51 protein-coding genes and 1 pseudogene (1 of these 52 only partly in view) are annotated in these 56,340 nt (G+C 71.7%); 28 read left to right on the top strand and 24 right to left on the bottom strand.

Going from position 1 to position 56,340, the window contains the following annotated elements:
* A protein-coding gene (locus ACH4D5_RS35950) for an ATP-binding cassette domain-containing protein (RefSeq protein ID WP_398311434.1) crosses the window boundary here: on the top strand, positions 1–369 show its 3' end. 636 nt of this gene lie to the left of the window's left edge; the window shows 369 of its 1,005 coding nt (coding positions 637–1,005); its start codon lies off the left edge, out of view; its stop codon occupies positions 367–369.
* Positions 366–1,157: an ABC transporter permease gene (locus ACH4D5_RS35945; protein WP_398311431.1), complete on the top strand. Its 792-nt coding sequence runs from the start codon at positions 366–368 to the stop codon at positions 1,155–1,157. Before ACH4D5_RS35950 ends, ACH4D5_RS35945 begins: the two co-directional genes overlap by 4 nt.
* On the opposite strand, the gene ACH4D5_RS35940 is transcribed toward ACH4D5_RS35945, so the two are convergent.
* On the bottom strand, positions 1,138–4,275 hold the full coding sequence (locus ACH4D5_RS35940) for an ATP-binding protein (RefSeq protein WP_398311689.1): 3,138 nt from the start codon (positions 4,273–4,275) through the stop codon (positions 1,138–1,140). The genes ACH4D5_RS35945 and ACH4D5_RS35940 overlap by 20 nt on opposite strands.
* A gap of 184 nt (positions 4,276–4,459) precedes the next feature.
* On the opposite strand from ACH4D5_RS35940, the gene ACH4D5_RS35935 reads away from it, so the two are divergent.
* Complete coding sequence (locus ACH4D5_RS35935) at positions 4,460–5,209, top strand: dienelactone hydrolase family protein (protein WP_398311429.1); 750 nt, start codon at positions 4,460–4,462, stop codon at positions 5,207–5,209.
* Positions 5,210–5,223: 14 nt separating this feature from the next.
* On the opposite strand, the gene ACH4D5_RS35930 is transcribed toward ACH4D5_RS35935, so the two are convergent.
* The 5 genes from ACH4D5_RS35930 to sigJ form a co-directional block, all read right to left on the bottom strand.
* Positions 5,224–5,751 (bottom strand): SRPBCC family protein, encoded by a 528-nt coding sequence (locus tag ACH4D5_RS35930; protein WP_398311426.1) that lies wholly within the window; start codon positions 5,749–5,751, stop codon positions 5,224–5,226.
* Between the two features lie 33 nt (positions 5,752–5,784).
* Positions 5,785–7,014 (bottom strand): DegT/DnrJ/EryC1/StrS family aminotransferase, encoded by a 1,230-nt coding sequence (locus ACH4D5_RS35925; protein WP_398311423.1) that lies wholly within the window; start codon positions 7,012–7,014, stop codon positions 5,785–5,787.
* 2 nt (positions 7,015–7,016) lie between these two features.
* Positions 7,017–8,123, bottom strand: coding sequence for a GNAT family N-acetyltransferase (locus ACH4D5_RS35920; protein ID WP_398311420.1), 1,107 nt, complete (start codon positions 8,121–8,123; stop codon positions 7,017–7,019).
* Between the two features lie 161 nt (positions 8,124–8,284).
* Positions 8,285–9,469, bottom strand: coding sequence for a serine hydrolase domain-containing protein (locus tag ACH4D5_RS35915; protein WP_398311417.1), 1,185 nt, complete (start codon positions 9,467–9,469; stop codon positions 8,285–8,287).
* Positions 9,470–9,556: 87 nt separating this feature from the next.
* On the bottom strand, positions 9,557–10,498 hold the full coding sequence (sigJ, locus tag ACH4D5_RS35910; RefSeq protein WP_398311414.1) for an RNA polymerase sigma factor SigJ: 942 nt from the start codon (positions 10,496–10,498) through the stop codon (positions 9,557–9,559).
* Between the two features lie 171 nt (positions 10,499–10,669).
* Here sigJ and ACH4D5_RS35905 point away from each other — a divergent pair, with 171 nt between their 5' ends.
* Positions 10,670–11,302, top strand: a complete 633-nt coding sequence (locus ACH4D5_RS35905) for an FMN-dependent NADH-azoreductase (protein WP_398311411.1) — start codon at positions 10,670–10,672, stop codon at positions 11,300–11,302.
* Positions 11,303–11,324: 22 nt separating this feature from the next.
* Positions 11,325–11,753, top strand: coding sequence for an ester cyclase (locus ACH4D5_RS35900; protein WP_398311409.1), 429 nt, complete (start codon positions 11,325–11,327; stop codon positions 11,751–11,753).
* Positions 11,754–11,775: 22 nt separating this feature from the next.
* On the opposite strand, the gene ACH4D5_RS35895 is transcribed toward ACH4D5_RS35900, so the two are convergent.
* Positions 11,776–12,621 carry a class I SAM-dependent methyltransferase gene (locus ACH4D5_RS35895; RefSeq protein ID WP_398311406.1) on the bottom strand — a complete coding sequence of 282 codons (846 nt, stop codon included), beginning with the start codon at positions 12,619–12,621 and terminating at the stop codon, positions 11,776–11,778.
* Between the two features lie 107 nt (positions 12,622–12,728).
* Here ACH4D5_RS35895 and ACH4D5_RS35890 point away from each other — a divergent pair, with 107 nt between their 5' ends.
* Positions 12,729–15,542, top strand: a complete 2,814-nt coding sequence (locus tag ACH4D5_RS35890; protein ID WP_398311403.1) for a BTAD domain-containing putative transcriptional regulator — start codon at positions 12,729–12,731, stop codon at positions 15,540–15,542.
* A gap of 87 nt (positions 15,543–15,629) precedes the next feature.
* On the opposite strand, the gene ACH4D5_RS35885 is transcribed toward ACH4D5_RS35890, so the two are convergent.
* The 3 genes from ACH4D5_RS35885 to ACH4D5_RS35875 all read right to left on the bottom strand — a co-directional run bounded on the left by ACH4D5_RS35885 (position 15,630) and on the right by ACH4D5_RS35875 (position 17,871).
* Positions 15,630–15,929 (bottom strand): hypothetical protein, encoded by a 300-nt coding sequence (locus ACH4D5_RS35885; protein ID WP_398311401.1) that lies wholly within the window; start codon positions 15,927–15,929, stop codon positions 15,630–15,632.
* Between the two features lie 74 nt (positions 15,930–16,003).
* Positions 16,004–16,177, bottom strand: a complete 174-nt coding sequence (locus ACH4D5_RS35880; protein ID WP_398311398.1) for a hypothetical protein — start codon at positions 16,175–16,177, stop codon at positions 16,004–16,006.
* A 149-nt stretch (positions 16,178–16,326) separates the two neighbouring features.
* A complete protein-coding gene (locus ACH4D5_RS35875) occupies positions 16,327–17,871 on the bottom strand; it encodes an alpha/beta hydrolase (protein WP_398311395.1) in 1,545 nt (514 codons plus the stop codon).
* 144 nt (positions 17,872–18,015) lie between these two features.
* Between ACH4D5_RS35875 and ACH4D5_RS35870 the strand changes: the two genes are divergently transcribed.
* Together ACH4D5_RS35870 and thrS are read left to right on the top strand one after the other, a co-directional pair.
* Complete coding sequence (locus ACH4D5_RS35870) at positions 18,016–18,207, top strand: DUF4236 domain-containing protein (RefSeq protein WP_160502320.1); 192 nt, start codon at positions 18,016–18,018, stop codon at positions 18,205–18,207.
* Positions 18,208–18,464: 257 nt separating this feature from the next.
* Complete coding sequence (thrS, locus tag ACH4D5_RS35865) at positions 18,465–19,736, top strand: threonine--tRNA ligase (protein ID WP_398311392.1); 1,272 nt, start codon at positions 18,465–18,467, stop codon at positions 19,734–19,736.
* Positions 19,737–19,755: 19 nt separating this feature from the next.
* Here the strand turns inward: thrS and ACH4D5_RS35860 are convergent, their stop codons facing one another.
* Positions 19,756–20,370 (bottom strand): LysE/ArgO family amino acid transporter, encoded by a 615-nt coding sequence (locus ACH4D5_RS35860; protein ID WP_398311389.1) that lies wholly within the window; start codon positions 20,368–20,370, stop codon positions 19,756–19,758.
* A 70-nt stretch (positions 20,371–20,440) separates the two neighbouring features.
* On the opposite strand from ACH4D5_RS35860, the gene ACH4D5_RS35855 reads away from it, so the two are divergent.
* The 7 genes from ACH4D5_RS35855 to ACH4D5_RS35825 all read left to right on the top strand — a co-directional run bounded on the left by ACH4D5_RS35855 (position 20,441) and on the right by ACH4D5_RS35825 (position 27,297).
* A complete protein-coding gene (locus ACH4D5_RS35855) occupies positions 20,441–21,403 on the top strand; it encodes a LysR family transcriptional regulator ArgP (protein ID WP_398311386.1) in 963 nt (320 codons plus the stop codon).
* Positions 21,404–21,479: 76 nt separating this feature from the next.
* Complete coding sequence (locus tag ACH4D5_RS35850; protein ID WP_398311383.1) at positions 21,480–21,749, top strand: hypothetical protein; 270 nt, start codon at positions 21,480–21,482, stop codon at positions 21,747–21,749.
* Between the two features lie 261 nt (positions 21,750–22,010).
* The gene (locus tag ACH4D5_RS35845; RefSeq protein ID WP_398311380.1) at positions 22,011–22,802 is read left to right on the top strand and encodes an ArpA protein; all 792 of its coding nucleotides are present in this window, start codon (positions 22,011–22,013) and stop codon (positions 22,800–22,802) included.
* Positions 22,803–22,828: 26 nt separating this feature from the next.
* Complete coding sequence (locus ACH4D5_RS35840; RefSeq protein ID WP_398311377.1) at positions 22,829–24,100, top strand: APC family permease; 1,272 nt, start codon at positions 22,829–22,831, stop codon at positions 24,098–24,100.
* A gap of 23 nt (positions 24,101–24,123) precedes the next feature.
* Positions 24,124–25,110: an ornithine carbamoyltransferase gene (locus tag ACH4D5_RS35835; RefSeq protein ID WP_398311374.1), complete on the top strand. Its 987-nt coding sequence runs from the start codon at positions 24,124–24,126 to the stop codon at positions 25,108–25,110.
* Positions 25,107–25,871 (top strand): SDR family NAD(P)-dependent oxidoreductase, encoded by a 765-nt coding sequence (locus ACH4D5_RS35830; RefSeq protein ID WP_398311371.1) that lies wholly within the window; start codon positions 25,107–25,109, stop codon positions 25,869–25,871. Before ACH4D5_RS35835 ends, ACH4D5_RS35830 begins: the two co-directional genes overlap by 4 nt.
* A gap of 94 nt (positions 25,872–25,965) precedes the next feature.
* Positions 25,966–27,297, top strand: a complete 1,332-nt coding sequence (locus tag ACH4D5_RS35825; protein ID WP_398311369.1) for an APC family permease — start codon at positions 25,966–25,968, stop codon at positions 27,295–27,297.
* 5 nt (positions 27,298–27,302) lie between these two features.
* On the opposite strand, the gene ACH4D5_RS35820 is transcribed toward ACH4D5_RS35825, so the two are convergent.
* Positions 27,303–27,764, bottom strand: a complete 462-nt coding sequence (locus ACH4D5_RS35820; protein WP_398311686.1) for an Lrp/AsnC family transcriptional regulator — start codon at positions 27,762–27,764, stop codon at positions 27,303–27,305.
* Between the two features lie 85 nt (positions 27,765–27,849).
* On the opposite strand from ACH4D5_RS35820, the gene ACH4D5_RS35815 reads away from it, so the two are divergent.
* Positions 27,850–28,776 (top strand): SMP-30/gluconolactonase/LRE family protein, encoded by a 927-nt coding sequence (locus ACH4D5_RS35815; protein WP_398311366.1) that lies wholly within the window; start codon positions 27,850–27,852, stop codon positions 28,774–28,776.
* A 41-nt stretch (positions 28,777–28,817) separates the two neighbouring features.
* Here the strand turns inward: ACH4D5_RS35815 and ACH4D5_RS35810 are convergent, their stop codons facing one another.
* Both ACH4D5_RS35810 and ACH4D5_RS35805 read right to left on the bottom strand, forming a co-directional pair.
* Positions 28,818–30,269: an MFS transporter gene (locus ACH4D5_RS35810; RefSeq protein ID WP_398311363.1), complete on the bottom strand. Its 1,452-nt coding sequence runs from the start codon at positions 30,267–30,269 to the stop codon at positions 28,818–28,820.
* Positions 30,266–31,213, bottom strand: a complete 948-nt coding sequence (locus ACH4D5_RS35805) for a nucleoside hydrolase (RefSeq protein ID WP_398311360.1) — start codon at positions 31,211–31,213, stop codon at positions 30,266–30,268. Before ACH4D5_RS35805 ends, ACH4D5_RS35810 begins: the two co-directional genes overlap by 4 nt.
* A gap of 265 nt (positions 31,214–31,478) precedes the next feature.
* Between ACH4D5_RS35805 and ACH4D5_RS35800 the strand changes: the two genes are divergently transcribed.
* Complete coding sequence (locus ACH4D5_RS35800; protein ID WP_398311357.1) at positions 31,479–32,555, top strand: LacI family DNA-binding transcriptional regulator; 1,077 nt, start codon at positions 31,479–31,481, stop codon at positions 32,553–32,555.
* 15 nt (positions 32,556–32,570) lie between these two features.
* On the opposite strand, the gene ACH4D5_RS35795 is transcribed toward ACH4D5_RS35800, so the two are convergent.
* The gene (locus ACH4D5_RS35795) at positions 32,571–33,098 is read right to left on the bottom strand and encodes a hypothetical protein (RefSeq protein WP_398311354.1); all 528 of its coding nucleotides are present in this window, start codon (positions 33,096–33,098) and stop codon (positions 32,571–32,573) included.
* Between the two features lie 191 nt (positions 33,099–33,289).
* The gene (locus ACH4D5_RS35790) at positions 33,290–34,669 is read right to left on the bottom strand and encodes a M64 family metallopeptidase (protein WP_398311352.1); all 1,380 of its coding nucleotides are present in this window, start codon (positions 34,667–34,669) and stop codon (positions 33,290–33,292) included.
* Between the two features lie 220 nt (positions 34,670–34,889).
* On the opposite strand from ACH4D5_RS35790, the gene ACH4D5_RS35785 reads away from it, so the two are divergent.
* The 3 genes from ACH4D5_RS35785 to ACH4D5_RS35775 all read left to right on the top strand — a co-directional run bounded on the left by ACH4D5_RS35785 (position 34,890) and on the right by ACH4D5_RS35775 (position 37,829).
* Complete coding sequence (locus ACH4D5_RS35785) at positions 34,890–36,299, top strand: helix-turn-helix domain-containing protein (RefSeq protein ID WP_398311349.1); 1,410 nt, start codon at positions 34,890–34,892, stop codon at positions 36,297–36,299.
* 385 nt (positions 36,300–36,684) lie between these two features.
* Positions 36,685–37,131 carry a hypothetical protein gene (locus ACH4D5_RS35780; protein ID WP_398311346.1) on the top strand — a complete coding sequence of 149 codons (447 nt, stop codon included), beginning with the start codon at positions 36,685–36,687 and terminating at the stop codon, positions 37,129–37,131.
* Positions 37,132–37,262: 131 nt separating this feature from the next.
* A complete protein-coding gene (locus ACH4D5_RS35775) occupies positions 37,263–37,829 on the top strand; it encodes a hypothetical protein (protein ID WP_398311344.1) in 567 nt (188 codons plus the stop codon).
* A 53-nt stretch (positions 37,830–37,882) separates the two neighbouring features.
* On the opposite strand, the gene ACH4D5_RS35770 is transcribed toward ACH4D5_RS35775, so the two are convergent.
* Positions 37,883–39,844, bottom strand: coding sequence for a serine/threonine-protein kinase (locus tag ACH4D5_RS35770; RefSeq protein ID WP_398311341.1), 1,962 nt, complete (start codon positions 39,842–39,844; stop codon positions 37,883–37,885).
* Between the two features lie 406 nt (positions 39,845–40,250).
* Between ACH4D5_RS35770 and ACH4D5_RS35765 the strand changes: the two genes are divergently transcribed.
* Entirely contained in the window at positions 40,251–41,216 is a 966-nt protein-coding gene (locus tag ACH4D5_RS35765; RefSeq protein ID WP_398311338.1) for a hypothetical protein, read from the top strand.
* Here ACH4D5_RS35765 and ACH4D5_RS35760 read toward each other — a convergent pair.
* The gene (locus tag ACH4D5_RS35760; protein WP_398311335.1) at positions 41,188–42,231 is read right to left on the bottom strand and encodes a helix-turn-helix domain-containing protein; all 1,044 of its coding nucleotides are present in this window, start codon (positions 42,229–42,231) and stop codon (positions 41,188–41,190) included. The genes ACH4D5_RS35765 and ACH4D5_RS35760 overlap by 29 nt on opposite strands.
* A 116-nt stretch (positions 42,232–42,347) precedes the next feature.
* On the opposite strand from ACH4D5_RS35760, the gene ACH4D5_RS35755 reads away from it, so the two are divergent.
* The 5 genes from ACH4D5_RS35755 (at position 42,348) to ACH4D5_RS35735 (ending at position 48,211) form a co-directional block, all read left to right on the top strand.
* Entirely contained in the window at positions 42,348–43,247 is a 900-nt protein-coding gene (locus ACH4D5_RS35755) for an alpha/beta hydrolase (RefSeq protein ID WP_398311683.1), read from the top strand.
* Positions 43,248–43,479: 232 nt separating this feature from the next.
* Positions 43,480–44,679, top strand: a complete 1,200-nt coding sequence (locus ACH4D5_RS35750; RefSeq protein ID WP_398311332.1) for an NAD(P)/FAD-dependent oxidoreductase — start codon at positions 43,480–43,482, stop codon at positions 44,677–44,679.
* 68 nt (positions 44,680–44,747) lie between these two features.
* Positions 44,748–46,136, top strand: coding sequence for a 2-oxoadipate dioxygenase/decarboxylase family protein (locus ACH4D5_RS35745; RefSeq protein ID WP_398311329.1), 1,389 nt, complete (start codon positions 44,748–44,750; stop codon positions 46,134–46,136).
* A complete protein-coding gene (locus ACH4D5_RS35740; RefSeq protein ID WP_398311326.1) occupies positions 46,133–47,665 on the top strand; it encodes an aldehyde dehydrogenase family protein in 1,533 nt (510 codons plus the stop codon). The genes ACH4D5_RS35745 and ACH4D5_RS35740 overlap by 4 nt, the downstream gene beginning before the upstream one ends.
* A gap of 93 nt (positions 47,666–47,758) precedes the next feature.
* Positions 47,759–48,211 carry a nuclear transport factor 2 family protein gene (locus tag ACH4D5_RS35735; protein ID WP_398311323.1) on the top strand — a complete coding sequence of 151 codons (453 nt, stop codon included), beginning with the start codon at positions 47,759–47,761 and terminating at the stop codon, positions 48,209–48,211.
* A gap of 127 nt (positions 48,212–48,338) precedes the next feature.
* Here ACH4D5_RS35735 and ACH4D5_RS35730 read toward each other — a convergent pair whose 3' ends face one another.
* The 4 genes from ACH4D5_RS35730 to ACH4D5_RS35715 all read right to left on the bottom strand — a co-directional run bounded on the left by ACH4D5_RS35730 (position 48,339) and on the right by ACH4D5_RS35715 (position 51,886).
* Entirely contained in the window at positions 48,339–50,063 is a 1,725-nt protein-coding gene (locus tag ACH4D5_RS35730; RefSeq protein ID WP_398311320.1) for an acyl-CoA dehydrogenase family protein, read from the bottom strand.
* Positions 50,064–50,110: 47 nt separating this feature from the next.
* A complete protein-coding gene (locus ACH4D5_RS35725) occupies positions 50,111–50,683 on the bottom strand; it encodes a PadR family transcriptional regulator (RefSeq protein ID WP_398311317.1) in 573 nt (190 codons plus the stop codon).
* Positions 50,684–50,785: 102 nt separating this feature from the next.
* Entirely contained in the window at positions 50,786–51,295 is a 510-nt protein-coding gene (locus ACH4D5_RS35720; RefSeq protein WP_398311314.1) for an EF-hand domain-containing protein, read from the bottom strand.
* 120 nt (positions 51,296–51,415) lie between these two features.
* Entirely contained in the window at positions 51,416–51,886 is a 471-nt protein-coding gene (locus ACH4D5_RS35715; RefSeq protein ID WP_398311311.1) for a peroxiredoxin, read from the bottom strand.
* 239 nt (positions 51,887–52,125) lie between these two features.
* Between ACH4D5_RS35715 and ACH4D5_RS35710 the strand changes: the two genes are divergently transcribed.
* Entirely contained in the window at positions 52,126–54,411 is a 2,286-nt protein-coding gene (locus tag ACH4D5_RS35710) for an FUSC family protein (RefSeq protein ID WP_398311308.1), read from the top strand.
* 14 nt (positions 54,412–54,425) lie between these two features.
* Here the strand turns inward: ACH4D5_RS35710 and ACH4D5_RS35705 are convergent, their stop codons facing one another.
* Complete coding sequence (locus ACH4D5_RS35705) at positions 54,426–55,439, bottom strand: CU044_5270 family protein (protein ID WP_398311305.1); 1,014 nt, start codon at positions 55,437–55,439, stop codon at positions 54,426–54,428.
* Entirely contained in the window at positions 55,429–56,001 is a 573-nt protein-coding gene (locus tag ACH4D5_RS35700; protein WP_398311302.1) for an RNA polymerase sigma factor, read from the bottom strand. The genes ACH4D5_RS35705 and ACH4D5_RS35700 overlap by 11 nt, the downstream gene beginning before the upstream one ends.
* A 106-nt stretch (positions 56,002–56,107) precedes the next feature.
* On the opposite strand from ACH4D5_RS35700, the pseudogene ACH4D5_RS35695 reads away from it, so the two are divergent.
* A pseudogene (locus ACH4D5_RS35695) lies at positions 56,108–56,340 on the top strand (cytochrome ubiquinol oxidase subunit I); the annotation flags it as partial.

Genomic DNA, 56,340 nt, shown 5'->3' with positions numbered 1-56,340 from the left:
CTCGAAGAAGCCGACCAGCTCGCCGACCGCATCGCCGTCCTGCACAACGGCACCATCGCCGCCCAAGGCAGCGCCGAGGAACTGAAGCGGCTCGTCCCGGGCGGGCATGTGCGGCTGCGGTTCAGTGACCCGGACGCCTACCGCACCGCCGCCCGCACCCTGGACCAAGTCACCCGCGACGACGAAGCACTCGCTCTGCACATCCCCAGCGACGGCAGCCAGCGCGCCCTGCGCGCCATCCTCGACCGCCTCGACTCCGCAGGCATCGAGGCCGACGAACTGACCGTCCACACCCCCGACCTCGACGACGTCTTCTTCGCCCTCACCGGCAACCCCGCATCCGACCAGAACATGGAAGCCGCCCGATGACCTCCCTCTCCCTCGCCGTGCGCGACTCGTCCACGATGCTCCGCCGCAACCTCCTGCACGCCCGCCGCTACCCGTCCCTCACCCTGAACATCCTGCTGACGCCCATCGTCCTGCTCCTGCTCTTCGTCTATGTCTTCGGGGACGTGATGAGCGCCGGCATCGGTGGCGGCGGCGCCGATCGCTCGGACTACATCGCCTACCTCGTCCCGGGCATCCTGCTGATGACCATCGGTGCCACTCCGGCCGGTACCGCGGTGTCCGTCTCGATGGACATGACCGAGGGCATCATCGCCCGCTTCCGTACGATGGCGATCCACCGCGGCTCCGTGCTCATCGGGCACGTCGTCGGCAGCGTGCTCCAGACGATCCTCAGCGTGGCCCTCGTCGGCGCGGTCGCCGTGGCCATCGGCTTCCGGTCGACGGACGCCACCGTCGTGGAGTGGCTGGCGGCGTTCGGGCTGATGACGCTGGTCGCCCTGGCGTTCACCTGGATCGCGGTCGGGATGGGTATGGCCAGCCCTCACCCCGAGGCGGCCAGCAACAACGCGATGCCGCTGATGATCCTCCCGCTCATCTCCAGCGCCTTCGTGCCCGTCGCCGCGATGCCAGGCTGGTTCCAGCCGATCGCCGAGTACCAGCCGTTCACCCCCGCCATCGAGACCCTGCGCGGCCTGCTGCTCGGCAGCGCGATCGGGGACAGCGGGTGGTTCGCCGTCGGCTGGTGCCTCGGCCTGGCCGGACTCGGCTACCTCTGGTCGACGTCGTTGTTCAACCGCGAACTGAAGTAGCCGGCACGAGCGCGCGGGCCGCCGCCCGCAGCTCGTCCCGCCCCAGGGCGGCATACTCCGACACCGCGTCGGTGTACGCCGCCCTGTCGGCGTTCTCGGCCGCCTGCCGGGCACGGGTCTCCGACATCGTCGGCTGGAACTCGCGCAGCACCCGCAGCCTTTCGGCCAGCGCGATCATCCGTACGGCGGAGGCGTCGCCGGACGCGATACCCGCCATGCCGAGGGCATGCAGGACCGTTCCGATCACGGGGAGGTCCATGGGCGAGCCGGACGGGCCGCCGAGCAGGGTCCGCAGCAGCCGTCGCAGTCGGCCGACCGGTTCCGTGACCGGTTCGAGGCGGCCGGCGTGGGCGTGTGCCGTCACCGCCGCCGACTGGATCACCAGCGCCCACGGGTCGGTCCACGGGTCGCCGTCTCCCGCTGGGCGGGCCTCCGGCAGCCGCTCCATGGCGCGCCGCCACAGGCCGAGCCCGGCCTCCGTGTGTCCACGGGCGAGTGCGATCTCGGCGCGTCCGCCGAGGTCGGGGCTGTAGAAGGCGTCCTGCCGCGGCGTGCGGTCGCCCTCGGCCTGCCGCAGCCAGTGCTCGGCCTCGTCGGGGTCGTCGCGCTGCAGACAGGCGAGGACGAGGGCGGAGCGAATGCCGATGTAGTCGTTCTCGTCACCGAGCCGCGGCAGCAGCGCGAGCGCGGCCTTGAGATATCCGTACGCGGCGTCGCCCCGCCCTGTCTTCAGGCACAGCTCGCTCAGCCGCGAGTGGCACAGGAGCCGCAGGGACGGATTGTCGATCCGCTCCAGTGCGGTGTTCATCCGTCGAGCCGATGACAGCGCGCGGTCGATGTCGTGCTCGTACTCCCAGACGTACGTGGCGACGCACTCGGCGACGGCGGCGACGAGCGGCTGTTCGCTGTCGCAGAGCCGGCGCAGCACTTCGTGGTGCGGAGGGAGCATGTCGGGGATGGCGCTCAGCACGACGGCGGTGGCGCGCAGCAGGGTGTCCGGCGGGGCCGGGGGCAGGCGCCGCAGGATGACGAGCTGCCGTGCGACATGCGGGCCGTGGCCCGTGAACAGGCTGGGCGTGCACAACACGGCGGCGGCGCGGGTGACTTCGACGTATTCCGGTTCGGGGTGGTAGTGCGACAGCGGTGGGCCGGTCTCGGCGGCCAGGGCGGTGAGGCGGGGGAAGTTGGAGTCGGTCGACCACAGGGCGGCGAGGACGGCGGTGACGGCGGCGGTGGTGGGGCCGTCGGTACGGGGCAGGGCGTGCCGCAGCGCGGCGACGAGGTTGTCCTGCTCGGCCTTGACGAGTTCCCTGGCCGCCAGGGGCGCGGGGCCGGCGAGCACGTCGTGGTACGCGACTCCGAAGTCCCGCGCCCAGGCGAGGAGCCGTCCGACGGCCGCTTCTTCCTCGCCCGCCGCCGCGCGCCGGGCCGCGCTGAACTCCCGTACGGTCTCCAGCATGCGGAACCGTACGCCGGTCGGGTTGTCGGCGACGGTGAGCAGCGACTGACCGGCCAGCTGTTCCAGTTGGGACAGCGCGTCGTCGCCGAGTACGTGTTCCGCCGCTTCGCCGGAGAAGCCGCCGGGGAAGACGGACAGGGTGCGCAGCGCCGCTCTGGCCGGTTCCGCGAGGAGGTGCCAGCTCCACTCCACGACCGCGTGCAGCGTGCGGTGGCGCTCGGGCACGTCCCGGGCGGCGCCGCGGAGGAGTGCGAACCGGTCGCCGAGGCGGCGGGCGATCTGAGGCACGGAGAGGACGCGTACCCGCGCGGCGGCCAGTTCCACGGCGAGCGGCAGTCCGTCGAGGTGGCGGCAGAGCTCGGTGACCTCGTCCATCGGCAGGTCCACGCCGGGCCGGGCGGCCCTGGCGCGTTGGGTGAACAGCTCGACGCAGGTGTCGAGTCCGAGTTCCGGCAGGGTGTAGAGCGCTTCCGACGTGAGGTCGAGCGGGGACCGGCTGGTGGCGAGCACCCGCAGGTTCCCGGCGGACGAGAGCAGGGTTTGTACGAGGTGTGCGGCGCCCCGCACGACGTGTTCGCAGTTGTCGAGGACCAGCAGCGCGGGCTCCGTGCCGAGCACGGCGCGGATGGCGGACACCGGGTCGGTCGAGGCGTGGCCGCCGATGGCGCCGTACCGGCCCTCTCCCGCGCCGAGCGCGGCGGCGACCTCCGCGGCCACGTCCTCGTCCGCGGTGACCCCGGCCAGCGGCACGACCTGCACCACTCGCTGCTCGGCCCGGCGGCCGACGGCGTGTGCGAGCCGGGTCTTGCCGAGGCCGCCGGGGCCGATGACGGTGACGGCGCGGGAGTCGCGCAGCAGCCGCCGGACGGCCGCGATGTCCTCGTCGCGGCCGAGGAGCTGGTTCGGCTCGTGCGGCACGCTGTGCCTGTTCGCGGGCGTCTCGCCGTGGAGGAGTTCCCGCTGTACGGCCGTGAGCCGGGCGCCCGGGTCCGTGCCGAGTGCGTCGCGCAGCTCGCGGCGGTACGTCTCGTACCGCGTCAGCGCGGCGGCCGGGCCCGCCGTCGTGGCCTCGGCGCGCAGCAGTTCGGCGAGCACCTCCTCGTCGCGCGGATGCGCGGCGGCGACGAAGGCCAGCGGTTCGGCCGCCTCCGCGTGCCGTCCGAGGCGGGCGAGCGCGAGTGCCCGTGCGCGTACGAGCGTGCCGTGCGTGGGCGCGCGTTCGGCGCGCAGCGCGGCGACGGGATCGTCCGTGCCGTCGGCCCCGTCCGGGGTGCCCTCCCACAGCGCGAGCCCGGCCTCGGCCGCCGCGAGCGACCCCGCGTGGTCCCCGGCCCTGGCCCGCTCCGTGCTCGCGGCGGCGTGCAGCAGCAGGGCGGAGCTGTCGATCCGGTCCTCGGCGAGGCCGAGCCGGTATCCGGTCGGCGTGCTCACGACGACATCGGCGCCCAGCTGCGCCCGTGCCCTGGACACGAGGACCTGCAGCGCCTTGCCCGGCCGCTCGGGGAGCGCGTCCGGCCAGAGCCCCGCCACGAGCCGCTCGACGCCGCAGCCCGTACGCGGCTCGGCGGCGAGCAGCGCGAGGAGGGCGCGGAGCCGGGGCGCGGTGACCTCCCGCCCGCGGTGGGCGACACGCGGCAGCAGCGTCAGGTCGATGGGCACCCGGGCAGGGTCGATGGTCACCCCGGCAGATTAGCCAACGGCGGATTGGCCGACCCACAGCGCGCACCCCGGTGACGACCTCGTGACGGTGCAGCGCATACCGTGCCGTACAACCGGGTTGATCTTTGGTTGACCAGCCCCGCTACGGGCTGTGCCCCGCGCAACGGCCCAAGGAAGGAACAACTTGCCCGACAAGACAGTGCAGATCGCCACCGCGGACGGCCTGGCCGACGCGTTCGTCGCCGTTCCTGACCAGGGTGAGCGGCATCCGGGAGTGCTGCTGTACCCGGATGCCTTCGGTCTGCGGCCCGAGTTGGAGAACAAGGCCCGCGAGCTGGCCGGGCACGGTTACTACGTGCTCGTCCCCAACCTCTACTACCGGCACCGCCCCGCGCCGGTGCTCGACCTGCCCGAGCACATCGGGGAAGAAGCACGGCCCGCGGTCTTCGCCCAGGCGATGCCGCTGGTCGAGGCGCACACCACCGAACGCGTGCTGCGGGACGCCGACGCCTACCTGACGTTTCTGAACGACCAGCCCGAGGTCGGCGCCGGGCCGGTGGGTGTGATCGGCTACTGCCTGGGCGCCGCCCTGGCGATGCGCACCGCGACGGCCCACCCGGACCTGGTGGCCGCCGTCGCCGGATTCCACCCCGGCTTCCTGGTGACCGACGCGGCCGACAGCCCCCACCGCCTCATCCACAAGCTGACGGCCGAGGTCCACATCGGCCTCGCCGAGGGCGACTTGACGCCCGAGGCGATCGGCGAGCTCAACCGGGCCATGGATGCCGCGGGGGTCGGGTACAGCACCGAGATCTACCCCGACACCGTCCACGGCTTCACCATGTCCGACACCGACGCCTTCAGCGCCGCCGCGCTGCAGCGCCACTGGGACCGGCTGCTGCCCCTGCTCGACCGCACCCTGGCCCGCCGCTGAGGGTCAGCTGCACCTCAGCGGTCCCGCACGCCCTCCAGTTCCTTCTTGAGGTTGTGCAGGGTCCTGTCGATGTTCCGCACCTGGAACGCGGCGAAGGTGTGGCCCCCCGTGGCGATCCGGTCGAAGACGTTCGCCACGGGGTCCGGCCACGAGCGCCGGTCGTCCGTCCAGGTCTCGGTCACCCGGGTCGCCGCCGCTCCCGCCACCTCGGCGTCCGCTTCCTCGAAGCGGTACTCCCAGGTGGCGATGGGTGCACGCAAGCGAGGGCGCTTCAGGCCGATCGCGTGGACCCGGAAGGCGAAGCGGTTGCCCGGGTCCGCCGCGGTCACCGTGCAGCGGGTGGTCCAGCGGACCGCTCCGCGCCTGTTGTGCCCGTCGAAGACCAGGCCCACCCGGGCCGGTTCGTCCGGGCCCGGCACGGTCGCGCCGAGGTTCTCCGGACTCCAGCGGCCCATCCGCGCGGGCCGGCTGAGCTGCTCGTACACCGCCGTCGGCGGCGCCTGGACCACGATGCTGCGGGACACGGTGAACGTGCGGGCCATGGGGAATGCTCCGTTCCTCGGCGGCCCTTGACCTTACCCGCCAGTAGGTCGGGCGGGAAGCGGCCGCTCCTCGCGGTCGCCGGACGGCGGTCGCGCCGGGGTCGCCCGCTCCTTCGACAGCGCCCTGTTGATCTGCTGGGCGAGCAGCGGGTCCGCCGGGAGCGCGTGCGCGGCGAACCAGCGGGCGGCCGACGGGTCGGGGGACGGTTCGACGAACTCCGCGCCCGCGTAGTCGTCGAGCGGCGGGTCGTAGATGTATCCGGTGACCACGCCGTGCCGGACCAGGCGGTCCACCAGGATGTCGCGGTCCTGGACCAGGAGCGGCACACGGAAGAGCGGCGGAGGCCCGCCGTCCGCGGTTCGGTCGCGGAGCGCCGGGGACGCCCAGGTGGTCCGCGCGAGCAGCGACGCACCCACGCCGCGCCGGGCGAGGTCGTCGTCGAGGCGGGCCATGCGCGCCCTCAACTGGGCGCGGACCAGGGCCCCGTGGCGGGACCGGTAGCCGTGCAGGTCGACACGGACCCACGGTTCGTACGCGGTGAGGCTCGGTGCCTCGGAGGCGCAGCGGGCGAGGCGGGGCGCGTGGAGGTCCATGCGGAAGGTGTCGCGCTCCAGCATCCCGAGGCGCCGCATGGTGCGCCACACGGGGTGGACCAGGTGGAGGCCGCGGACGGCTGAACGTGCCAGCGGGCGCAGGGTGGTGGTGAGGTCGGTGCGGAGGCTGCTCGGCACCAGGAGTTCGTCGCGCAGTTCTTCCAGTCTTCGGCGGGTGCGCTCGTCCTCGACGGCGAGGAAGCCGCCGGCCATCGCCGCCACGTGCTTGGAGAGGCTGAACGCCGCGGCCTTCCCGAACGTCCCGATCGGGCGCCCGGCGACGCGGGTGCCGATCGCGTGGGCGGCGTCCTCGAACAGCGGGATGCCCAACTGGTCGCAGCGGCGGCGCAGTTCGACGACGCGGTCGGGCATGCCGTACAGGTTCGTGGTGAGGACGGCGTCCACGTTCCGCCAGGTCTCCTCCGGGACGGCGGCGGGGTCGATGTTGCCGTCCCGGGCGGAGACGGGCGCCTGCACCGGGCGCAGTCCGGCCGCGAGGACGACGAAGAGGATCACGTCGTCGTTGACCGGCGACATCAGCACGCGCGCGCCGGGCCGGCACCAGTGCCGCAGCGCGAGGTAGAGCGCGAGCCGTGCCGATGGTGTGTAGACGCAGGGGCGTCCCAGTCGGCGCGCCATCGCCGTGGCGAGCCCCGATCCGTACGACATGCTCAGCCTCCGTTGCCTTGGTCGCCCCCTCGGCGCGACGTGCGCAGCGTGCCGGCGGTCTTCAGCAGCCGGTCGGCCGGTTCCCGCAGGCGGGGGTGGGCCAGAACCGTGTTGCGCAGGCCGCGTACGGGTCTGCGCCACAGCCGGTGCGCCGTCGCCACCGGGTGGGGGCGGGTCGCGAATCCTTCAGCCACGCGTAGTTCGCGGGTCTTCAGCCAGTCCTTGTACTCCTTGTCACCCCGGCCCATGTCCATGATCCGCACGTCGGCCCGGCCCGCGGCCTCGGCCATCCGCAGGTGCATCAGCAGGCCGGGCGAGTAGTAGCCGAACTCGGGGTCGTACGCGGTGAACCAGGCGGCGAACACGGTGGGCGACGTCGGCCCGAAGTGCGCGGCCACCGGCCGGTCGCCCGCGTACACCACCGACAGCACACCGGTGAAGTGCTTTTCGCGGATCTGGAACAGGTCGTCGACCAGATCGACGATCCACTGCTTCGCGAACCGGTCCATGCGGCCCGTCCTGCGGTACTGGGCGGACTTCCAGCGCATGAGTGTGCGCAGCATCCCGGGGTCGCGCTCGTCGTGGACGAACCGCATCTCGCCGATGTCGCGGCTCAGGCGGCGTTCTTTCTTCAGTGTCGTCTTGACCAGGCCGGGGTAGGCGCCGCGCAGCCACTTCGCGTAGCTTTCGGCGTCGGCCTTGAGATCGAGCACGGGTGACGCGAACGTGCCCGTGACGTACTCGGCGAAGGGCGTCTGGCCCTCCACGAGGTGGTCGAACTCGAAGACGGAGAGGTGGCAGGCCCGCAGCAGTTCGCGGGTGTCCCAGGTGACGCCGGGGCGGTGCACGAGGGCCTGGCAGTCGGAGAGGCCGAGCCCGATGGCCCGGCCCACCCCTAAGGAGTTGCGCTCGTACGGGAAGAAGCCGACGGGCTCGCCCTGCTCGCGCAGGACCGCCACCCAGGCGCCGCCGCGGTGCCTGGCGACGCCCATCGCGAACTCCGGTGCGAGGAAGGGGTTGCCGAAGTGCGGCGACTCGTCCATGGCCCGGTGCCAGGCACCCTGCAGCGAGGCGCTCAGCCCGTCGAGACCGTGGATCGATATGTCCATCTCAGGCGGACCGTCCTTCGATGGAAGTCATGGCCGGCCGCTCCCCCGTTCCCCATCCCCTGGGCCTGCGAGGCTCAAAGGTCGCGAAACCGTACGCAGGTGTCAAGGGCGCCGACCGCCAGGGGTACCGACTCGCGCCGGGGCCGGAGCCGGGCCGCCGGTCACGCGCAGTACTCGGCTTCCATGACCCTCTGCATGGACCCCTCGTCCCAGTCGCCGTTGTAGCTGAAGGAGAGCTGGTGCCGGCCGTCCGAGGTGCTGACGGCCAGGGACAGCCAGCCCACCATGCCTCCGCCGTGGCCCCAGAGAGTCATGCCGCAGCTCGTCTTGAAGCGGGTGATGCCCAGCCCGTAGGCCATGTCGGGGGCGTTGGGGGTCGTGACGGTGGTCCGCATCGCCTTGAGCTGCTTCGGAGGCAGGAGCTTGCCGCGCAGCAGGGCGTTGTAGAAGCGGTTCAGGTCGCCGGTGGTGGAGATGATGTCGCCGTCGGCCCAGCCCTGTGAGCCGTTCATCTCGGTGATGTCGTCGATCCGGCCGGGGTCCGACGGGAAGAGCTTGGAGTAGCCGCGGCTGCTGGGCCGGGGCAGGCGGATGCTGTTGCCGGGGTTGGTGGTGGCCTTCAGCCCCAGGGGCTCGATGATGCGGTCGTGGACCTCCGCCTCGTACGTCCTGCCGCCGACCGCCTCGATGATCAGCCCGGCGAGGACGTAGTTGGTGTTCGAGTACGAGTGCTTGGCGCCGGGCTCGAACAACGGCTTGTGCGCCAGGGCCACTCCCACGTGCTTCTCGGGCGGCAGGGTGTCGTAGCGGTGCTTGAGATAGCCGTCGCCGCGCATGTACTTCTCGACGTACTTCTCGTCGGCGAGGTAGTCGAACAGACCGCTGGTGTGGTTGAGGAGCTGCCGGACGGTGATCTTGCGGCCGTCGTTCCCGTTGCCGCGGATCAGGCCGGGGAGGTGGCGGTCCACGGTGTCGTCGAGATCGAGCTCGCCCTCCGCCTCCAGTTGGAGGAGGACGGTCGCCACGAACGTCTTGGTGATGCTGCCGACGCGGAACCGGTCGTTCTTGCCGCGCGGGGCGCCCGTGGTGCGGTCCCCGACGCCCGACGTCGACGCCCAGACTCCGTGGCGGTCGCGTGCCTGTGCCGTGATGCCGGGGGTGTGGCCCGCCCGCACGGCGGCGTCCATCGCGCGCTGGGTGGCCCGGTGGCCCTGCGCCGCGGGAGCCGTGTCCGGTGCATCCGGCCTCTCCGGGACCGCCTGCGCCGGGGCGACGAAGGCCGTGGCGGCCATCGCGGCCGCCACGAGACCCACCACGCCGAACTTCGAGCTCTTCCGTAACACCATTCCGCACTCCTCGCTCTCGCCCGCGGGGCCTCCGTCGCCCCTCGTGCGGCAAGACCGCAAACGGCCGTCGGAGGTTGAGGGACAGACTCAGCGCGTCGTCCAGCCGCGGAGCTTCTCGGGGTTGCGTACCACCAAGATCTGCTTGATCTTCCGGTCCACGACCTCGAAGGCGAAGACCGTCACGACGACGCCGTCCTGCTCGGCCACCACACCGGGCTGACCGTTGACCGTACGTTCCATGAACGTCATGTCGTCGGGCCTGCGGCGGGCGATCTCGACCCAGGCGCGCGCAACCTGCTCGCCGCCTTCGATGGGGTCCAGGAACGTGGTGGCGAGGCCGCCTCCGTCGCCGATCGCCGTCGCGTCGGGGTCGAGCAGGCCGAGGAGTGCGTCTATGTCCTTGGCCTCCCACGCCTGTTTGAAGTCTCTGACGATGCCGGCGCGCTCGGCCGGCAGGGTCGCGGAAGGCTGCGTGGCCCGGGTGCGGCGCCGGGCGGAAGAGGCCAGCTGGCGGCATGCCGCCGGTGTGCGGCCGACGATCTCGGCCACTTCCGCGAAGGAGTAGCGGAAGACGTCGTGCAGGATGAACGCGACGCGCTCGGCCGGCGTCATCGAATCGAGCACCACCAGGAACGCCAGGTTGACCGATTCGTCCAGGGTCACCCGGTCGGCCGGGTCGACGGCCCCACCGCCCGGCCGCCCGCTGATCCACTCCGTGGGCTCCGGCAGGGGCTCGGGGATCCATTCGCCGACGTAGGTCTCCCGCCGGGCCCGTGCCGAGCCGAGCACATTGAGGCAGATACGGCTGGCGACCGTCGTCAGCCAGGCGCCGGGGGAATCAATGGCGTCCTGCTGCTGCCGGGACATGGCGTACCAGCGGGTGTACGTCTCCTGCACGGCGTCCTCGGCCTCGGCGAGGGAGCCCAGCAGCCGGTAGGCGAGATTGATCAGGTGGCGCCGCTCGCCCATGAGCGCGTCGAGTCCTGGTTCCGGTCTGCGTAGTCCCGGCGCGGGCGGCGGGGTGGTCATCGTGACGGCTCCCTCGGTCGTGTCTGCCTTCACCCTCACCGACAAGACAGCGTGCCGGAAAGTGAGGCCGGTGTGTCGCCTCACATTCGGTGGGGCCGGGTTGTCGAAGTGCCGAGACGAACTCGCCGGCCGGTCCGCCGGATCGGCACGGCAGCACCCCAGGGAGACACCATGAGCCTGTTCCGGCTTGACGCCAGCATCCTTCCCGGCACCTCGGCCAGCGCCGAACTGGCCGACATCGTGGAAGCGGAGTGGACCGCGGCCCACCCGCACGAGCCGGTGGTGCGCCGCCATCTGGGCACCGATCCACTGCCCGCCGACGCCTGGGCACAGGCCCACATCGGCGCCTTGACGCCCGAACCCGACCGCACGCCCGCCCAGCGCGACGCTCGCCTGCTCGCCGAATCGCTCGTCGCGGAGCTGACGGCCGCCGATGCGGTGGTACTGGCCGTGCCGCTGTACAACTTCGGTGTCTCCCAGCACTTCAAGACCTGGGCCGACCTGGTCATCGCCGGGGCACCCGTGGGCAGCCCGCTGCTCAAGGACAAGCCGACGGTCCTGGCCACCGTGCGAGGCGGCGGCTACGCCGACGGCACCCCACGCGAGGGCTGGGACCACTCCACCCCGTACCTCAGGCGCGTCCTCGCCGACATCTGGCAGGCCGACCTCACCGTCGTCGAACGGGAACTCACTCTCGCCGCCACCTCCCCCGGCATGGAGCATCTCAGGGACCTCGCCGCGGACCTGCACACGAAAGCCCTCGTGGCGGCTGGAGAAGCCGGCCGCGCAACCGCAACGAAATGAAGCGAGGAGAAGTGACATACCGATGCACCAGACAGCACGTAACAAAGCGGCGTTCAACCGTTTGCACGAGGCCCAGAGCAGCGGTGACTTGGAGCTCTTCTGTAAGGCGGTCGACGAGGTCGTCGCCCCGGACGTGCTGATCCGCACACCGTTGCCGGTCGACGCGACGGGAGCCGAAGCGCTCAAGCAGGTGGGCGCCATACTTTTCCGCGCCTTTCCCGACCTGCACGTCGAGGTCGAGGACGTCATCGCGGAGAGGGACAAGCTGGTCTTCAGGAACACCGTCACCGGAACCCACCGGGGCGCGTACATGGGCGTCCCGCCGACCGGCAAATCCATCACCTACAAAGAGATCATGATCGTCCGGTTCGTCGACGGCCGCATCGCTGAGACCTGGGGGCTCGTCGACGTCCTGGCACAGATGAAACAACTCGGCCTGATCCGGACGTGAGCGACAGACGGTTGGTCAGGCGTCAGCACGCCGTGTCGTTCCACCAGACGAAGACCTCTGTGCTCGGGCTCGGTTCGGAGAACCGGCCCGACGCGGAGGCCTTCCGCAGCAGTCGGCGCAGGTCCGCCTCGAAGCGGTCGAGTTCCGTCCCGAACAGGTGCGGCGCCGAGCTGGACAGCGAGAACACCCCCGCGACGACGTCGTCGGCCGAGCGTTCCAGGGTCGGTCCGCCCGGGACGACAAGGCGCCGGGGCCCGGAGAAGCCCGCCCGGGTGAACACCGCCGCCTCGCCGCCGGGGGTGCCCCTCGGCAGCACTCCGCGGCCTGCCCGGCGGACCGGTCCCAAGTAGCGCCTGACCAGTTCGTCCACGGCGGCGTGGGGTGGTGGCGGGTACGGGAGCCCCGCGACGGTGCGCGGCTCCGACTTCAGGTCGGAGATGTGCACCAAGGCACCGCCGGGACGCAGCATGCGCTTGACGGTCGCCGCCACCGGGTCGCGGTCCATCCAGTGGAAGGACTGGGCGAAGGTCGCGACGGCGAAGGTGCCGAGCCCCGCGGGCAAGTCCTCGGCCCGGGCCCGCACCCAGCGCGTCCGCCCGGCCACTCCCCTCGCGGCGGCGGCGCGGCCGGCTTCGGCGAGCATGTCGCCGTCGGGGTCCACGCCGACGACTTCGCCGAACAGCGGGGCCAGGGTCAGCGCGACGGTCCCCGGGCCGCAGCCCACATCGATGAGGCGTCCTCGCCCATCGAGTTCCAGGGCATCTGCCAAGGCGTCCGCCAGTCCGGGCGCGTAGGGAAGCCGTCCGCGCGCGTAGTGTGCGGCGGCTCCCGCGAACAACGTCTCGTCCCACTCCCAGTCGGCCGCCATGCCCGCTCGCCACCTCTCGTACCACCGGCTACCGGTCCGCTCCTGCGCGAAAGGTACGCGGCCGTGAGCGGTAATCTGGATCTTTTCCCGCCAGAGGAGTTGCACCAGTGGAGTTCCGGCTGCTCGGAGCGGTTTCCGTCGCCACTGAGGTCGGCGTGCTGCCGCTCGGTCCCGCCAAGCGGCGCAGCCTGCTCGCCGCTCTGCTGCTCAGGCCGAACCACCCGGTCCCGGTCGGCCAGTTGACGGACGCGCTGTGGGACCACGAGCCGCCGACACGGGCCCGCGGTGTCATCCAGGGGCACGTGTCGCGGCTGCGGGCCCTGCTCACCGGTGCGGACGCCGACATGTTCGGCGTCGAACTGCTCACCCAGGGCACGGCGTACGTCCTGCGGATGCCGGAGTCACTGCTCGACGCGCACCGTTTCGAGGAACTGGTGACGCTGGCCCGCAGCCAGCGCGCGCCCGCCGACGCCGTGGCGATGTACCAGGAGGCGCTGTCGCTGTGGCAGGGGCCCGCGTTGACCGGCGCGTATCCGAGTCAGCCGCTGCAGACGGCCGCCCAGGCGCTGGAGGAACTCCGCCTCGCCTCGGTGGAGTCGCTGGCCGCCGCCTACTCACGGATGGGCGAGCACGCCCGGGCCGCGGCCGTGCTGCGCGCGGAGGCCAGTGTCCACCCGCTGCGCGAGTCGCTGTCCGCCGCGCTCGTGCGGGAACTGCAGCGGGCGGGGCGCCGCTCGGAGGCGCTCGACTGCTTCCACCGCACCCGACGGCTGCTCGCCGACGAGCTGGGGGTCGACCCGGGCCGGGAACTGGCCGATGCCTACACCGATGTGTTGCGCGGCGAGGGTGAGGGAGGAGACGCGGCACGGGAGCCGGCTCCGGCCCGGCCCACGGCTGGGGCACCGGCTGCGACCAGCGCCCCCTCCCCCGCGCCCGTGGCCGCCGCTGTCCCTTCCCCGGTCCCCGGCCTCCCGCCTTCCCCCTCGCCCACGCCCTTGCCCTTGCCCGGCCCGGTCGACCTCCTGCCCCGCATGCCGCGCGGCTTCCACGGGCGCGCCGCTGAGCTCACCGCGCTCTCCCGGGCCGCCGCCGGTGAAGCGCCCGTCTGCCTCGTCACCGGACCCGCCGGAGTCGGCAAGACCGCCTTCGTGGCGCACTGGGCGCACCGCAACCGCGAGCTGTTCCCCGGCGGCCTGCTCTACGCCGATCTGCGCGGCTTCAGCGACACGGGTGAACCGGCTCTCCTCGAAGTGCTGCGGGAGTTCCTGCTGGCGCTCGGTGTCGCGCCGCGCCGCGTCCCGGAGTCGGCGGGCGGCGCGTCCGCGCTCTTCCGGTCCCTGTGCGCCGACCGCCGACTCCTCGTCGTACTCGACAACGCGCGTGCGTCCGAGCAGGTCAGGGAGTTGCTGCCGGGCGGTGCGGAGTGCGTCACCGTGGTCACGAGCCGGTACAGGCTGCGCGGGCTCATCGCCTCCGACGCCGCCCGGCCCGTCCCCCTGGACGTCCTCGAACCGGAGGACAGCACCGCCCTCCTCACCGCGGTGCTCGGCAAGGAGCGGGTGCTCGCGGAAGAGGTGGCGGCGCGGCGCCTCGCGGAGTTGTGCGGCGGGCTTCCGCTCGCGCTGCGGGTGGCGGCCGCGCGGCTCGCGGACCAGCCGGACTGGTCGCTGAGCGCGATGTGTGCCGAACTCTCGGACGAGTCACGCCGGTTGAGCCTGCTGGACGTGGAGGACACGGGCGTCCGGGCGGCGCTGCGGCTGACCGTGCGCAGGCTGCCCGACGACGCCGCGCACCACTTCGCCCCGCTCGGACAGCACCCGGGCACGCACGTCGACCGCTACACGGCCGCGGCCCTCGCCGGTACGGACCCGGTCGCGGCCGAGGCGGCGCTCGACAAGCTCACGGCGGCGCACCTCGTGATCAGGACCGCGCCGGACCGCTGGACGCTGCACGACCTCGTGCGGCTGTACGCGCGCAGCCTGGAGGCCGGGCCCGACGTCCTGGTGCGCGGGCTCGACCACAGCGTGGCGACGGCGCTGGCCGCCGCGGACGCGGCGGAGCCCGGTGACGAGTCGTGCTTCACGCTGCCCCCGGACTTCCGTTCACCGCCGGCGACGAGGGAGTTCGCCGACCGCGAGCAGGCCATGGACTGGTACGCGGCCGAGCGCGACGACCTGACGCTGGCGGCGGCCGCGGCGCACGCCGCCGGGCTGCACGGCAGAACGTGGCGGATCGTCCTCGCGCTCTGGCCGCAGATCGTGTGGCGGGTGCGGGACGACTGGACTCCCTTGCTGCGGACGGCACTTGAGGCGGCCGAGGCCGACGGCGACGCGCGCGCCGAGTCACGGGTCCGTGCCCTGCTCGGCTGGGTCCTGACGGAGGAGGGCCGCACCCCTGAGGCGCTGGTCCATCTGGAGGCCGCGCCGGTGCTCGCCGCCCGCGCCGGTGACACCCGCGGCGAGGCGACCGCGCTGATCAACCTGTCGCTCGCCCAGGCCGAACTCGGCAGCCCCGAGGAAGCCGCCGAGGGGTGCGCGCTCGCGGCGGAGCTCGCGCACAGCGTCGGCGACCGGAACACCGAACGTCTCGCGCTCTACCACCTCGCCCGGCACCGTCTCGACGCCAGGGAGTGGCAGGCGGCCTTCGAGACGGCCGTCGCCGCCCTCGACCTCGACAGCCCGTCGGAGGCGTCCACGGCGGCCCGGGTGCTGCTGCGCACCGTGATCGGGGAGGCGCTGCTGGGGATGGGCGACGAGACCGAGGGCATCCGGCGACTGGAGAGCGCGGCCCGCGAGGCGGAGACATCGGGCTACGACGACGGCGCGGTCCGCGCCCTCGGGGCACTCCTCCGCGTCTCGGCGGACGCGGGACTGCAGGCGCGGTACGACATGGCGATGGTGCGGTTGATGGCGCGTACGTGACCGCAGCGCGTGCGTACCGGGGTGGCGTCCTTGGCTGTGGTGTTGTCGGTGGCGCGTCCCCGAGGGGGCGGTACGCGCGGTGTCGTGTCAGGTGCCCGGTGAGGGCTCACCGTCCGCCGTACGGGCGGCGTCCTTCGACTGTGTGGCGTGCTCGGTGAGCTGCTGGTTCACCTCGCGCGCCTGCTCGGCCAGCGCGCGGGCCCGCGCCTCGGCCCGGTCCGCCCGTGCGTTGATCCGGGCGATGTCGTCCTCGATGACCTGGAGGGCCAGTGCGGTCGCGGCGTCGGCGTCCTGCGGGGGCAGGTCACCGGGCAGGTCCTCCAGGGCGCTCTTGACCGCGGGGATGCCGCCGCGGTCGTGGATGTCTTTCCAGTACTCGTAATCCATTGCGCCATCCTGGCCGATCGGCCGGGGCCGGCGCGAGCGGCGGCCCGCCCGGCGCCCGTGCCGCGCCGGCGCCGCTAGGACGCGGGCCCGGTGGGCGTGCCCGGCCGGGCGGGTGTGCTGAAGTCCAACAGGTCCTCGGCCGTCTGCTGCGTCTCCTCCGCGGCCTTGCGGGCCGTGGCGACGACATCGCCGTGCTCCTGGACGAGGGTGTGATAGATCGGCGCCTGGGTGGCGTCATTGGCCGGCATGACCTGCGGCTCCTTGTTCGGTGACTACTTGTGATCGGGTCGGCCGTGGGCGGCCGACCCGCGACCTTACGCGAACTCGGTGCCCCGATGGCACCCGACCCCGATCATGAGACGGCCGCTTGTGACCACCTTCACACGCGGCGGGCGGCTCAGCCGCAGTACATGTCCTGACCGGGCCTCTTGCCCGTGGCCAGGAAGCGGGTGACCGTCCGGTCGCCGCATGCGTTTCCGTTGGCGAGGTAGACGTCGTGCCCGGTGGCGTCGACCGTCACCATGACCGCGCGGCGGCCCAGCGCCTCACGCAGCTTCAGGGCGCCGCTCAGCGGGGTGTTGGGGTCGCGCTCGTTCTGGACGAGGAGGATGTTGGACGGGCCGCGGTCGGTGACGCGGACCGCGGGCTCCTTCGGCCGGAACGGCCAGGCGGCGCAGAGCATCGCGTTCCTGGGCATGCCGGCGGTCAGCGGATACTTGGCACGGCTCTCGGTGACGCCCTTCTGATACACGGCGGGTGAGGTTGGCCACGCGACGTCGTTGCAGAGGGTCGCGGAGCCGACGGCGAGGGAGTTCTGCAGCGCCTTCTCGGGCGGCGCCTGGGGTGCGGGCGGCAGCTCTCCCTTCTGGGCGCCGAGCATCAGCCGGGCGAGATCGGGGAAGTCGTCGGGGTCGGCCATCGCGGTGAGCATGGCCTGCCGCAGTACGTTGCCGTTCAGGACCGCCGGGTTGGCGCCGCGCCAGGGGATCGGTTCGCGGTCCAGGCGGGCGGCGAGGCGGAGGAAGAGCGGGCGCACTTCGGCCGCCGTGTCCGCGAGGCGGTAGTCGTGGCCGGGCGCGGAGGCCCATGCGGCGAACTCCGGGAAGGTGTCCTCGACGCCCTGCTCGTGCGCCGCGAGCCAGTTGCGGCCGACCCGGCGGGGGTCGGGATCGTCGTTGCTGTCCAGCACGATCCGGTCGGTGCGGTGCGGGAACAGCCGGCTGTAGACGGCGCCCACGTACGTGCCGTAGGAGACCGCCCACGCCGAGAGTCTCTCCTCGCCGAGTGCGGCGCGGATGCGGTCGATGTCGCGGGCGTTGTCGGCGGTGCTGATGTGGCGCATCAGCTCGCCGCCGTTGCGTGCGCAGGCGTCGGACAGGCGTTTCGCCGTGGCCATGTTGCCGGTGACGGAGCCGTCCGGGGCGGTCCAGGGGCGCAGGCTGGTCGAGGCGAGGTCGGCGTGTTCGAAGCCGCAGTCGACCGGGGTGGAACGGCCGAGGCCGCGGGGGTCGAAGCCGATCAGGTCGTAGGCGTCGCGCACGCTCCGGGGCAGTTCCTGCCCCTTGCCGGACGGGTCGTTGATGCTGGACCCGCCGGGCCCGCCGGGGATCAGCAGCAGAGCGCCGCGGCGGGCCGCGGGCTTCTCACTGGGGACGCGGGAGATCGCGATCTCGATCTTCTTGCCTTCGGGGTGGGCGTGGTCCATCGGCACGTCGAGCGTCGCGCACTCCTGCCGCGAGCCCGGCGCCTGGCCCTCGCACTTCGTCCAGTCGAGCGGCGCGGTGGCGGCCGCCGACGCGGCCGGTGCGGCCTGTGCCGCGGAGGCGGCGAGCGGCGCGGTGAGGGTGAGGACGACGGCGGACGCGGAGGCGGCCAGCAAGGCGGTGTTCCGCTTGGTCTTCGTCGTAGCGAGGCTCTTCGTCGTACTGAGGATCTTTGTCATACGGAGGATCTTCGCCGCCGGGACGGAGCGGCCACATCCTCCCAACTGGCCCACCCGTGTGGGGGTTTACCCCGAACAGCCACCTAGGGGGCCGTGAGGAGCGCCCCGGTGCGGGTACTCGCGGACGGACGCAAGGAGGAGTTCATGCCACTCACGTTCCGCAAGAGTTTCCGGATACTTCCCGGGGTTCGGCTGAACATCAACAAGCGCTCGTGGTCCCTCACCACGGGAGGCCGTCACGGACCCCGCCGCACTCACAGCAGCACCGGTCGGCGCACCACGTCGATGGACCTGCCGGGTCCGTTCGGCTGGCGGCGTACGACGAAGCGGCGCTGAAAGCCGTCCAAGAGCCGCTCCCCATAGAGCTGCTCTTCACAGAGCCCTCCTCACACAGCCGCTCCCCAAAAATGCGATGCCGTGCCGGGACCTGTCCTGTTACGGTCACCGGCATGAAGAAGCGCGCCGCGATGACGACGACGTCGGAGAGTGTCCCGGCGCGCTGATCGATGTGCTCAGTTCGAAGCCCCGGGGCGAGTGCCCCGGGGCTTCTGCTCGCGGAAGGTCACTCGCCCGATGTCCGCGAGGAGACCTCGATGAACAACATGACCCGCCTGGCCGACGCTGCCGACGACGACCGTCGCGACGCACCGCACGACCACCGCAGACTGGGCCGCGAACTCGGCCTGTTCGGCACCGACCCACTGATGGGCTCCGGACTGCCGTACTGGCTGCCGGACGGGGCGGCCGTGCGGCACGCCCTGGAGGAGTACATCCGCGACGCCGAACGGCGCGCCGGATACCGGCACGTGTACTCGCCCGTGCTCGGAAAGCGGGAGCTGTACGAGATCTCCGGGCACTGGTCGCACTACAGCGACGACATGTTCCCGCCGATGGACCTGGGCGGCGAGCAGGTGGTGCTGCGACCGAGCCTCTGCCCGCACCACGCGCTCATCTACCGCTCCCGGTCCCACAGTTACCGTGAGCTGCCGCTGCGCATGGCCGAGCTCGGCGGCATGTACCGCGCCGAACTCTCCGGCGTACTGGGCGGATTGAGCCGGGTGCGGGCCATCCACCTCAACGACGCACACATCTTCTGCACCCTGGACCAGGTCGCCGACGAGGCGAGCGCCGCTCTGGGGATGATCCGCCGCGCGTACGACGCACTGGGCATCCGTCCGGCCCGCTTCCGGCTGTCCCTGCCCGGCCCCAGCGGCAAGTACGTCGCCGATCCGGAGAAGTGGCGGCGCTCCACCGACCTGTTGACCGAGGTCCTCGACCGGTCCGGGCTGCCCTATGAAGCGGTCGAGGGCGAGGCCGCGTTCTACGGACCGAAGATCGACGTCCAGGTCGTCGACGGAGCGGGCCGCGAGGCCACCCTCTCCACCGTCCAGGTCGACTTCCACCAGCCCGAACGGTTCGATCTGCGCTACGTAGGCGCGGACGGCGCCAAGCACCGCCCGGTGATGGTCCACCGCAGCGTCATCGGCAGCGTGGAGCGAGCCGTCGCCCATCTCGTCGAACAGCACGGCGGAGCCTTCCCTGCCTGGCTCGCCCCGACCCAGATGGTGGTCCTGCCGGTCTCTGAGGCGCAACTGCCCGGTGCCGAGCGCCTCTTGCGGCGGTGCGCCGAGCTCGGGCTGCGGGCGGAGCTCGCCGGGCCCGGGGAGGGCAGCCTGGGCGCTCGCGTCCGGGCCGCCCGCCTCGTGCCCTACCAGGCCGTCGTCGGCGCGAAGGAGGACGCCGACGACCTGGTCGCGCTGCGGCTGCGGGACGGGCGGCGCCTCGACGCGCTGCCCGTCGCTGAGGCCCTGGCCCGCATCGGCGCCCTCGTCGGGGCGCACCGGGCCGAACTGTGGGACGCCTGACCGCGGCAGGAGGCGAGGGTCAGAGTGCGCCGACGACCAGCGTCACGCCCATGACCGTCATCGTCGCCGCGATCAGGAAGTCCAGCGCCCGCCACGAGGCGGGCCGCGCGAAGAAGCCGCTGAGCAGCCGAGCGCCGTAGCCGAGCGCGGCGAACCAGCACACGCTGCCGAGCATGGCGCCGACGCCGAAGGCCCAGCGGAGGCCGTCATGGCCGGCGGCGACCGAGCCGAGCAGGAGGACCGTGTCGAGATAGACGTGCGGGTTGAGCCAGGTCATGGCCAGGCAGGCGAGCAGCGCGCCACGCCGTGATCCGGCCGTCTCGCCGACGGCCGTCATCGCGGTGGGGCGCAGGGCGCGGCGCGCGGCGATGACGGCGTACGAGAGGAGGAAGCCTCCGCCTATCAGGCCGACGAGGGTCATCGCCGGGGGCCAGGCCGTCACGAGGGTGCCGACTCCGGCGACGCCCGCCCCGATGAGCACCATGTCGGAGAGGGCGCAGATGGCCACCACGCTGAACACCGCCTGACGTCGGATGCCCTGGCGCAGCACGAAGGCGTTCTGCGAGCCGATGGCGACGATGAGCGAGAGTCCGGTGCCGAATCCGGCGGCCGCGGCGGTCAGTGCTGTTCCCATGGCTTCGACGTTAAGGATCACTGATGCACTAAGTACAGGTAAAGATTCTCATGTACCTTAAGCAAGCGTGATGCCGCATACCGAGAAGGCCAAAGAGGCAGGGCGGACGAGCCTTCCGTCCGGGGCGCTCTCGGAGCTGCCGCTCGAACACGTGCGGACGCTCCTCGCCGTCGTCGACGAGGGCACCTTCGACGCCGCGGCGGCCGCCCTGCACGTCACGCCGCCCGCGGTCAGCCAGCGCGTCAAGGCACTGGAGCGCCGTACAGGGCGGGTGCTGCTGATGCGCACGAAACCGGTGCGGCCCACCGAGTCGGGACAGGTCGTCGTGCGGTTCGCCCGGCAGCTGGCCCGCCTGGAGCGGGACGCGCGCGCCGAGCTCGGCATCAGCGACACGGGCGAGCCCGCCGTCCTGCCGGTCGCGGTGAACGCCGACTCGCTCGCGACCTGGTTCCTGACCGCCCTGGCCCGGATGCCCGACGAGCCGCGGGTCTGTTTCGAGCTGCGGCGCGAGGACGAGGACCACACGACGTCACTGCTGCGCGAGGGCTCGGTGATGGCCGCTGTCACGTCGTCGCCGGACGCGGTGTCGGGCTGTACGGTGCGGCGGCTCGGGCGGATGCGGTATCTGCCGGTCGCCTCGCCAGGGTTCGCGGCACGGCGGCTCGGCGACTGGCCGCGCGTGCCGCTCGGGGAGGTCCTCGCGGACGCGCCCGCGGTGTTCTTCGACCGCCGCGACTGCCTGCAGGACGACTTCGCGCGCAAGGTGACGGGCGGGCGCGGCGCGAGCCCGCTGCGGCACTACGTTCCCTCGTCGCGCGGCTTCCTCGAGGCGGTCGAGGCGGGTCTCGGCTGGGGCGTGGTGCCGCAGGCTCAGGCCGAGCCCCTGTTGCGGGCGGGCGCGCTGACCCTGCTCGACCCCGACCGGGTCGTGGACGTACCGCTGTTCTGGCAGCAGTGGAAGCTCGACTCGCCCGCGCTGGCCGCGCTGGCGGACGCGGTGGTGACCGCGGCCGCCCAGGCCCTGGACCAGTGACCGGCCGGCCCCGGAGCCGGTGACACGCGGTGGACAGAACGTGCGGTGCGGGCGACTCCTGTCTAGCGTCACTGGCATGACGACTGATCCGCGGAGTTACGAGCTTCTGCTGGTGCCCGAGTTCACCGAGGGCGGGACGGGGACGATCGGCGGTGACCATGCGCTGCGTTCCGCGGTGGTGGTCGCCACGGGCGAGACCGGCGCGTCCGGCTATCCGCGCTACGTCGGGGGCGGCATGGAGGCCGACATCGACCCGGCGACGCGGTCCGTCGAGGCGCTGCTCGTCGACGGGGCCGAGCTGGACTACGGGCTCTCGGTGCGGGTCGCCGACCGGTCGGACGGCTGACACCACACCTTCCCGCGACAATACGACAATGTGACAGAAAGAATGTTCGCGTCAAAAATAACGCTGCTTCGTTTCACGTGAATCATGTAAAACGGAGCTCGGCCTTCTGAATGGACGCCTCCAGGCTCCGGCCAGGCACACCGCGCCGCACTGGCTTGAACTCATCGCTTTCGATGGTGCCCACAGGTCGACCCGGTAGGCTTCGGTATTCGAAAAGACCGAAGTGAACACACCTCCTGCCGACCATGTGGGGAGCTGGTCATGCGACCGGACGACCGGATCGGGGGCCTCGTCCAGTCCCTCTCGGAACACCTCGTCAAAAATGTCGAGGACCACCTGCTGGAGGGCGCGCGCCGCGATTTCCTCCAGCTCGGATTCGCGAAATTGCCCTTCCTCGTTCCTGACCATGTCAAATCATCGGTTGCGGACGAGATCGAAAGCCTCGTCGCCGAACACGGCGTCCGCCGCGGAATGCGCTTCAAGGAAACCGGCGGCACGCCTCGGCTGATGCGCAATGTCCGCCACAAGGAAATCAGCGAGCACGGTTCGGTCATTCCGGCGGTGTACGCCTCCGCGGATCTCCTCGACGCGCTGGGGAAGGTCGCGGGCGAGCCCGTGCTCACCTGTCCCTACGAGCCGGAGCGGTACGTGATCACCGAGCTGGAGCAGTCCGGCGACACGCACGGATGGCACTGGGACGACTACAGCTTCGCGCTCGTCTGGGTCGTCGCCTGCCCGCCCGCCGAGCACGGCGGATTCGTCCAGTGCGTGCCCCGCACGTACTGGAACAAGCAGGACCCGCAGTTGCACCGCCAGTTCATCGCACAGCCCATCCACTCCTTCGAACTACGCCCGGGCGACCTCTACTTGATGCGCACCGACACCACCCTGCACCGCGTCTATCCGCTGAGCAGCGGCCGCCGCCTGATCATCAACATGGGCTACGCCTCCCAGGGTGACCTGCACAAACAGATCAGCCACGAAACCATGGACGGACTCTGGAACGGCTCGCGCGACGAGCAGGCGGGGCAGCCGCCGAGGCAGACCGTATGACCTCAGCCGAAGGGGCTCGGACCCAGGTGCCCGAGCCCCCTCAGCTGCCGCGCCGGCTGGGCACCTCGGGTCTCGTGGCGCACTACGTCACCTCCGTGATGGGCGCCGGCGTGCTCCTGATTCCCGCTCTCGCCTGGGCCGAGGCGGGGCCGCTGTCCCTGGTCGCCTGGGGGCTGCTCATCCTCTACAGCTACCCCTTCGCACTGATCTTCGCGACGCTGTCCGTACGGCACCCCACGAGCAAGGGCGTCGCCCAGTTCGTGGAAGCGGCGTTCGGGCCCCGGGCGGGCCGGATCGCCGCCGTCTTCCTCCTCATCACGCTGCTCGCCGGAAATCCGGTGCTCGGCCTCGCGGCCGGCCGCTATCTGCTCGCAGCGGTCGAACCCACGGCGTCGAACCGGGCGGCCCTCCTCGCGGGCTCCGCCGTCATCGTGTTCTGCGTGCTGCTCAACCTCTGCGGGATCAGGGTCAGTACGCGCGCCCAGATGGTGGTTCTCGGCACCGTGGTGCTCCTGCTGGCCTTCGTCATCTGTCTGGCCCTTCCCCAGGGGGACTACACGCGCCTCGCGCCGTTCGCGCCGCACGGCTGGGGCGCTCTCGGCAGTACGTTGCTCATCTGTTTCTTCGGATTCATCGGCTGGGAGAACGCGGCTCCGGTGGCCGAGGAAGTGCGCGACCCCGGCCGCACCTTCCCCAAAGGAATTCTCTACGCCGTCTGTTGTGTGGGGCTCCTGTACTTCGCCATGGCGTTCACCGTCTCCGTGGCCCTGCCCGAGACGTCCGCGGGCCAGTCGGATCTGACGGCGTTCGTGCGGCTCCTGGAGGCGGCCACGGGATCCGGGCTGCGCAGCGCCGGATATCTCGTCGCTGGAATTCTGCTGCTGCTCACCACCAACGCCTGGTGCCTCGGCACCTCGCGGGTCGTCTTCGCACTCGCCCGCGACGGCCTCCTGCCGACCGGCCTCAGCCGGCTCACCCCGCGGGGCAGGGTCCCGGCACGCGCTGTCCTCGCCCTCCTGCCCGGGTACGCCGTGTCGGTCGTCATCCTCCTGGCCACCGACTCCAGCGAGACCACACTGATCAAGGCCTCATCGGCGACCTACCTGCTCATCTTCCTCATGGCCTTCCTCTCCGCCACCCGGCTCCTCCCCCGGGGCCGCACCGCCCGCCTGAACCTGGCGGTCATCGCGGCCACCGTCGTCATGCTGCCGTTCTTCGGCGTCAGCGTCGTCATCGCCCTGGCGATGCTGCTCGTCGCCGTCATCGCCGAGCGGTGGCTGCGCAAGCGCGTCACCTAACCCCCCGAGACAGGAGTACTCACGTGACCGCGCGACACATCCTGCGAATACAGGACCTCACAGCCAAGGAAATGTGCTCCCTGCTCGACCTCGCCGAAGCGATGAAACGCGGCGACGACACGCGCCCCCACCTCGCGGGCCGCTGCATCGGCCTGCTCTTCAACGTGCCGTCCACCAGAACCCGCGTCTCCTTCCAGGTCGCCGCCTCCCAACTCGGCGCCGACAGCTACCCGTACGGGGTGGAAGAGCTACGGCTCGCCAACCGCGAGTCGATCGAGGACACCATCGGCGTACTCAACCGCTACCTCGACGCGCTCGTGGTCCGCTGGTACGACATGACCGAGTACGGCGCGGGCCACCGCCGCCTGCGTGCCATGGCCGACCGGGCGACGATCCCCGTCATCAACGCGCTGGACGACGAGGAACACCCCTGTCAGGTCCTCGCCGACCTCATGACACTGCGCGAGCTGTACGGGGCGGGGGTCCCGGCCGAACGGATCGTGTACGCCTGGTCCTACTCGCCGCGGCAGAAGACCCCCGGGGTGCTGCACTCCTCCATGATGGCCGCGGCCCTGCTCGGCCACCGCATCACCGTCGCGCACCCGCCGGGATTCGCGCCCGAGGAGCGCGTGACCGGAGCCGTCCAGGAAGTCGCCGCCCGCACCGGCGCGCGCATCGACCTCACGCAGGACCTGGAGGAAGCCGTCCGCGGCTGCTCCGCCGTGTACACCCTGAGCTGGAAGTCCCCCACGCTCGTCGGTCAGGAGGAGATCCAGGCGAGGACCCGGCTCGCGGACCGGTGGCGGATCACCGAACCGCTGATGCGGCTCGCCGGCGAGGAGGCCGTCTTCCTCGACTGCATGCCCACCAACCGCGGCGAGGAGGTCGACGCCGAGGTGAAGGACGGCCCCCGGTCGAAGATCTTCCAGCAGGCCGAGAACCGCCTGCACACCCAGAAGGCCCTCCTCACCCAGCTCTTCGACGGAACGCTCTCGGGAGGCCCGCGATGACGGCCGGACGACCTGGCACACGGGTGGCGCTGGTCACCGGGGGCGGCGGTGGCATCGGCCGCGCCGTCGCACGCCGCCTCGCGGACGAGGGCGCGGCCGTCGCGGTCGTCGACCGGGACCACGAGGCGGAGGCCGTGGCCCGCGACATCCGCGCCGCAGGCGGGCACGCCGAGCCGTTCGTGTGCGACGTCTCCGCCGAGGGCGAGGTATCGGCCCTGGTGAAAGAGGTCGTCGGCAGGCTCGGCGGCATCACCGACGTGTGCTGCGTCGCGGGCAGCATCCGGCGCGGGACGGTACGGGAGCTGTCCCTGGACGACTGGCACGCGACGTTCGCGGACAACGTGGACTCGGTCTTCCTCGTGTGCCGGGAGGTCATCCCGCTCATGGAGCGTGCCGGACACGGGAGCATCGTCACCGTCGCCTCCGGCTGGGGCCTGCGTGCCGGGGCGAAGGCCGCCGCGTACTGCACGGCGAAGGCCGGTGTGGTGATGCTCACACAGGCCATGGCGCTGGACCACAGCCCCGCCGGCATCAGGGTCAACTGCGTCGCCCCGGGCGACACCCGCACGCCCATGCTCGCCCGTGAGGCACGTCAACTCGGCCAGTCCGACGCCGAGTTCCTCGCCGAGGCCGCCGACCGGCCGCTGGGCAGGATCGGCACGCCCGAGGACATAGCCGCGGCGGTCGCCTTCCTCGCCGGGCCCGACGCCGACTTCGTCACGGGCACCGTGCTGACCGTGGACGGTGGAGGAAGCGTTTAGGGGGAACCCTCGTGTCGAACGCCGCCCCGCGTGCAACACGTGTTGGCGTTCGACAGACTGAACGAGGGATTCCACACCGAGGAGCGGAAAACGAGTGGCCGAGCAACTCACCGATCAGTCCGGCGACCGGTCCGTCGGGCTGAAGAAGGCCCTGACGACTCCGCTGCTCTACTTCTTCATCCTCGGAGACGTGCTCGGGGCGGGGGTCTACGTCCTCGTCGGGCAGATCGCCGCCGAATCGGGCGGCGCCGTCTGGGTGCCCCTGGTCCTCGCCCTGCTGCTCTCGCTGCTGACCGCCTCCTCGTACGCCGAGCTCGCCACGAAGTATCCGAAAGCCGGGGGCGCCTCCCACTACGCGACGCTCGCCTACGGACCCTTCGCCGGGTTCCTGGCCGGGTTCTGCATGCTGGCGGCGGGCATCGTCTCCGTGGCCGCGCTGGCCCGGGGCTTCGCCGGGGAGTACCTGACCGCCTTCGTCACCCTGCCCGTCGTCCTGGTGGCGGCGCTCTTCCTGGGTGCCCTGGCCCTCCTCAACGCCCGCGGCATCAGCGAGTCCACCCGCGCCAACGTGGCCGCGACGGTCATCGAAGTGGGGGGTCTCCTGCTGGTCGTCGGCCTCGGCGTGTGGCTGTTCCTGCGCGGCGACGGCGACGCCGGGAGGCTCGTCCAGCTCGGCACCGCGGAGAAGGGGGCCGCGGCCGGCGTCCTGAGCGGGACGGTGCTCGCGTACTACTCCTTCGTCGGCTTCGAGACCTCCGTCAACGTCGCCGAGGAGACCCGCGACCCGCGCCGTTCCTACCCCCGCGCCCTCTTCGGCGCCCTGGTGACGGCGGGGGCCGTCTACGCCCTCGTCGGGATCGTCGCCTCGGTGGCCGTCCCCACCGAGACGCTCGCCGACTCCAGCGGCCCGCTGCTCGAAGTGGTGCGGGAGGCAGGCGGAGTGCCTCCGAAGCTGTTCAGCGCCATCGCCCTCGTCGCCGTCGCCAACGGCGCACTGCTCACCGGCATCATGAGCTCGCGGCTGGCCTACGGCATGGCACGGGACGGACTCCTGCCGCGCTTCCTGACCCGTGTGCTGCCCGGCCGCCGCACTCCGTGGGCGACCATCGTCGCCACGACCGTCCTCTCTTTCCTGCTGGCCCTGACGGGGGACGTGGAGACGCTCGCCTCCACCCTGGTGCTGCTGCTCCTCGTCGTGTTCTTCCTCGTCAACACCGCCGTCCTCGTGCTGCGCCGCGACGGCGTGGAGCGTCCCCACTTCCGGGCGTACACCGCACTCCCGGTCCTCGGCGCGCTCTCCTGCGTGCTGCTCGCCACGCAGATCGAGGCCGAGGTGTGGACCCGCGGCCTGATCATCCTTGCGGTCGGCGTGGCCCTCGGCGCGGTGTCCGCCTGGCGCCGCCGCGGGGCGTCGACCCTGCGCTGAGGCCCCTACGCCGAGGCCGGATCGGCGCCGGGCAGGGGCGACACCGGGCGTTCGAAGAACGTCTCCAGGGAGACGGTGGCCTGCGTGCCGCTGACCCCTTCGATCGCGTACAGCCGGCGGAGCACGTCCTGCAGCTGCTCGGTCGTGGCGGTGCGGACCTTCACCAGGACCGAGGCGCTGCCCGCGATGACGTGCGCTTCCTGTATCTCGGGGATCGCCGCGAACGCGTCCGCGGACTCCCCCATCCACGCCGTCGATTCGACCATCACGAAGGCGAGCACCCCGCGGCCGAGCGCGGCGGGGTCCGCCTCGACGGTCGTACGTCGGATGACGCCGCGCTCGCGCAGCTTGCGGACCCGCTCGTGGGCGGCGCCCGCGGAGAGACCCGCTCCCTTGCCGAGGGCGGCGTACGAGATCGTCGCGTCCTCCTGGAGGAGGGCGATCAGCCGACGGTCCATGTCATCCACAGTCACCATGGCGCAACCATACAGCGTTCTGGCATAGTCATGATCGTCCGAACAACATTCGGTTCCTGACGGCTAAGGGGTATTCATGTCCGGCGACGACAGCACCTCCCTGTACGAGATCCTGGACGATCGGTTCCGTACGGGGCGGTGTGCGAACGGGGACGACCGGCTGGAGAAGCTGTACGGGGGCTGCCGGTGGGCCGAGGGGCCGCTCTACCTGCCCGCCTGGCGTCAGCTCGTCTGGAGCGACATTCCGAACGACCGGCTGCTGCGCTGGGACGAGGAGACCGGCGCGGTCTCCGTGTTCCGCTCGTCCGCCGGGCACGTGAACGGCAACACCATCGACCGTGAGGGCCGGCTGATCTGCTGCGAGCAGGGCAACCGCCGGGTCACCCGCACCGAGCCCGACGGCCGGATCACCGTGCTCGCCGAGCGCTTCGAGGGGAAGCGGCTGAACAGCCCGAACGACGCGGTCGTCCACTCGGACGGTTCGGTGTGGTTCTCGGACCCGGACTTCGGGATCACCAGCGACTATGAGGGCTTCCGCGCCGACCCCGAGATCGACGGCCGCAACGTGTACCGGATCGACCCGTCGACGGGCGAGGTGCGGCTGGTCGCGGACGGCTTCGGGGCGCCGAACGGCCTCGTGTTCTCGCCCGACGAGCGGCAGTTGTATGTCTCCGACACCGGGGCCGGATGCATCCGGGTCTTCGACGTGCGCGAGGACGGCACGCTCTCCGAGGGCAGGGTGTTCGCCGAGGCGAAGGACGACATCAGCCGGTTCGACAACCTCCGCTTCGACGACGGCGGCCGCCTGTGGGCCGCCGCCATCGAGGGAGGGGTGCACTGCTACGACCCCGACGGCACCCTCATCGGACGGCTGCGGGTGCCGGAGCCGGTGTCCAACATCGCCTTCGGCGGCCCGAAGAACAACCGGCTCTTCATCACGGCGACGAGTTCGCTCTACTCAGTGGTGATGGCCGTGACGGGGCTGCCGCGGGTGCGCGCCTGAGCGGGTGCGGCACGTGAGTGCGGCGCTTGGGGGCGGCGCGTTCACTCCGTGGCTTCCGCCTCCACCGGCTTGGGGATGAGGAAGGACGTCGCGAAGGCCGCCGCGATGAGGGCGACTCCGGCGATCATGCCTGCCGTGTAGCCGGCGGGCGACGTCTTGTCGGCCGGTTCCGCGGCGGTCTGCACGGCGTACAGGACAGCGAAGCTGAGGCCCGCGCCGAGGTTGAAGGCGCCCGCGTTCAGACCGGGCAGGAAGCCCGGGTTCTCCTTCGGGGAGAGCACGATGCCGAGGCCGTTGAGGACGATGTTGCCCACGCCCGCGTACGTCACGCCGATGAGGATCGACGCGGCGAGGAGCAGCAGCCGCGAGTCGGCGTGCAGCGTGAACAGCATCAGCGTGACCGTCACGGCCGAGCCGATGAGGCCGACGCGCAGGATACGGCCGTAGCCGTACGTGGCGGCGAGGCGTCCGGCGAGCGGGCCCATGGCGAGGCCCGCGAGGGCGTACGGCGTCAGGGTCCACCAGGCGGATTGCTCGGCGCTCATGCCGAAGCCTGCCTGCGCGTCCTGCGCGAAGGCAGGGATCATGCCGTTCATGACGGCGAACACGCCGGTCATGGTGAGGACCGTGGTGAGCAGCAGCGCCCAGGTGGAGCGCTGGCGCAGGTGGCGGGTGGCGACCAGGGGGTGGCTGCTGCGGTCCTCGATGCGCCAGAACAGGGCGAAGGCGATGGCGGTGACGACGAACAGGGCGACGACGAGCGGCCAGTTCGCGTTGCCGAGCTTGCCCGCCTCGTTCAGGGCGATGAGGGCCGCGCCGACGGAGATGACCAGGAGGGTGACTCCGGGCCAGTCCATGCGGGTGTCGGTGGCGTGGACCGCCTTCGACTCGGGGGTGAGGGCGGCGACGAGGATCGTGGCGAGCGCGGCCACTCCTGCCATGGTCCAGAACACCGACTGGAAGCCGTGGTGGTCGGCGAGGTAGCCGCCGGCGAGAGAGTCGACGCCGGCGATGCCGCCGTTGACGGCGGTGATGACGCCGAGCAGTGTGCCGTACTTCTTCGGTTCGTGGACCTCGTTGCGCAGCATGATCAGGCAGAGCGGCACGGTGGGTCCGGAGACGCCCTGGATGACGCGGCCCGCGAAGAGCATCGGCACGCTTTCGGCGAGCGCGGCGACGACGCAGCCGACGACCATGAGCGCCAGCATTCCGGTGAGGACCTTGCGCCGGCCGACGAGGTCGCCGAGGCGCGGCAGGAAGAGCGAGAAGAGCGCGGCCGAGGTGAAGAACGCGGTCTGGGTGAGGCCGATCTCGGCGGAGGTCGCGCCGAGGGAGTCCTCGATGTTCTTCAGGGCGGGGCTGAGCATGCTCGCGTTGAGCTGGAAGGCGAAGCAGGCCGCGAGGAGCGCGGTGACCAGGACGCCGATGCGGACCGGTCGGGAGCCGCGGGCGCCGCCGGGCGCGGCGGCGGGTTCGGTGAAGGAGGCGTTCATGCGCTGACGTCGCCGATCCGCTCGAGGGCGTCCACGATCAGGTCCCAGAAGCGTGTGTGGTCCAGGTCGACGGCGACCTGGGTGTGGCAGTCGTCGGGGGCGGGCGCGCGGAAGTCCGTCACGGTCATGCCGAGCGTGAGCGTGCCGGTCAGCTCGACGTCGACGGGTGCCTTGCGGACCGTCATGACGCTCGGGTCGATGACGTACGCGACGGCGCACGGGTCGTGGACGGGCGGCGCCTCGAAGCCCTGGGCCTCCAGGTACATGGCGCCGAAGAAGTCGAGGAGCTCGTTGACGAAGAGGGCGGGCTTGGTGCCGACCTTGCCGATGCGCTCGATGACCTCGGGGGTGGCGAGGGCCTGGTGGGTCAGGTCGAGGCCGACCATGGTGACGGGCCAGCTCTCGTTGAAGACGATGTGCGCGGCCTCGGGGTCGATCTTGATGTTGAACTCGGCGACGGGGCTCCAGTTGCCCGTGTGGTAGCCGCCGCCCATGAGGACGACCTCGCGGACGCGCTCGACGATACGGGGCTCCTTGCGGGCGGCCAGGGCGATGTTGGTGAGGCCCGCGGTCGGGACGATGGTGATCTCGCCGGGCTCGTGGGCCATGACCGTGTCGATGATGAGGTCGACGGCGTGGCGCTCGTCCAGGGCGAGGGTGGGCTCGGGCATCAGGGGGCCGTCGATGCCGCTCTCGCCGTGGATGTCGGGGGCGTTCTCCACGTCGCGTACGAGGGGGCGGGGGCATCCCGCGGCGAAGGGGACGCCGGTGATGTTCGCGATGCGGGCCACCGAGAGGGCGTTGCGGGTGACCTTCTCCAGGGTCTGGTTGCCCACCACGGTGGTGACGGCGACCAGCTCGACATCCGGGTTGCCGTGCGCCAGGAGCATGGCGATGGCGTCGTCATGTCCGGGGTCGCAGTCCAGGATGATCTTTCGGGGCATCGCGGAACCTCTTTGTTCGGCTGAGCCGGCGCTGCGCGGCGCCGACTCGGGAAAACGTTCTCCGAAGACTCTGTGCACAGGTGCGAATTATGTCAATGGCCGAAACCACACCCCTGCAAACGCGCCCGGAACGGACATGGACCGGAGCGGGGCAAGTGCCACACAACCGGCGCAATTTGCCCCGAAAACAGGGTCTGGTCGCGGTGAACCCCCACTGATAACGTTTGCCGAAATTTGATCGGCTCGTCGGAAGGGTGGGCGCGGCGTGGGGGACGTAACGCTGAGAGACGTGGCCCGGGTCTCCGGCTGCTCCGTCGCCACGGTCTCCCGGGTCCTGGCCGGCACGCGCCCCGTCGGCGCGGAGACGGCCCGCCGTGTCCGTGAGGCGGCGGACGCGCTCGGCTACCGTCCGAACCACGCGGCCCGCGCCCTGCGCAGCCGCTCCACGGGCACGGTCGGACTGGTCCTGCCGCAGATCACGAACCCCTTCTACCCCACGCTGGTACGGGAGTTGACGCACGTCCTGCACGCCGACGGACGGGCCGTGCTGCTGGCCGACTGCGACGACGACCCGGTGGCCGAGGCGGAGTACATCTCCGACCTGCTGAGCCGGCAGGTGGACGCACTCCTGGTGATCCCGGCGGACGAGGAGCGCAGCCGGGAGGCGGTGGCAGCGGCGGCGGCGCGCGTGCCTCTCGTCCTGATGGACCGTGGCTGCGGTCCGGGCATCGCCGACTCCGTCGCGGTCGACAACACCGCGGGCATGGCCCTCGTCCTCGATCATCTGGCCGCCGCGGGGCGGCGCCGGGTCTGCTTCCTCGGCGCGGCGGGGACGGCATCGGCGGCCGCCGAGCGGCGCGCCGCGTACGCCGCGGGGGCCGGCGCACTCGACCCCGGCGCGCCGGACCGGGTGGCCCTCGGCGACTTCTCCGTCGAGTGGGGACGGGCCGCGGTCGACGAGGTGTGGCCCGCCCGGCCCGACGCCCTGGTCTGCGCCAACGACCTGATCGCCGTCGGGGCGCTGCAACGCCTGCAGCAGCTCGGCGCCGACGTGCCCGGCGAGGTCGCCGTCACCGGCTTCGACGACATCCCGATGGCGGCACTCTCCGCCCCGGGCATCACCACGGTCCGCCAGCCGGTGGCCGAACTGGCCGCAGAGGCGGCACGCCTCCTCGGCCGTCGCCTCTCCGACGGTACGGGGGGTTCGCGCCGCGCGATACGGCTCGCTCCCGAACTTGTGCTCCGCGGCTCAAGCGCGCGGGACGCACCGGGGAGCGGACGGTTCGGCGTGCCGCCGGCGGCGCGGTCGGCAGAACCGGTCAGCGCCTCGACCCTCACGTGAGAAGCCACGCCACAGTCAGTTGTGCGACAGGCGCCGCTTCTTTTCGGACATGAGGATCAGGACTGTCAGGACGAGAATCCCGACGACCGTGGCACCGAGGCCGGCTGCCCAGAGGCTCGGATATTGCCGTGAGGTGTCGGTGCCACCCGGCCCGCCCCGGCGACCCCCGCCGAAGGGCCACGTATCCACCACCGCCCCGCCGATGGCAATGAGCACGATGAAGCCGCCGAACGCCGCGCCCGCCCAGGCGAACGACCGGACGGCGTGCCGTTGCCAGTCCAAGGAGGTCAGAGCGGCGAACAGCAGCAAGAGCAGGCCAGGGACGGACAGCCCCATCAGCACAGCGAAGCTGTAGACCCCGCCGGGCCAGGAGACGCCCGCCCAGCGCCAGACGTCCCGCCCCCAGAGCTCGCCACCGACCGCAGGGACACAGACGACACACGCGATGACCACCACCATCGCCAGACAGGTCTTGTAGTCCCGTCGGCGGGTAGGCGCAGACGCCGCATCCGAAACGGGCGCCTGTTCTTCGTCCTGCTCCACTGTCACGTATCCCTGGTCGTCTCGACGCCAACGGGCCATGTCCTCGTCGACGGTTGCAGCGCGCTTGGCTCTGGACAGTAGCCCAGAGAGGCGACCGCGCCCCGTGCTCGGATCGTCGTGCGACGCGCCTGCGGTCGCGAACGGGCAGAGGGGAACGCGGTCGCCGCCCAGGCTGTCAGCCGGTCACCCGGTCAGCGGCGCACCCGCCACGTGAGCGAGTCGGACAGCAACGTGCGCAGTGCCGGGTCGAGGACGGCGTTCGTCGGGTCGGTGGCGCGGACCGAGAGGTGGTGTGTGCGGCCGTCGGACGGGACCCCCAGGGCGCGCGGGGTCACGGTCGTGTCGCCGTCGGCATGGCGGACCTCGCGGCCGTCGACGCTCCAGCGCAGTCGGATGCCGTCCGCCACCTGCACGCGGACCTTGGTGTCGCGTCGCACGGTGCGGTCCGTGGGCGTGACCGCAGTGACGACGGAGGCGTGCCGGTGGAAGCCGGCGATCATGGCCTCGCGGCCGGGCAGGTTGAACTCGCGGCCGAGCGTGCGCATGATCGAGTCGGTGGTGGGGCGGTACAGGCCGCGCGGGTAATAGCCGCCGCCCTCGTACGCACCGACCTTCCCGCCGTCCGGTGAGGTCCGGCCGATCCACCGGTACCACTTCTTCTTCTGCGCGGTGAGCTGGTCGGCCCGCAGCTTGCTGATGTTGGTCTCCCAGGGCTCGGCGCCCTGGTACGTGCCGTACTCGTCGTACCAGTACTCGTCGGCCAGCTTGCCCAGCGAGTGGCCGGTCTCGTGGACGACGACCTGGTCGGACTGGGCGTTGTCCGAGGAGGCCGTGGCGATGCCATCGTAGCCGGAGGGTGAGGTGATGTCGTTGTAGCCCGCGCCCCCGTACTTGGTGGAGTTGGCGAGGACGATGACGAGGTCGGGGTCGGCGGCCTTCTTCGCGTACGACTCGACCTTGTTGGTGTCGACGCAGAGCAGTCGCTCGATGCCGTCGCAGAAGAAGGCGGAGCCGAGCGCGGTGTCCTTGACGGTGCCGCTCGTCGGGTCGCCGGAGACGCCGGACTGCCGGGAGACCGCGTCGACCGCCCAGACGTTGAAGAGGCCCTTGTAGGAGGCGTAGGGCTCGACGGCGGAGACTTTCGCCCACTTGGCGCGCACGTCGGCGTGGAAGTCTTCCTGCTGGGAGGCGGTGTAGCCGTCGCCGATGAAGACGACGTCGAGCTTGGCGTCGGTCGGCCCCGCTTCGACGATCGGGACGACGTCGCCGTCGCCCTTGATCTCCGCGCGCTCCTTCGCGGAGAGCGCCGGGGAGGCGGGGACCTCGGTGTGCCGGGGGTGGCCGCCGGGGCCGGTGAAGTACTCGACGTGCTCGGTCCGCGCGGCGTCCGGCTCCGGGTCGGCCGCCGTGGCCGTGCCCGCGGGGCCGGTGGCGACGACCGCCGCGGTGAGGGCGATGCCCGTGGCGAGGGCGATGCGCAGGGGCCTGCGTCTTGCCCGGCCGGACGGGCCGCCGTCCGCACGGCCGGACGGACCGTCTGCACGGCTGGTTATTCGATGCGTGGGGGGCATGGGCGTCCTCCGAAGTCCGCGATATAAATGGCGGGTTAAGTAGGGTTAAGGCGCGGCTCAACGTAGGGGCTTCCGGGACGCCAGGCAATGGGTGTGCGACAAGTTGCTTGCGGGACGGACGAGTTCACGCCGCGGTGAGTACTTCGCGTCGCGGTGAGTACACGGCCTCAGCGCCACGTACGTAGATGCAGGCGTCCGGGGAGACGGCGGAGAGGCAGCGGTGACGCAGAAGAGTTCCGAGGGTGTGCGGCCCGACGAACCGGCCGAGATCGGCCGGCGCGTCCAACGCCTGCGCGGTGAACGCGGGCTGACGCAACGCCAGTTGGCCGAGCCCGCCTACACCCCCGCGTACGTCTCCACCCTGGAGTCGGGCAAGGTGCGCCCCTCCGAGGCCGCCCTGCGCCACCTCGCCGCCCGCCTGGATGTCAGCTACGAAGAGCTGGCCACGGGCCGCCCCGCCCACCTGGCCGCGGGGGTGCGCCTGCGGTTGACCGACGCGCGGCGCGCCCTGGCCACCGGCGCCCCCGAGGACGCGGCCGCACTGTTCGGCGCGCTCCACGAGGAAGCCGTCGAGCATGCGCTCGTGGCCGAACAGGCCGACGCCCTGCTGGGCCTCGGCGACTGCCTCCTGGAGTCCGGTGATCTCACCGGCGCCCGCGACCGGTTCGCCGCCGTCGAGCGGCTGCTCGCCGACGAGCCGCTGCCCCGCCGCGTCCCGGCCATCCGGGGCCGCGCCACGACCCACCTCCTCAGCGGCGAACTGCGGTACGCCTGCTACCTGTTGGAGAGCACCCTCGACGAACTCGACACCGCGGGACTGCACGACCCCGACGCCCTGCTGCTCCTCTACACGGCGTCCATCGCCCCGTACATGGACATGGGCGCGCACGCGCGGGCCGCGCACGCCGCCGAGCTTGCGCTCGCGCTCGCGCCGCGCGTCGACGATCCCGCGCTGGTCGCGGGGATGCACCGCGGCGTGGCCCGCACCCTCATCGCCGAAGGCCGCATCGCCGAGGCCGACGCGTCGCTCGCCAAGGCCCAGGAGCTCTACCGCCAGCTGCACATCCGCACCGAGCTGGCGCACTGCCACTGGATGCGCGGGTACGTACACGCGCAGGACGGCGACCTGGAGCGCGCCGAGACCGAGCTGCGCACGGCCCGCGGCATTCTCGCCTCCAAGCGGGCCGCGCTCTTCACCGAACAGGTCGAGGTCGAGCTGGCGGACGTACTGCGGCGGCGCGGCAGGGCCGAGGAGGCGGAGGCACTGCTGCGGCCGCTGCTCACCGCGGACGACGACGAGGCGGGGGGTGCCGGGACGCTCGGGGCCGGGTCGCTGGGGGCCGGGCGCGGCGCGGTGCACGCGGGCGGCGCGCACCGGCTGCTCGGGCTGATCGCCGAGGAGCGGGGCGACACCGAGAGCGCCGAGGAGCACTACTGCGCGGCGCTGTCACTCCTCGAACGCTCCAGCGCGGTCGGCGACTTGGCGGACCTCTGCCGCCTCCTGGGCGATCTGCTGCGCCGCACCGGGCGGGTGGAGGCCGCGATGGACGCGTACCGCACGGGCCTCGGCCACCGCGCCGCACCCGGCACGACCACCTTGGGGCCGGCACCCGCCACTCCCCCGATGTGAGCCGACAGTTCCGGGGCCACCGGACTGCCACGCGCAGAAGGCTGCGCCTGCCCGGCAGCACCGGCGAGGCGATGGCCTCCCGGCCCGAAGCCCCCCGCCCCGTTCACGATTCCCACCCTGCTGCCCGATGAGGTCGACCAGGAGGTGCGGCCTGCCGCTTCGGAGGGCGTCGATGACCGCTGCGTTGCACTCGCACTCTTTCCTGTCCCTGCGGTGCGGCCCACGTTCATGCACGCTGCCGGCGCTACCATGCTCCTGCTCGCCGCCGAGCCCGAGCTGCTGGAGGCCGCGCCCGTCGGGGCGGCAGGCCGGAGCTGTCTCGTACTGGGCTCTGATCGGCCCCAAATCCGTTGCTTATGAACGGCTGCATCGTCATGCTCGTGGAATGTGCAGTGGTGAGCGGGGTGGCATCGGCCAGTGGGGACGATCGCTGTTCGAGCGGCAGCGGCAGCCGGTGGCCTGGGCCGGGCAGGTCCTGGAGGCGGCCGTGCTGAGTCTGGGCAGGACGCCTGAGATCGACGCGGCGCTGGAAATGGCGTCCGACTCAACGCAGTGGAGTCAAGGCCGTGACCTGTGCGACCGCGTGCGCCGGAGCAGCCTGGAAGGCGAGCGCCGGACCGCTGAGTACTTGCTCCTCGGCCTCGCTGAGCTGGTCGGTAAACTCGCACACAACGAAGCGGGGCCATATCCGCACTTCGACCGTCACGCCGGATGGCAGATCGGTCCCCTCGCCTACCGCTTGGCGGTTGAAGTGCAAGACCCTGCTCTTCAGGACCGCCTCGCTTCGGCCCTCGGGAGTTGGCCGCGAGCGGAGCAGGGAGCCGCACTCTGATCACGCGCCGAGTTGTCCTCTCCGCTTCCCCTCATACGCTTGCAGCAGCGGAGAGGCGCGTCAGAGCGTCTCGTCGAGAAAATGAACCGCGGTGGGAGCGCTGCGGCCTTGGTCGCATTGAGGATCAGCCTTTGACTCCGCATTCCCTGGCGTTCTACGTGGACGTCGTCACCACCGGCACCTTGCTCGGCGTGCGCCCCGCGGACTCTCCCGGCCACGTCACCAAAGTCCTTGGGCCGGACTTCGCCGAGAACACCTTTGGTGACCGCAGTATGTGCCGTGACTACGGCCTCGCCGAGTTCTACTGGGACCGTGCTTCCGCCGACCACCCCTGGTCGGGGCACCACTTCACCTTGCAGGTGCACCGGCTCGCGTACCGGGACCGGACCCTCGTCAACGACGCGCTTCGTGCCCGGTACGGGCGGTTCACTCCCAGGCTTCGGTTCGAAAAGCTGCAGCGTCTGCTGGGGCGGCGCGGCATCCCCCTGTTGGAGGTCCCGGAAATCCCGGCGAACGCACCGTATTTCCGTACTTTCCAGCAGCCCGATTCCCGTGTGACCGTCTCCGTCATAGGCACCTATGGCGAGCACAGCACGCCGGACAATCTGCGGGTCGGCGATGTCTACAGCATCCAGGCCCCGACGCTGTCCGGGCGTTTGTGCGACCCCGGCTCCAGCGGTCATCCAGACAGCGCCTGAACGCGCCGAGCTTGGACGGCCGCCCCTGCCACTGGCCGCCCTGTCCGGCTGCCCTATCCGGAGGAGGCCCGTTTCAGTTTCCCGGCCGACAGCAGCAGATTCTGACCCGGGGAAAACATGGTGAACTCCAGGTCCTTGCTGCTCTTGGTGCGGGTGATCCGGAGGAGCGGGCCGTCCCGGAAGAACGGACCCTCCCGGGCGCAGTCCTCGGCGGATGCGCTGCCTTCGAGCTCCCCCGGAGTGGTCTCCAGAACCTTCGGCTCCTCGCCCCCTTGGACTTCCAGCACGCTGAACGCCTGTGCCGTGTACTGGCACGCCCCGCCGTCTCGCTGGAAATGGATCTGCAAGCCGCGCGGGCCGGGGCCATAGCCGATCACCACCGTGACCGACTTCCAGACGGACTTCCCTGGGTCGTAGGTCCACCGTCCGTTGAACTTGTCGAGCGACTTCACCTTCGGGTCTTCCACCCCGTCCTTGATGAGGGTGCTCTTGGCGTTGTCGCTGGTCACGGCGACCTTGCCGGCGCCTCGGCTCTTGAGCGTCATGGCCGGCTGCCGCTTCTCGCACTTCCCGGACTCGCTCTTCGGCTGAGCGAGCTTCAAGGTGGAGGCGCCCACCTGGATCGAGGTGCCGTCGGAGGTCGAGGTGAGAGTGGGACTGTAGACACACAGGCGGCCGAGGCCCAGCACGGCGTACTCGGCCTTCTCATCGACACGGACGCCCTTGTCGAGCGTCAGCCGGGTGAGCACCGTCACCGGGGCGCCGGTGGACTTGTCCTTGGCGCCGGTCTTCTGAACACCCACCCAGGCCCCGGCGAAGCTGTCCGGCAGGGTGTTCCCACTGCCACCGTCACCGGAGGAGCCGTCCTTCCAGGGACTGAGAGCGATCAGCCCACCCCCGATGAGCACGACCGTGGCAGCGGCCGCGGCGACGATGACAGTCCTTCGGCGACGGGGAGTCGGCGGTCGGCTGCCCCCGTCGACCCCCTGGGTGGGCGCGTAGTGCGGGAAGGTCCCGGGCGGTGGGGGTGGCGGAAGGGAGGGTGCCTGAAGTGGGGGCGCCTGGAAGTTCGGGTGGGGGTCCAGTGACGTGGGCGTGGCGGTGGGAGTCGGTATTGCCTCCGGAGCGAAGTCCAGCAACTGGGCCGAGCTGCGGCCCAGTTGGGCGAGGACCTCACCCGGGAGCCAAGTGGCGGAAGTGCCCGTGGCGGTTCGGGCGACCAGGTCCTGCGGGGTGGGCCTGGCGGACGGATCCTTGCGCAGGCACTCCCGTACCAGCGGCAGCAGGGCCTCCGGTACGCCGACGAGGTCGGGCTCTTCTTCGGCGACACGGAACATCAGCGAATGCAGCCCGATGCCGACGGTGCCGAAGGGCGAACGTCCGGTCGCGGCGAAGGCGAGGACCGAGCCCAGGCAGAAGACGTCGGACGCGGGTGTGAGACGCTGCCCACGCACCTGCTCCGGGGACATGAAGCCCGGGGATCCGATCACCGCGCCGGTGCGGGTCAGTGGGCCCTCGACGAGGGTTTCCAGGGCGCGGGCGATGCCGAAGTCGATGACGCGCGGGCCGTCCACGGTGACCAGGACGTTGGACGGCTTGAGGTCCCGGTGGATCAGTCCGGCCCCGTGGATGTCGACCAGTGCATGCGCGAGGCCCTCGGCGAGGAAGCGTACGGACGCCTCGGGCAGCGGCCCGAAGTCCCTGGCCACGACATCGTGCAGGGACGGGCCGGGCACGTACTGCGTCGCCACCCAGGGCACGCGCGCTGCGGTGTCGGATCCGAGCACGGCGGCCGTCCACGCCCCGCCCACCCGCCGGGCGGCATCCACCTCGAGCGCGAACCGCCTGCGGAAGTCGGGCTGCGCGGCGAACTCGGCCTGCACGACCTTCACCGCGACGGTACGCCCGCCCTCGGAGCGGCCGAGATAGACGAGACCCATGCCGCCCGCGCCGAGGCGGGCGATCAGTCGGTACGGGCCTATGTGCGCCGGATCCTCGGCGATCAGCTGTTCCACATGGGTAAGGTAGCCCAACTCTCCGACAGGGGCGGGGCATCGGCCCGGCCGGGGCATCGCCATGAACTGGGCCAAGACGAGCTTTTCCGCATCTGCCGGTGTGTACCGGAACGTGAAGAGGGCGCCCAAGATCGTTGTGTGACAACGGCGAAACGCTCGGCCATGGCCGGCTGGGTTACGGAGAACCGACGGGAGCTGCGGCAGCCACCCTTTCGGTGCCGTCGCCGCCATCCACGCGGGCTCCAGAATCCATGACACAAGCGAACGCGACGCCTGCTGCGAAAGCGCCTGCATCGAAAGATGTACGGCCATTTCATCCACGGCTACGACTCTCATGATCGCGCGGGCGTCGAGGATGGGGAGTAGCCCTGATCCGGCGGTTTCCAGCGGTACCAAGGAGAGACACATGGCAGGCCCGCAGCGCACCACACCCGCCCCCTCGCTCACCGGAGTCCTGGGGCGGGCGCTGGGCGGCGGTCTCGTCATGGGTGTGGCGCTGGGCGCGGGTACGGCGGTGGGTGCCGTGCTCGCCGATGCCGTCGGGGTGTCCGGGTTCCTCGCCCGGCTCGTTCCGGCGGCGCTGGTCAGCGCGGTGGCCCTGCCGCTCGTCGTGCTGGCGCTGCGGCGCCGGGGCGGCTCCCTCAAGGACATCGGGTTCGGCGGTCCTGGCGACAGTCTGCGGGCTCTGCTCGTGGGGACGGGGGTGACGGTGGGCTCCGCGGCGATCGTGCTCGGCGCGGGGACGGCCACCGGTCTGCTGAGCTGGTCGCGTCCTGACCTGCCCGAGCTCGCCGGATTCCTGGTGACGAACGGCGTGGTCGCGCTGCTCCTGGAGGCGCTGCCGGAGGAGACGACGCTGCGCGGCTGCACGTGGACCGCGCTGCGCGGCCGGTTCGGCGGCCTGGCCTCGGCCCTCGGCACGACGGCCGTGTTTCTGGTCGTGCCCGGTCTTTCGACGGTGGTGGAGGCCGGGGTCGCGCCCCTCGTCGGCGGGGAGGCCGGTCCCGTGGGGCTCGCACCGGGCGGGCAGGACCCGGTCGGCTATCTGATTCTGCTGACGGTGTTCGGCCTGATGCTCGTCACGGCCCGCACCGCGGTGCGGCGCGCCCCGCTGTGCGTCGGCATCGGGGCGCATCTGGCGTTCCTGACCGTCAACCGGGTCGTGTTCGAGGGGGACGAGCGTGGCGCGGGCTGGTCCGTGGAGCTGTCGTCCCCGGACGTGGAGCTCCTCGTACCGGTGTATCTGCTGGTCGCCATGGCCGGATTCGCGGTGTGGCGGCGGGGGGTCGAGAGGCGGCGAGGGGGCGGTGACAGCGGCAGCGGTACGGGCGTGTCCGCAGCCCTCAGCCGTCGAGCAGCCGCCACGCGGTGAGGGCGAGCCGGGCGCGGAGCAGCCCGGTGGGCTCGGTCAGGTCGATGTCCAGGCTCTTTCCGAGCTGTTCGAGTCGGCGGGCGACGCTGCTGTGGTGCAGGTGCAGGAGGTCCGCGGCCCGGCGCAGGGAGCCGGTGGAGCAGTAGGCGTCCAGGGTCTCCAGGTCGGCGGCGTCGGCCGCGCCGGCGGCGAGGCGCGCGATCGCGGCCACGTCGGCGTTGTCCCGTACGGCGTCGTGCGAGACCTGCGCGAGCAGCGCCAGCGCGCCCAGTCCCTCGTGGGGGACGACCGGCCGGCCCGGGGTGGCGAAGCGGAGGGCGGTGCGGGCTTCGCGCCAGGACCGCTCCGGACTTCCGGCGGTGCCGACACCCGCGCGTACACCTGCCGGGAACGCGCTCTGGTCGACGGTGGTGGCCAGGATGACGCCCACGTCGGCGAGCGGTGCCGCCTTCACCGGCCGGGAGGGGCAGATCAGGGCGCCGATGCGGTCGAGCGGCAGCCGCGAGCGTACGGCGACGACGCGGACCGGCAGGTCGGCGGCGAACCCCAGCAGGCGCAACGCCCTGGCCCGGGCGGCCTCTTCGCTGTCGCAGCTGATGGCGAGTTCGACCAGGGCGGGGTCGGCCATCGTGGTACGAGCGGGGCCGTACCGCTCGACGGCCGCCGCGGCGGCGATGGCGAGCCGGTCGAGGAGGACGTCGTCGAGCGGATTGGGCGGGCCGGGGCGCTCCAGCCACACGGTGCCGATCTCCTCCTCGTCGAGGGTGATCGGCGTCGTGCTGGACGCGGGCGACGGCGGGGCGGATGCCGCGGTGCCCTCGGGCGAGACGCGGATCGCCCGCCCGGTGCCGTGGAGCAGCACCCCGGTCACGCACTCGGCCAGACCGGCAGAGGCCCGGGCGAGCGCCTGGAGGTCCACCCGCCGGCGCATCAGCGTGTCGTAGAACGCGACCACGCGGATGGCGCCCTCGACGTGCGGATCGAGTCCCGACAGCCGTACCGCCAGTGCTTCCATGACAGGAGGATAGGGCCGACGGTGTCGGCACAGGGCGCCGATCGGCGCGCGAACCGGCGGGGAAGCCCGACAGTTGGCGGACGTCCGCCCGAACGACGGCTGTGAAGATGACCGTCATGGATGCCGAACTCGAAGTCTTCCTCCCGCTGCTCCCGCCGCAGGATCTCAGTGACCCGGTCGCCGCACGCAAGAAGTATGCCGAGTACGCCGCCGCGAAGCCGGCGCCGGACACCACGGGCATGGAGATCGAGGACCGCACGGTGCCCGCGGTCCCGGCCGACGTGCCGGTCCGCCTCTACCGGCCGCCGCAGGCGCGGGGAGCAGTCGTCTGGATGCACGGGGGCGCGCGGGTCGCGGGCGACCTGGACACCGAACACCCGTGGGCCAGTCGGATCGCGGCGGCCTCCGGGGCGCTGCTGGTCTCGGTGGGCTACCGGCTCTCCCCCGAGCACCGCTTCCCGGCCGCCCTCGACGACGCGTACGCCGTGCTGAAGTGGACGGCCGCGCACGCGGCGGAGCTCGGCGTCGACCCGGCGCGGATCGCGGTCGGCGGTCACAGCGCCGGCGGGAACCTCGCCGCGGCCCTGACGCTGCGGGCCCGCGACGAGCAAGGGCCGCCGATCTGTTTCCAGTTGCTCAACGAAGCCTCCCTCGACGACCGTCAGGAGACGTGGTCGGCCAGGAACTTCACGGATACGCCGTGGGCGACCCGCGCCAACGTGCGGGCGTCGTGGCGGCACTATCTGGGTGACCGGCCCGCCACGCCGTACGCGGCTCCGGCGCGGGCCGCCGACCTGTCCGGCCTGCCGCCCGCCTACATCGCCACCGCCGAGTTCGACCCGAACCGCGACGAGGACATCATCTACGCGCAGCGTCTGCTGCAGGCGGGTGTGTCGGTGGAACTGCACCAGTGGCCAGGCACCTTCCACGGTTCGCAGGCCATCGTGTCCGCCACCGTGTCGCAGCGGCAGCTCGCCCGGCTCGGGGACGTCCTCCGGCGCGCGCTCACCGAGTGAGCCGGGTGGGGTGATAACGGTGGGGTGATATCGGCCGACCGGAGTGATGCCTCATGGACCGCGGTGGGCGGCGTGCTGCACCATGGCGGGCAGGCGGACAGCTGCTCAGCTTTCCGCTCCATGACACGCCATGACACGCCACGACACGCCCTGCCGCGCCACACCAGTCACGACACGTCACCACACGACACGCCATGACAGCCCAGGCCGTCGCCTGGAAGGGAGCGGCCTCTTGGCCTCCTCACCTGCCCCGCCGCCGTCGCCCCTCTCCGCGTACCGCGCTCTGCCGCCCGCCGCCGACGTCGTGATCGTCGGGGGCGGTGTGATGGGGGCGAGCATCGCCTTCCACCTCGCCGAGGCAGGCGTACGCGACATCGTCGTCGTCGAGCGCGGCGAGCTCGCCTGCGGCAGCTCGGGAAAGCCGATCGGCGGGGTGCGGGCGCAGTTCTCCGATCCGCTCAACATCGAGCTGGGCCACCGCAGCCTGCGCGCCTTCCGGAACTTTCCGCGCCGCCCGGGCGCGGACATCGGGCTCGACACCGTCGGCTATCTGTTCCTGCTGACCAGCCCCGACCAGGTGGCCGACTTCGAGGAGGGCGTGCGCACGCAGAACGGTCTCGGTGTGCCCAGCCGCATGATCGGCCCCTGTGAGGCGCGGGCGCTCTGCCCCTACCTCAGCACCGAGGGCCTGGTGGCCGCCGCCCACTCCCCCGCCGACGGCCACGCGCGTCCGGCGCTCGTCGTCCACGGGTACGCGCGCGCCGCGGCGCGGGCCGGTGCCGTGTTCGCGACGCACACCACGGTCACCGGCATGGACACGGCCGGTGACCGCGTCACCGTCGTGCACACCGACCGCGGTCCGGTGTCGTGCTCCGCGGTGGTCTGCGCCGCTGGGGCATGGTCGGCGCGGATCGGCGCCATGGTGGGCGTCGAGTTCCCGGTGCGGCCGCTCCGCCGCCAGCTCGCCTTCACCGTCCCGCTGGTGCCCGCCGCGCCGCGCGTCCCCTTCACGATCGACTTCGCGTCGTCGGCGTACTTCCACAACAGCGACGACGGACTGCTCCTCGGCCTCGCCGACCCCAGGGAGACCGAGGGCTTCGACACCACGTGGACGCCGGAGTGGCTTGAGCTGTTCCGTGCGGTGGCGCGCCAACGGGCCCCGGCCCTCGCGGAGATGGAGGTGTCCGGCGGCTGGGCGGGCCTGTACGAGGTCACGCCGGACCACAACGCGCTGATCGGCCGCTGTGCCGCACCGGCCAACCTCCTTTACGCCACCGGCTTCTCCGGGCACGGCTTCCTCCAGGCCCCCGCGGTGGGCGAGATCGTCCGCGACCTGTACTTGGGGCGGCGGCCGTGCGTCGACGTTGCGCCGCTGGCCACGGAACGCTTCGAGGCCGGGTCCGCGAGCCGTCCGGAGGCCCATGTGGTGTGACTCCTCAACACAAGGCCCCGGAACCCCGGAAGGACTCCCGCAACGGCTCCTGAAAGGAAGACGTGCCGATGATCGAACAGTGGCGGCTGCGCGCCGCGTTCGCCGCCCGGCTCTCCCGGATGTACGGGCGCGAGGTCCCCGCGTACACGACGTTGGTGGACGTCTCCCGCGAGGTCAACGAGGACGTCCTGCGCGCGCGCGGCGCCGACGCGGAACGCCTCGGGTCCATCGGCCGGGTCACCGCCGAACGGCACGGCGCCATCCGGGTCGGCACCCCTGAGGAGCTGGAGCAGGTCGGTCGCGTCTTCGGTGCCCTCGGCATGCGTCCGGTCGGCTTCTACGACCTGCGCGACACCCCCGCGAGCGCACTCCCGATCGTGTCGACGGCGTTCCGGCCGGTGGACGAGGAAGAGCTGGCCCGCAACCCGTTCCGGGTCTTCACGTCGATGCTCACCGTGTCCGATCCGCGCTTCTTCGACGCGGATCTGCGCTCGCGCCTCGCCACGTTCCTCGCGGGGCGTGAGCTGTTCCCGCCGGAACTGCTCGCGCTGGCCGACCGGGCGGAGGCGGAGCGGGAACTGCCCGGCACGGACGCCGAGCGGTTCCTCGACCTCGCGGTGCGGGCCTTCGAGTTGTCGCCGGAACCCATCGACCGTGAGTGGTACGCGGCACTGGAGCGTGTCTCCGCCGTCGCCGCTGACATCGGCGGCGTACGCAGCACCCACATCAACCACCTCACCCCGCGCGTCCTGGACATCGACGAGCTCTACCGGCGCATGACCGAGCGCGGCGTCGAGATGATCGACACCATTCAGGGTCCGCCGCGCTGGCCGGGCCCCGACGTGCTGCTGCGCCAGACCTCCTTCCGTGCGCTCGCCGAGCCGCGCGCGCTGCGCACCGCGGACGGCAGTGTGACCCTCGGCGCGCTGCGGGTGCGGTTCGGCGAGGTCGAGGCCCGCGGCATCGCGCTGACCCGGGAGGGCCGCGCCCTCTACGACCGGCTGCTCGGCCTCATCGACGAGCGGGCCGGCCACCGGCCGGCGGGCGAGCGCGGCGATGTCGCCCGGGCCGTGTGGAGCGAGCACCTGCCGCCGACCGAACACGAACTGGCCGTGCGCGGGCTGGGGTTCTTCACCTACCACGCCGCCCCGGAACGGCCCGCGGACGGCAGCCGCCCGCCCTCCGACCTCGCCGGCCTGCTGGCCGGCGGCTGGCTGCGTGCCGAGCCGATCGTGTACGAGGACTTCCTGCCTCGGTCGGCCGCCGGCATCTTCCAGTCCAATCTCGGCGAGGCGGGGTCCAGGAACAGCGGCCAGGAATGCAGTTCATACGACGCCGACCGGCTCGCCGAAGCCATCGGCCGGGAAGTCCTCGACCCGTTCACGCTCTACGAGCGGCAGCGGGACCGTTCTCTCGCCCGCATCCCCCGCGCACTACGTCCCCAGGGAGCGTCATGACCGGCATCGCCCTGCCCGCCACCGACGAACTGCGCGCCCGTGCCCGTGCCGCACTCGACCGCATCGGCGTCACCGTTCCCGAGGGCGACGGCCTGCGGGCCCGGACCCCCATCACCGGCGAGGACCTCTTCGGCCTGGCCGCGACGGGCACGGCCGGAACCGAGGAGGCACTGACCGCGGCCCGTGCGGCCTTCCTCGACTGGCGCACCACCCCTGCACCGCGCCGCGGCGAACTGGTACGGCACCTCGGCGAGTTGCTGCGCGGCCATCAGGAGGACCTGGCGGACCTGATCACCGTCGAGGCGGGCAAGATCCGCTCCGAGGCGCTCGGCGAGGTCCAGGAGATGATCGACATCTGTGACTTCGCCGTCGGTCTGTCCCGGCAGCTGTACGGGCGCACCATCGCCTCGGAGCGGCCCGGGCACCGCCTGGCGGAGACCTGGCATCCGCTCGGCGTCGTCGGTGTCGTCTCCGCGTTCAACTTCCCCGCGGCGGTGTGGTCGTGGAACACGGCGATCGCGCTGGTCTGCGGCGACACCGTGGTGTGGAAGCCGTCCGAACTCACCCCGCTCGTCTCCCTGGCCTGCGACCGGCTACTGACCAGGGCCGCCGACGACGTCGGCGCGCCCCGGGACGTGCACCGGTTGCTGCTCGGCGACGCGACCGTCGGTGAGCGGCTCGTGGACGACCCACGGGTCGCGCTGGTCAGCGCCACCGGTTCGACGCGCATGGGGCGCGAGGTCGGCCCGCGCGTCGCCGCCCGCTTCGGGCGCTGCCTGCTCGAACTCGGCGGCAACAACGCGGCGGTCGTCGCGCCCTCCGCCGATCTGGACCTCGCGCTCCAGAGCATCGTGTTCGCCGCGGTCGGGACCGCCGGGCAGCGCTGTACGACACTGCGGCGCCTGATCGTGCACCGCGACATCGCCGACACGCTCGTCGGCCGCCTCACCGACGCCTACCGGAAGCTGCCCATCGGCGACCCCTTCAACCGGGCCACGCTGGTCGGGCCGCTCATCTCCGCGCGGGCCCTGGACGGCATGCACGCGGCGCTGGACCGCGTGCGCGGTGAGGGCGGCGAACTCCTCGCGGGTGGCGCCCGCCGCCCGGCCTCGTCGGCGCCGCACGCCGCGTACGTCGAACCGGCCGTGGTCCGCGTCGCCCGGCAGACCGACACCGTCCGCGCGGAGACCTTCGCGCCGCTCCTGTACGTCATGGCGTACGACACCTTCGACGAGGCGATCGCCCTGCACAACGACGTGCCCCAGGGCCTGTCGTCGAGCATCTTCACGCGCGACCAGCAGGAGGCCGAGCGGTTCCTGTCCGCGGAGGGCTCGGACTGCGGCATCGCCAACGTGAACATCGGGACATCGGGCGCGGAGATCGGCGGCGCGTTCGGGGGCGAGAAGGAGACCGGCGGCGGCCGCGAGTCGGGGTCCGACGCGTGGCGCGCCTACATGCGGTCCGCTACGAACACGATCAACTACTCCAGCCGCCTCTCCCTCGCCCAGAACGTCAGCTTCCTCCAGTAGCACCGCGGGCCGTGGCACAACCCGGAGGGCTGTGACGTCTTATCTCTGGAAACGAGCACGCTGTCCAGAGAGCGGGTGACATGGATGGAGCCGATGAGTGACTTTCGGAGCATCGCGGATCGCGTCGAGATCGAGGCGCTGCGCGGTGAGTTCACCGACGCCGCGATGATGCGGGACTACGACCGTGCCGCTTCACTGTTCACTGCGGACGGTGTGCTTCGGATGCCGAACATCCCCGTTGAGCTCCGAGGCCGAGAGGCGATCCGCGCCTGGGGCAGACGGGTGCCGGACGTGGTCGACTTTCTCGTGCAGAACACTCATCCCGGCGTGATCCGGCTTGACGGCGACACCGCGTCCGGTCGCGCTTACATCTCCGAGATCGGGCGTGGCCTGGACGGCCGCGGGCGGCTGAACTACGCCATCTATCACGACCGTTACCAGCGCACCGGCGGTGGCTGGAAGTTCGCCGAGCGTGTCTATGAGGTCCGGTACGAGGACTTCTCGCCGCTGACCGGCTCGCCGCCCCGCCCGGATGGGCATGCGTGACCAGTTGGTGACGGCTGTCGGCCCTCTCCGGGAGTGGCGGACGACGATTGGCCGTCCACCGCACGATCCCGGAGAGGGCCGACAGCCGGGCCACCCGCCTACTCGGTCCAGCGGGTGACCGCCTCGCTCACGGCGCCATCTCGTACGTCCCCGCCAGCGCCTCCACGCGCTCCCAGACGCGCGCCGAGCGCGCGTCGTCGACGACCGGGCGGCGGACGGCGGCCAGTGCCCAGGCCTGCTGGTCGGCGGTGGCGGAGTCCTTGCCGTGCAGTTCGACGGCGTGCGCGGAGAAGTCCCGGACGAGGACGGCGAAGAGCTCGTCGAGCACGTCCTGGTCCAGGCCGGTCAGGCGGGCCTGCTCCAGGATCAGCTGGCCGTGCACGACCAGCGCGAAGAGCTGGCCGACGGCGAGGAGCAGGTCGAGGTCGCGGCTCTGCTTCTCGTCGGGGGCGGCCGTCGTGACGAACTCGCACAGGGCGTCGGCCTGCTCGCGGAAGCGGGCGACGTTGGGCACCTCGGCGTACGCGTCGAAGGCGGTGCGCCAGTCGTGGAAGCGGATGGCGCCCAGGCCCCTGGCCGGTCCCTGCCGGAAGAGGAAGTCGTCGTCGGCCGCGTCCAGGCGGGTCGGCACGGGCGCGTACTCGGCCGGGTTCAGCAGGTGGTTGCCCATGAACTTGAGGATCAGGGCGAGGTTGACGTGGACCGTGCCCTCCAGCTTGGGCAGGCTGCGGATCTCGACGGCCGCCTGCGCGAAGTAGTTGTCCTTCTCGAAGCCCTTGGCGGCGATGACGTCCCACATCAGGTCGATGACCTTCTCGCCCTCGGTGGTCACCTTCATCTTCGTCATGGGGTTGAAGAGGAGGTAGCGGCGGTCGTCGGGGCCGGCCGAGCGGAAGTAGTCGACAGCGCGGTCGCTGAACAGCTTCATGCCGACGAGCCGGACGTACGCGTCGGTCAGTTCGCGGCGCACGTGCGGGAAGGCGGTGACGGGGCGGCCGTAGAGGATGCGGTTGTGGGCGTGGGTGACGGCCTCGTACATCGCGTGCTCGCAGATGCCGATGGAGGCGGTGCAGAGGTTGAACTTGCCGACGTTGACGGTGTTGAGGGCGGCGTCGAAGGCGGCGCGGCCGGTGTGCAGGACGTCGTCGGGGCCGACCGGGTAGTTCTCCAGGCGGAACTCGCTGACGTACTTCGACGAGTCGACGACGTTCTTGACCAGGTGGTACGCGTCGTGGCGGCTGTCGGCGGCGAAGAAGACGTAGCCGTCGGGGCCCTCGATGTCGGTGCGGCGGCCGAAGACGGAGACGAGGCCCGCGGCGTTGCCGTTGCCGATGTAGTACTTGGATCCGGTGGCCCGGAAGCCGCCGTCGCCGTCGGGCTCCAGGAGCATGTCGGTGGAGTAGATGTCGGCGCCGTGGGTCTTCTCGGACAGGCCGAACGCGAACACTTCACCCTGGGAGAGGAGCTCGGCGGCGCGGGCGCGGGCCGCGGCGTTGTCGCTCTGCCAGACGGGGCCGAGGCCCAGGATGGTGACCTGCCACGCGTACCAGTAGTCGAGCCCGTAGAAGCCGAAGATCTCGTTGAGGGCGGCGATCCGGGCGGTGTCCCAGCGCTTGTCGTCCTGTCCCTCGCCGGCGGCGGAGGCCGGGGTGAGGAAGGTCGCGAAGAGCCTTTCCTTGGCGGAGAACTCCAGGAAGTCCGCGAGCCAGGCGCGGGAGCGGTAGTCCTCGATCAGCCTGCGCTTGCCGCGCGCCTCGAACCAGTCGACGGTCGCGCGCAGCAGCCTGCGGGTCTCGGGGTCGAAGTGCGTCGGGTCGTAGGTGGTCGGGTTGAACAGCAGCGGGTCGGCCATGGCGGTTCGCCTTTCCGGCTCGGGGGGGGTAGGGGTGGCGGGAGGTGTCAGTGACTGAGGCGGTGGAGGGTGGCGAGCACGTCGTCGAGCCAGTCGAGCGTCATCCGCTCGTACGCGATGCCGCCGCGCAGCACGACGTGCTGGAGCTCCCGTCCGGCGTCGGGGGATTCGGGGATCGGGGCCTCGGGGACCGGGGCCTCGGGACCCGTGAAGTCGCGCCGCTCCCCCGCGAGGTAGTGCGCGAGCCGGTCGGCGTGCGCCTGGCGGTGCCGCTCCACCTCGTGGATCAGCTCGGCCGGGTCGTCGAAGGCCGCGCCGCGGATCTTCACGGCGAGCTCGTGCCGCATGCTCTCGGGCTGGATCGGCTCCTGCAGCCACGCGGAGAGCACGGTCCGGCCGGGGCCTGCGACGGAGTACTCCTTCTTGTCCGGCCGGTCCTGCTGCGCCACCTCGCGGGCGGCGATCCAGCCGTCGCTCTCCATGCGCTTGAGGACGCGGTAGATCTGCTGGTGGGTAGCGGCCCAGAAATAGCCGATGGAGCGGTCGAACCGCCGGGCCAGTTCGTACCCGGAGCCCGGCTTCTCCAGCAGGGAGACGAGAATCGCGTGCTCAAGCGCCATGCCCGAATCCTTCTATGCAACTCGTTGCATAGACAAGCGGCACCGGTCAGGTGAGACGCGGCTCACCCGGGGCGCGTGCGGGTCAGAGGGCGGTGCCCAGGGTCAGCTGTGGGCCGTGTGGAGCGCCTGTGCCATGGAAGAAGACCCGTCAGTGACGAAGGAACGGATCTGTGCCAGGTAGGCGTCGCGGTCGATAAGGCCGTCGCCGTCCTCGTCCAGGGCATCGAAAGCCGCGCGGGCGTTGTCGGCGGGGTTGCCCAGCGCGTGGCGCAGCTCGGTGAACTCCGCCCGGTCGAGGTGACCGTCACCGTCGGTGTCGGCCAGGTCGAACAGCGAACCCAGCGCCGGCCTGCACACCTCGTCGAAGGCCTCGCCGCCCGCCCACGCCTCGTACTCCTCGAAGGTCACCCGCCCGTCCCGGTCCGCGTCCATCGACGCGAAGACCTGCTCGTGCGCGGCGCGCGCCACGGACAGGAGCGGGTCGTCGTCCGCCCGGCCCAGCGCCCGGGCCGCACGCTCGGGCCGGGCGAGGTACTCCTGGCGGGAGATGACCCCGTCGCCGTCGACGTCCAGCATCGAGAAAATGTGCCGCTTGGCCGTGATCGTGTCCATCCGAAACCCTCATCCCTGCGCGAGGCCGAAGAAGCGGCGGGCGCCGCTCCCACCCCGGGAACGATCACAGCGCTGCCGGGTCACCACCGCTGCCGCGCAGGCGGACGCCTGACCGGTGGCTCAGGCCGCCCCGAGCCCGCGGACGGCGGCCAGTGCGCGGTCGGCGTGTGCGCTCATGCGGAGTTCGCTGCGGACCACCTCGGCGACGGTGCGGTCCTTGCCGATGACGAAGGTGACGCGCTTCGTGGGCGCCAACGAGAAGCCGCGGGTCACCCCGAACCGGCCGCGCACCACACCCTCGGGATCGGAGAGCAGCGGGAACCCGAGGGTGTGCCGCTGCGTGAACTCCTGCTGGCGCGCCACCTCGTCACCGCTGATCCCCACGGGCCGCGCTCCCGCGGCGTCGAACTCGGCGGCCAGGTCGCGGAAGTGGCAGGCCTCCGCCGTGCAGCCGGGGGTGAGGGCCGCCGGGTAGAAGAACAGCACCACCGGGCCGTCCCGGAGGAGTTCGGACAGCCGGCGCGGAGTGCCCGTCTCGTCCGGCAGCGTGAAGTCCTCGACGGTGTCACCGATCGCCACGCGCGCCGTCATGCCCGGCTCCTGTGCGACGTACGGTCCATGGGCGGCACGGCGCCTCCCCGCGTACGGTCCATCGGCGACACGGTGCCTCCTCAAGTGGCGGGAGCGAAACCTTACTCGATGGCCGCGACGATGGCCGCGAGGCCCCGTCGGCTGCCCACCCCACCGGCCTTGACCTCCCGAAACGCCGTCGTGCGATGCTGGGGCACGCCGGGAGGCACCGAGAGAACGACGGGGAGTACGGCATCACGATGGCAGTGGCACGACGGACAGCGAAGGGCGTCTGGGACCGTTTCTCGGCATCCGACCCGGGACTCCTGCGGCTCATGGCGGGACTGCGCACGGTCGGGGCGATCCTCCTCGCACTCGCCGTGCTCGCTCCGCTCGGCACCTCGGTCACCCACCTCGTCGCGGGCGCGATGACGGCGATGGTCGCCACCTTCGCGATCCAGGAGAAGGAGGTCCGGGGGCAGGCGATCACGCTGGCGCTCGGGCTACCGGTGGCGCTGGCGGCGATCTCGCTGGGGGCGCTGCTCAACTCCAGGGTGGTCACCGGTGACCTGTTCTTCGTCCTGCTGATCTTCGGCGCCGTCTACTGCCGCCGCTTCGGTGAACGGGGCACCGCGCTCGGCCTGATCGGCTTCCAGGTCTACTTCGTCTCCCTCTTCGTCGACGCGTCGACGTCGGCGCTGCCCGAGCTCTGCCTGACGCTGGCCATTGCCTTCGCGTGCAGCGCGGTCGTCCGGTTCGCCGTGGTGCCGGAGACGCCCGAGCGCACCCTGGCGCGGCTGCGCGAGGCGTTCCGGGCCCGGCTCGCCCAGCTCATCGCCCACCAGATCGAACTCCTGGACGCGGACGCGGAGTCGCCCGAAGGACTGGAGAAGATCCTCGACGACCTGCGGCGCAGCACCGCCCGGCTGCACGAGGCCGCGCTGATGATCCAGGGCCGCCTGGAGGAGGGCACCCGCGACGCGGCGACGGCGGCGCTTCTGCAGCGCAGGGTGGCCGACGCCGAGATCGCCGCGGAACGCCTCGGCGTCCTGCTCCTCAACGCCCGCAGCGCCGAGCGCGTGGAGACCCTCACCCTGCACCTGCCGAGCGCATCCGTACCGCTGTCGCGGCGCGGCCGCATCGGACAGGACGCGGGCATCGCGCTGCGCAGGGACCTGCGGGCGCTGCACCTGCTCGTGGTGCGCCTGGTGCCCGACGACCGCGGCACGGCGCTCCCGTACGTGCGCAACAGGTTGCTCGGTTACCGCGAGGAGCAGGGTCTGCCGCAGGGTTCGCCCGCGATCCAGGACTGCTTCCGTGCGATCGGTGAGGCGGCGCGCGCCATTCTGGGTCTGCGGCTCGCGACCCACGGGGCGCGGGACGAGGAGTACGACACCCCGGAAGCCATGCGGTCCCGGGAGGAGTTCGAGGCGGAGGAGATCTCGATCGCCGGTGAGGCCGCAGGCGCGGAGGAGCCGGAGCAGACCGGGCTGCGGCGACCCACCACCAGGGCGGCGGTGCAGGTGGCGGTGGGCTCCGCGCTGGCCATCGTGGGCGGTGAGTTCCTGTCCACGCAGCGGTGGTACTGGGCGGTCCTGACGTGCTGGGTGGTCTTCCTCAACACCGCGTCGACGGGCGAGATCATGGTCAAGGGGTACCGCCGTCTGGTCGGCACGGTGCTCGGTGTGGTGGCCGGGGTGGTGCTGGCCGGCGCGGTCGGCAACCACACGTGGGCCGCGTTCGCCCTCGTCGTGCTCTGCGTCTTCGGGATGTTCTTCACCGCCCCGCTGTCGTACGCGCTGATGTCCTTCTTCGTCACGGCGATGCTGGGCCTGCTCTACACCCTGCTCAACACCTACAGCCTCGACGTCCTCGTGCTGCGGATCGAGGAGACGGCGCTCGGCGCGGCCTGCGGGATCATCGCGGCGGTCCTGGTGCTTCCGGTGCGCACGTCGCACCGGACCGACGAGGAGCTCGGCACCGTCCTCGCCCGGCTGCGGGACGTCGTGTCGGCCGCGGTGGCCCAGCTGAGCGGCGGGCCCGCGGTCGACCTCGTGGACCTGGCACGCGACCTGGACACCGCGCTCGACGACCTGCGCAGTTCCACGAAGCCGTTGACGCACCCGATCGCGCCGCTGCGGGCCCGGCGCCAGACGGCCCGGTACATCGTCGCGCTCCTGGAGACCTGCGCCTATCACGCCCGTTCGCTTGCGGCGACGGCCGAACTGGTGCCGTCGAGCAAGAGCGTCGCGGCCGATGCGCGGCTCGCGCTCGCCGGGCGGCGGATCACCCACAACATCGACCTGATCGCCGCGAAGGTGCGCGACGAGGAGCCGGACGGCGTCATCGAGTCCGGGTCCAGCATCGCCTCGATGCTGGACAGCGGCCGCCACGAGGTGCTGCGCACCGGTTCGGTGGCGTTCCGCGTGCTGCGGCATCTGCAGCGGCTCGACGAGGGAATCGTGGGTCTGGCGCGCCCGCTCGGGGTCCCACTCGCGGCACCCGAGGAGAGCGGCGGCGCGACGGGAGCGCGGAAGAAGCCCTGAGGCGGATGGCGGGGTCAGCGCACCCAGGCGCTGTACGACATGACGTCCCCCGCCTTCACCCCGTAGGTGCGGTCGTCCTTGGTGACCGTGTCTTCCAAGCCGAGGACGTCACCGTCCGACGGGTCCAGGATCAGCATGCGTCGCAGTCCTTCGCTCTCGTGGACGTACGCCTGGCCGGTGCGGCCGAGGCGGTCGGTGACCGTCCCCGCCGGGCGGAGGCCGTCGGCGTCGGCGAGGAGGTGGGCGAGCGCCGCGCTCTCGCGGGCTCCGGGGGTCCAGTGGCGGAGGAACATCGCGACGGCGTCGAGGAGTTCGCGGGTGTCGGTGAGCGGGGCGGGGTCGCTCGGGCGGCTGAGCTCGGCCAGGTAGCGGCGGAGGGCTTCCGGCGTGTGCGGGGGACGGGTCTGCGGAGGGGCCGTGCCCGTGCTCGGGGGGTAGGTTCGGTCGCTGAGGACCTTGCCGTCGTGGACCAAATGCGGCCCGTCGTCGCCGTCGGCGATGACCGGCTTGCCGGGGCGGCGGGGGTCGGTGGCCACGACCAGTTCCGTGTGGCTGCCGTCCGCCCGCCAGCGGGTGACGCGCTCTTCGGGCAGGGTGATCGGCGCTTCGGCGCCGGGGCCCGACGCCAGCGCAAGGCTCCACGTCCGGACGTGCGTTCCCCTGCGCAGGCGCGGCGCGTTCGCGGCCGCAGCCGACGCCGATGCCCGGTCGGCGATCCGGTCGAGCGGCAGCGGCGTGGACCCCGACCGGAGCGTGAGGGGGTGGGGAGCCGCGGCGGCGGGCGCGCTGCTCGACCCGGCGAGGACGAGGGCCAGCGCGGCCGCCACGGCGAGCGAGACCATCTCGATGCCCCAGACCAGGCGGCGCACTTGGCGTGCGGGCCTGCGGCGCGCGACGGGAGCGCTGTGCAGGAGCAGGTTCAACTGCCGCTCGGCGTGGGCGGGCAAGGGCCGGTCGCGGTGTCGGATGTCGTCGCCGGGCACGGGGTCGGCGGCGCGCAGGAGGGCGAGTTCGTCGTCATGAGCCATGGCCGTGGTCCTCCGGAACGGTGGCGCGGGTCGCTTCAGGGGCGGGCCGTACGGCCGGCGGAGGCCGCATGCGGTCGATCTCGGCTCTCAGCCGGCGGCGGGCGCGGTGCAGCCTCATCGCCGCCGCCCGGGTGCCGCAGCCGAGGGCGGTCGCGAGCTCTTCGGTGTCCAGTTCCTCCCAGGCCGTCAGGCGCAGCACCTCCTGGTCGGACGTGGAGAGCCGGTCCAGGGCGTCGTGCACCCAGTCGCCCGGGCGTTCGGCGTCCGGGCCCGCCACGACGTCCCTGCGGTGGCGGCTCTCGTCGTGACCGATCCGTTCGAGCAGGCGGCGGCGACGCCCGTAGCCGCGGACCGCGTTGGCCAGGCAGCGCCGCGCTATCCCGTAGAGCCAGGGCAGCGGGGCCGGCGGCAGGTCGGCGCGGCGCCGCCAGGCGACGGCGAACACGTCGGCCACCACCTCCTCGGTGTCGTTCGTCGGGCCGCCGAGCCGCCGTGCCACGTAGCGGCTGACCGCCCAGTAGTGCTCGCGATAGGCAGCGGCGAAGGTTTCGTCGTCGCTCACGGTTACGAAGTGTCCGGCACGGCGGTGATCGTCACACGTGCGGGGTGTGATCCATGTCGCTCCGCGTACCTGTCACAGATCAGTGCCCGCCGGACACAGGCGGGGCATGGACAGCAACACCGTGATGCCGCCGCCCGCGCGCGCCTCAGACCCCGAATCCGTGCCCGCGCGTACGGCACCCCGGCCCCGGCGCCCCGGACATGCCGTGGTCAAGTGGCTGACCACCACTGACCACAAGACGATTGGCACGCTCTATCTGGTCACGTCGTTCGCGTTCTTCTGCATCGGCGGTGTGATGGCGCTCTTCATGCGCGCCGAGCTCGCCCGTCCGGGTACGCA

It is taken from the genome of Streptomyces sp. NPDC018029 (assembly GCF_044327655.1).
GTDB lineage: Bacteria > Actinomycetota > Actinomycetes > Streptomycetales > Streptomycetaceae > Streptomyces.
The sequence above is the reverse complement of the archived record's forward strand: the minus strand, read 5'-3'. Positions and strand labels throughout refer to the sequence as shown.

Coding starts and splice junctions, on each gene's coding strand:
- ACH4D5_RS35945 (WP_398311431.1), top strand. CDS start 366: ATGACCTCCCTCTCCCTCGCCGTGCGCGACTCGTCCACGATGCTCCGC.
- ACH4D5_RS35810 (WP_398311363.1), bottom strand. CDS start 30,269: ATGAACGCCTCCTTCACCGAACCCGCCGCCGCGCCCGGCGGCGCCCGC.
- ACH4D5_RS35765 (WP_398311338.1), top strand. CDS start 40,251: ATGGCAGGCCCGCAGCGCACCACACCCGCCCCCTCGCTCACCGGAGTC.
- ACH4D5_RS35845 (WP_398311380.1), top strand. CDS start 22,011: ATGCGACCGGACGACCGGATCGGGGGCCTCGTCCAGTCCCTCTCGGAA.
- ACH4D5_RS35755 (WP_398311683.1), top strand. CDS start 42,348: ATGGATGCCGAACTCGAAGTCTTCCTCCCGCTGCTCCCGCCGCAGGAT.
- ACH4D5_RS35780 (WP_398311346.1), top strand. CDS start 36,685: ATGTGCAGTGGTGAGCGGGGTGGCATCGGCCAGTGGGGACGATCGCTG.
- ACH4D5_RS35745 (WP_398311329.1), top strand. CDS start 44,748: ATGATCGAACAGTGGCGGCTGCGCGCCGCGTTCGCCGCCCGGCTCTCC.
- ACH4D5_RS35875 (WP_398311395.1), bottom strand. CDS start 17,871: ATGACAAAGATCCTCAGTACGACGAAGAGCCTCGCTACGACGAAGACC.
- ACH4D5_RS35925 (WP_398311423.1), bottom strand. CDS start 7,014: ATGTCGTACGGATCGGGGCTCGCCACGGCGATGGCGCGCCGACTGGGA.
- ACH4D5_RS35705 (WP_398311305.1), bottom strand. CDS start 55,439: ATGGCTCATGACGACGAACTCGCCCTCCTGCGCGCCGCCGACCCCGTG.
- ACH4D5_RS35895 (WP_398311406.1), bottom strand. CDS start 12,621: ATGGCGGCCGACTGGGAGTGGGACGAGACGTTGTTCGCGGGAGCCGCC.
- ACH4D5_RS35850 (WP_398311383.1), top strand. CDS start 21,480: ATGACGACTGATCCGCGGAGTTACGAGCTTCTGCTGGTGCCCGAGTTC.
- ACH4D5_RS35870 (WP_160502320.1), top strand. CDS start 18,016: ATGCCACTCACGTTCCGCAAGAGTTTCCGGATACTTCCCGGGGTTCGG.
- ACH4D5_RS35860 (WP_398311389.1), bottom strand. CDS start 20,370: ATGGGAACAGCACTGACCGCCGCGGCCGCCGGATTCGGCACCGGACTC.
- ACH4D5_RS35725 (WP_398311317.1), bottom strand. CDS start 50,683: ATGGCGCTTGAGCACGCGATTCTCGTCTCCCTGCTGGAGAAGCCGGGC.
- ACH4D5_RS35720 (WP_398311314.1), bottom strand. CDS start 51,295: ATGGACACGATCACGGCCAAGCGGCACATTTTCTCGATGCTGGACGTC.
- ACH4D5_RS35915 (WP_398311417.1), bottom strand. CDS start 9,469: ATGGTGTTACGGAAGAGCTCGAAGTTCGGCGTGGTGGGTCTCGTGGCG.
- ACH4D5_RS35880 (WP_398311398.1), bottom strand. CDS start 16,177: ATGCCGGCCAATGACGCCACCCAGGCGCCGATCTATCACACCCTCGTC.
- ACH4D5_RS35715 (WP_398311311.1), bottom strand. CDS start 51,886: ATGACGGCGCGCGTGGCGATCGGTGACACCGTCGAGGACTTCACGCTG.
- thrS (WP_398311392.1), top strand. CDS start 18,465: ATGAACAACATGACCCGCCTGGCCGACGCTGCCGACGACGACCGTCGC.
- ACH4D5_RS35730 (WP_398311320.1), bottom strand. CDS start 50,063: ATGGCCGACCCGCTGCTGTTCAACCCGACCACCTACGACCCGACGCAC.
- ACH4D5_RS35740 (WP_398311326.1), top strand. CDS start 46,133: ATGACCGGCATCGCCCTGCCCGCCACCGACGAACTGCGCGCCCGTGCC.
- sigJ (WP_398311414.1), bottom strand. CDS start 10,498: ATGACCACCCCGCCGCCCGCGCCGGGACTACGCAGACCGGAACCAGGA.
- ACH4D5_RS35900 (WP_398311409.1), top strand. CDS start 11,325: ATGCACCAGACAGCACGTAACAAAGCGGCGTTCAACCGTTTGCACGAG.
- ACH4D5_RS35855 (WP_398311386.1), top strand. CDS start 20,441: ATGCCGCATACCGAGAAGGCCAAAGAGGCAGGGCGGACGAGCCTTCCG.
- ACH4D5_RS35735 (WP_398311323.1), top strand. CDS start 47,759: ATGAGTGACTTTCGGAGCATCGCGGATCGCGTCGAGATCGAGGCGCTG.
- ACH4D5_RS35805 (WP_398311360.1), bottom strand. CDS start 31,213: ATGCCCCGAAAGATCATCCTGGACTGCGACCCCGGACATGACGACGCC.
- ACH4D5_RS35905 (WP_398311411.1), top strand. CDS start 10,670: ATGAGCCTGTTCCGGCTTGACGCCAGCATCCTTCCCGGCACCTCGGCC.
- ACH4D5_RS35760 (WP_398311335.1), bottom strand. CDS start 42,231: ATGGAAGCACTGGCGGTACGGCTGTCGGGACTCGATCCGCACGTCGAG.
- ACH4D5_RS35815 (WP_398311366.1), top strand. CDS start 27,850: ATGTCCGGCGACGACAGCACCTCCCTGTACGAGATCCTGGACGATCGG.
- ACH4D5_RS35830 (WP_398311371.1), top strand. CDS start 25,107: ATGACGGCCGGACGACCTGGCACACGGGTGGCGCTGGTCACCGGGGGC.
- ACH4D5_RS35920 (WP_398311420.1), bottom strand. CDS start 8,123: ATGGACATATCGATCCACGGTCTCGACGGGCTGAGCGCCTCGCTGCAG.
- ACH4D5_RS35885 (WP_398311401.1), bottom strand. CDS start 15,929: ATGGATTACGAGTACTGGAAAGACATCCACGACCGCGGCGGCATCCCC.
- ACH4D5_RS35790 (WP_398311352.1), bottom strand. CDS start 34,669: ATGCCCCCCACGCATCGAATAACCAGCCGTGCAGACGGTCCGTCCGGC.
- ACH4D5_RS35930 (WP_398311426.1), bottom strand. CDS start 5,751: ATGGCCCGCACGTTCACCGTGTCCCGCAGCATCGTGGTCCAGGCGCCG.
- ACH4D5_RS35710 (WP_398311308.1), top strand. CDS start 52,126: ATGGCAGTGGCACGACGGACAGCGAAGGGCGTCTGGGACCGTTTCTCG.